Origin of the sequence: Pantoea sp. FN0302 (assembly GCF_050113775.1) — a bacterium.
GTDB classification, from domain to species: Bacteria; Pseudomonadota; Gammaproteobacteria; order Enterobacterales; family Enterobacteriaceae; genus Mixta; species Mixta alhagi.
The window spans coordinates 57,672-115,155 of sequence record NZ_JBNJSM010000006.1 but is presented as its reverse complement, the minus strand read 5'-3'; the positions used below and the strand labels follow the sequence as shown (position 1 = coordinate 115,155).

Annotated in this window: 51 protein-coding genes, 4 tRNA genes and 3 pseudogenes (1 of these 58 running past the window's edge); 13 read left to right on the top strand and 45 right to left on the bottom strand. The window is 53.4% G+C overall.

The features are described 5' to 3' along the window. Window positions 1–9: 9 nt before the first annotated feature. On the bottom strand, window positions 10–1,629 hold the full coding sequence (locus tag ACQE32_RS17935) for a hypothetical protein (protein WP_427022201.1): 1,620 nt from the start codon (window positions 1,627–1,629) through the stop codon (window positions 10–12). A gap of 301 nt (window positions 1,630–1,930) precedes the next feature. Here ACQE32_RS17935 and ACQE32_RS17930 point away from each other — a divergent pair. The 4 genes and pseudogenes from ACQE32_RS17930 to ACQE32_RS17915 form a co-directional block, all read left to right on the top strand. After that, a pseudogene (locus ACQE32_RS17930) lies at window positions 1,931–2,140 on the top strand (IS3 family transposase); the annotation flags it as partial. Window positions 2,141–2,163: 23 nt separating this feature from the next. Then, window positions 2,164–2,844, top strand: coding sequence for a hypothetical protein (locus ACQE32_RS17925; protein WP_427022200.1), 681 nt, complete (start codon window positions 2,164–2,166; stop codon window positions 2,842–2,844). 10 nt (window positions 2,845–2,854) lie between these two features. After that, window positions 2,855–3,283: a WapI family immunity protein gene (locus ACQE32_RS17920; RefSeq protein ID WP_427022199.1), complete on the top strand. Its 429-nt coding sequence runs from the start codon at window positions 2,855–2,857 to the stop codon at window positions 3,281–3,283. A gap of 262 nt (window positions 3,284–3,545) precedes the next feature. After that, a pseudogene (locus ACQE32_RS17915) lies at window positions 3,546–4,128 on the top strand (contractile injection system protein, VgrG/Pvc8 family); the annotation flags it as partial. A 117-nt stretch (window positions 4,129–4,245) separates the two neighbouring features. On the opposite strand, the pseudogene ACQE32_RS17910 reads toward ACQE32_RS17915, so the two are convergent. The 6 genes and pseudogenes from ACQE32_RS17910 to ffh form a co-directional block, all read right to left on the bottom strand. Continuing rightward, window positions 4,246–4,350: pseudogene (locus tag ACQE32_RS17910) on the bottom strand (transposase); the annotation flags it as partial. Window positions 4,351–4,542: 192 nt separating this feature from the next. Continuing rightward, the gene (gene rplS / locus ACQE32_RS17905; RefSeq protein ID WP_085070477.1) at window positions 4,543–4,890 is read right to left on the bottom strand and encodes a 50S ribosomal protein L19; all 348 of its coding nucleotides are present in this window, start codon (window positions 4,888–4,890) and stop codon (window positions 4,543–4,545) included. Between the two features lie 42 nt (window positions 4,891–4,932). After that, window positions 4,933–5,697 carry a tRNA (guanosine(37)-N1)-methyltransferase TrmD gene (gene trmD / locus ACQE32_RS17900; RefSeq protein ID WP_085070476.1) on the bottom strand — a complete coding sequence of 255 codons (765 nt, stop codon included), beginning with the start codon at window positions 5,695–5,697 and terminating at the stop codon, window positions 4,933–4,935. Between the two features lie 35 nt (window positions 5,698–5,732). Further along, a complete protein-coding gene (gene rimM / locus ACQE32_RS17895) occupies window positions 5,733–6,281 on the bottom strand; it encodes a ribosome maturation factor RimM (protein ID WP_085070474.1) in 549 nt (182 codons plus the stop codon). Window positions 6,282–6,299: 18 nt separating this feature from the next. Beyond that, window positions 6,300–6,548, bottom strand: coding sequence for a 30S ribosomal protein S16 (gene rpsP / locus ACQE32_RS17890; RefSeq protein WP_033739514.1), 249 nt, complete (start codon window positions 6,546–6,548; stop codon window positions 6,300–6,302). Between the two features lie 145 nt (window positions 6,549–6,693). Beyond that, on the bottom strand, window positions 6,694–8,055 hold the full coding sequence (ffh, locus tag ACQE32_RS17885) for a signal recognition particle protein (protein ID WP_085070472.1): 1,362 nt from the start codon (window positions 8,053–8,055) through the stop codon (window positions 6,694–6,696). A gap of 164 nt (window positions 8,056–8,219) precedes the next feature. Between ffh and ACQE32_RS17880 the strand changes: the two genes are divergently transcribed. Next, entirely contained in the window at window positions 8,220–9,008 is a 789-nt protein-coding gene (locus ACQE32_RS17880) for a cytochrome C assembly family protein (protein WP_085072295.1), read from the top strand. Window positions 9,009–9,027: 19 nt separating this feature from the next. After that, the gene (locus tag ACQE32_RS17875) at window positions 9,028–10,314 is read left to right on the top strand and encodes an HlyC/CorC family transporter (RefSeq protein WP_426973725.1); all 1,287 of its coding nucleotides are present in this window, start codon (window positions 9,028–9,030) and stop codon (window positions 10,312–10,314) included. 51 nt (window positions 10,315–10,365) lie between these two features. Here the strand turns inward: ACQE32_RS17875 and luxS are convergent, their stop codons facing one another. From luxS to pncC, 13 genes are all read right to left on the bottom strand, one after another. Further along, window positions 10,366–10,884: an S-ribosylhomocysteine lyase gene (luxS, locus tag ACQE32_RS17870; RefSeq protein ID WP_085070468.1), complete on the bottom strand. Its 519-nt coding sequence runs from the start codon at window positions 10,882–10,884 to the stop codon at window positions 10,366–10,368. Window positions 10,885–11,033: 149 nt separating this feature from the next. Then, complete coding sequence (gshA, locus tag ACQE32_RS17865) at window positions 11,034–12,638, bottom strand: glutamate--cysteine ligase (RefSeq protein ID WP_426973724.1); 1,605 nt, start codon at window positions 12,636–12,638, stop codon at window positions 11,034–11,036. A gap of 31 nt (window positions 12,639–12,669) precedes the next feature. Beyond that, complete coding sequence (locus ACQE32_RS17860; protein WP_250650724.1) at window positions 12,670–13,095, bottom strand: YqaA family protein; 426 nt, start codon at window positions 13,093–13,095, stop codon at window positions 12,670–12,672. Continuing rightward, window positions 13,092–13,658, bottom strand: coding sequence for a fructose-1-phosphate/6-phosphogluconate phosphatase (gene yqaB, locus ACQE32_RS17855; protein ID WP_426982037.1), 567 nt, complete (start codon window positions 13,656–13,658; stop codon window positions 13,092–13,094). Before yqaB ends, ACQE32_RS17860 begins: the two co-directional genes overlap by 4 nt. Window positions 13,659–13,960: 302 nt before the next feature. Next, window positions 13,961–14,037 (bottom strand) — tRNA-Arg (locus tag ACQE32_RS17850). Window positions 14,038–14,108: 71 nt separating this feature from the next. Further along, a tRNA-Arg gene (locus ACQE32_RS17845) sits at window positions 14,109–14,185 on the bottom strand. 84 nt (window positions 14,186–14,269) lie between these two features. Then, window positions 14,270–14,346: transfer RNA gene (locus ACQE32_RS17840), tRNA-Arg, on the bottom strand. 9 nt (window positions 14,347–14,355) lie between these two features. After that, window positions 14,356–14,448: transfer RNA gene (locus tag ACQE32_RS17835), tRNA-Ser, on the bottom strand. Between the two features lie 287 nt (window positions 14,449–14,735). Further along, window positions 14,736–14,915 (bottom strand): carbon storage regulator CsrA, encoded by a 180-nt coding sequence (gene csrA / locus ACQE32_RS17830; protein ID WP_038624529.1) that lies wholly within the window; start codon window positions 14,913–14,915, stop codon window positions 14,736–14,738. 246 nt (window positions 14,916–15,161) lie between these two features. Next, entirely contained in the window at window positions 15,162–17,789 is a 2,628-nt protein-coding gene (alaS, locus tag ACQE32_RS17825) for an alanine--tRNA ligase (protein WP_426973722.1), read from the bottom strand. A 137-nt stretch (window positions 17,790–17,926) separates the two neighbouring features. Further along, window positions 17,927–18,436: a regulatory protein RecX gene (locus ACQE32_RS17820; RefSeq protein ID WP_427022198.1), complete on the bottom strand. Its 510-nt coding sequence runs from the start codon at window positions 18,434–18,436 to the stop codon at window positions 17,927–17,929. A 123-nt stretch (window positions 18,437–18,559) separates the two neighbouring features. Further along, on the bottom strand, window positions 18,560–19,630 hold the full coding sequence (recA, locus tag ACQE32_RS17815) for a recombinase RecA (RefSeq protein WP_085070454.1): 1,071 nt from the start codon (window positions 19,628–19,630) through the stop codon (window positions 18,560–18,562). A gap of 94 nt (window positions 19,631–19,724) precedes the next feature. Beyond that, entirely contained in the window at window positions 19,725–20,225 is a 501-nt protein-coding gene (gene pncC / locus ACQE32_RS17810) for a nicotinamide-nucleotide amidase (protein WP_426973720.1), read from the bottom strand. Between the two features lie 390 nt (window positions 20,226–20,615). Between pncC and ACQE32_RS17805 the strand changes: the two genes are divergently transcribed. Continuing rightward, window positions 20,616–21,503: a dihydrodipicolinate synthase family protein gene (locus ACQE32_RS17805; protein WP_426973719.1), complete on the top strand. Its 888-nt coding sequence runs from the start codon at window positions 20,616–20,618 to the stop codon at window positions 21,501–21,503. Between the two features lie 57 nt (window positions 21,504–21,560). Here ACQE32_RS17805 and ACQE32_RS17800 read toward each other — a convergent pair whose 3' ends face one another. Next, complete coding sequence (locus tag ACQE32_RS17800; protein ID WP_426973717.1) at window positions 21,561–21,902, bottom strand: zinc ribbon domain-containing protein YjdM; 342 nt, start codon at window positions 21,900–21,902, stop codon at window positions 21,561–21,563. A 308-nt stretch (window positions 21,903–22,210) separates the two neighbouring features. Here ACQE32_RS17800 and mutS point away from each other — a divergent pair, with 308 nt between their 5' ends. Continuing rightward, entirely contained in the window at window positions 22,211–24,754 is a 2,544-nt protein-coding gene (gene mutS / locus ACQE32_RS17795; RefSeq protein ID WP_427022205.1) for a DNA mismatch repair protein MutS, read from the top strand. A gap of 96 nt (window positions 24,755–24,850) precedes the next feature. Here mutS and rpoS read toward each other — a convergent pair whose 3' ends face one another. The 13 genes from rpoS to cysG form a co-directional block, all read right to left on the bottom strand. After that, window positions 24,851–25,843, bottom strand: coding sequence for an RNA polymerase sigma factor RpoS (gene rpoS, locus ACQE32_RS17790; protein WP_085070446.1), 993 nt, complete (start codon window positions 25,841–25,843; stop codon window positions 24,851–24,853). Window positions 25,844–25,893: 50 nt separating this feature from the next. Next, window positions 25,894–26,967 (bottom strand): murein hydrolase activator NlpD, encoded by a 1,074-nt coding sequence (gene nlpD / locus ACQE32_RS17785; RefSeq protein ID WP_426982033.1) that lies wholly within the window; start codon window positions 26,965–26,967, stop codon window positions 25,894–25,896. A gap of 163 nt (window positions 26,968–27,130) precedes the next feature. After that, complete coding sequence (locus tag ACQE32_RS17780; protein WP_085070442.1) at window positions 27,131–27,757, bottom strand: protein-L-isoaspartate(D-aspartate) O-methyltransferase; 627 nt, start codon at window positions 27,755–27,757, stop codon at window positions 27,131–27,133. Then, window positions 27,751–28,512 carry a 5'/3'-nucleotidase SurE gene (surE, locus tag ACQE32_RS17775; protein ID WP_426973712.1) on the bottom strand — a complete coding sequence of 254 codons (762 nt, stop codon included), beginning with the start codon at window positions 28,510–28,512 and terminating at the stop codon, window positions 27,751–27,753. The genes ACQE32_RS17780 and surE overlap by 7 nt, the downstream gene beginning before the upstream one ends. Next, window positions 28,493–29,542, bottom strand: a complete 1,050-nt coding sequence (gene truD / locus ACQE32_RS17770) for a tRNA pseudouridine(13) synthase TruD (RefSeq protein WP_427022197.1) — start codon at window positions 29,540–29,542, stop codon at window positions 28,493–28,495. The genes surE and truD overlap by 20 nt, the downstream gene beginning before the upstream one ends. Continuing rightward, a complete protein-coding gene (gene ispF / locus ACQE32_RS17765; RefSeq protein ID WP_427022196.1) occupies window positions 29,542–30,021 on the bottom strand; it encodes a 2-C-methyl-D-erythritol 2,4-cyclodiphosphate synthase in 480 nt (159 codons plus the stop codon). Before ispF ends, truD begins: the two co-directional genes overlap by 1 nt. Beyond that, window positions 30,021–30,740 carry a 2-C-methyl-D-erythritol 4-phosphate cytidylyltransferase gene (gene ispD / locus ACQE32_RS17760; protein WP_250650734.1) on the bottom strand — a complete coding sequence of 240 codons (720 nt, stop codon included), beginning with the start codon at window positions 30,738–30,740 and terminating at the stop codon, window positions 30,021–30,023. Before ispD ends, ispF begins: the two co-directional genes overlap by 1 nt. 2 nt (window positions 30,741–30,742) lie before the next feature. After that, window positions 30,743–31,060 carry a cell division protein FtsB gene (gene ftsB / locus ACQE32_RS17755; protein WP_085070433.1) on the bottom strand — a complete coding sequence of 106 codons (318 nt, stop codon included), beginning with the start codon at window positions 31,058–31,060 and terminating at the stop codon, window positions 30,743–30,745. Window positions 31,061–31,275: 215 nt separating this feature from the next. After that, entirely contained in the window at window positions 31,276–31,596 is a 321-nt protein-coding gene (locus tag ACQE32_RS17750) for a DUF3561 family protein (protein WP_250650735.1), read from the bottom strand. Window positions 31,597–31,652: 56 nt separating this feature from the next. Next, window positions 31,653–32,258, bottom strand: a complete 606-nt coding sequence (cysC, locus tag ACQE32_RS17745) for an adenylyl-sulfate kinase (RefSeq protein ID WP_426973706.1) — start codon at window positions 32,256–32,258, stop codon at window positions 31,653–31,655. 1 nt (window position 32,259) lies between these two features. Further along, window positions 32,260–33,693 carry a sulfate adenylyltransferase subunit CysN gene (gene cysN / locus ACQE32_RS17740; RefSeq protein WP_427022195.1) on the bottom strand — a complete coding sequence of 478 codons (1,434 nt, stop codon included), beginning with the start codon at window positions 33,691–33,693 and terminating at the stop codon, window positions 32,260–32,262. An 11-nt stretch (window positions 33,694–33,704) separates the two neighbouring features. After that, window positions 33,705–34,613: a sulfate adenylyltransferase subunit CysD gene (cysD, locus tag ACQE32_RS17735; protein WP_250650738.1), complete on the bottom strand. Its 909-nt coding sequence runs from the start codon at window positions 34,611–34,613 to the stop codon at window positions 33,705–33,707. A 9-nt stretch (window positions 34,614–34,622) separates the two neighbouring features. Continuing rightward, window positions 34,623–36,038 carry a siroheme synthase CysG gene (gene cysG, locus ACQE32_RS17730; protein WP_426973700.1) on the bottom strand — a complete coding sequence of 472 codons (1,416 nt, stop codon included), beginning with the start codon at window positions 36,036–36,038 and terminating at the stop codon, window positions 34,623–34,625. A gap of 256 nt (window positions 36,039–36,294) precedes the next feature. On the opposite strand from cysG, the gene ACQE32_RS17725 reads away from it, so the two are divergent. The 3 genes from ACQE32_RS17725 to ACQE32_RS17715 all read left to right on the top strand — a co-directional run bounded on the left by ACQE32_RS17725 (window position 36,295) and on the right by ACQE32_RS17715 (window position 38,220). Continuing rightward, window positions 36,295–37,329, top strand: a complete 1,035-nt coding sequence (locus tag ACQE32_RS17725; RefSeq protein ID WP_427022194.1) for an aminopeptidase — start codon at window positions 36,295–36,297, stop codon at window positions 37,327–37,329. Continuing rightward, window positions 37,329–37,613 carry a YciI family protein gene (locus ACQE32_RS17720; protein ID WP_250650740.1) on the top strand — a complete coding sequence of 95 codons (285 nt, stop codon included), beginning with the start codon at window positions 37,329–37,331 and terminating at the stop codon, window positions 37,611–37,613. The genes ACQE32_RS17725 and ACQE32_RS17720 overlap by 1 nt, the downstream gene beginning before the upstream one ends. 442 nt (window positions 37,614–38,055) lie before the next feature. Beyond that, window positions 38,056–38,220 carry a hypothetical protein gene (locus ACQE32_RS17715; protein WP_427022193.1) on the top strand — a complete coding sequence of 55 codons (165 nt, stop codon included), beginning with the start codon at window positions 38,056–38,058 and terminating at the stop codon, window positions 38,218–38,220. Window positions 38,221–38,271: 51 nt separating this feature from the next. Here the strand turns inward: ACQE32_RS17715 and cysH are convergent, their stop codons facing one another. Genes cysH through cysJ form a run of 3 tightly spaced genes read right to left on the bottom strand, consistent with a single transcriptional unit; the run spans window position 38,272 to window position 42,541 of the window. After that, window positions 38,272–39,003: a phosphoadenosine phosphosulfate reductase gene (gene cysH, locus ACQE32_RS17710; RefSeq protein ID WP_426982045.1), complete on the bottom strand. Its 732-nt coding sequence runs from the start codon at window positions 39,001–39,003 to the stop codon at window positions 38,272–38,274. Between the two features lie 11 nt (window positions 39,004–39,014). Beyond that, window positions 39,015–40,727: an assimilatory sulfite reductase (NADPH) hemoprotein subunit gene (cysI, locus tag ACQE32_RS17705; RefSeq protein WP_426982029.1), complete on the bottom strand. Its 1,713-nt coding sequence runs from the start codon at window positions 40,725–40,727 to the stop codon at window positions 39,015–39,017. Continuing rightward, a complete protein-coding gene (cysJ, locus tag ACQE32_RS17700) occupies window positions 40,727–42,541 on the bottom strand; it encodes an NADPH-dependent assimilatory sulfite reductase flavoprotein subunit (RefSeq protein ID WP_426973694.1) in 1,815 nt (604 codons plus the stop codon). Before cysJ ends, cysI begins: the two co-directional genes overlap by 1 nt. Before the next feature lie 305 nt (window positions 42,542–42,846). Between cysJ and queD the strand changes: the two genes are divergently transcribed. Continuing rightward, complete coding sequence (queD, locus tag ACQE32_RS17695) at window positions 42,847–43,209, top strand: 6-carboxytetrahydropterin synthase QueD (protein WP_250650743.1); 363 nt, start codon at window positions 42,847–42,849, stop codon at window positions 43,207–43,209. A gap of 7 nt (window positions 43,210–43,216) precedes the next feature. Here queD and ACQE32_RS17690 read toward each other — a convergent pair whose 3' ends face one another. The 8 genes from ACQE32_RS17690 to rlmD form a co-directional block, all read right to left on the bottom strand. Beyond that, entirely contained in the window at window positions 43,217–44,524 is a 1,308-nt protein-coding gene (locus ACQE32_RS17690) for an NAD(P)/FAD-dependent oxidoreductase (RefSeq protein WP_427022192.1), read from the bottom strand. Between the two features lie 64 nt (window positions 44,525–44,588). Further along, window positions 44,589–45,260: a 7-carboxy-7-deazaguanine synthase QueE gene (gene queE, locus ACQE32_RS17685; RefSeq protein ID WP_426973691.1), complete on the bottom strand. Its 672-nt coding sequence runs from the start codon at window positions 45,258–45,260 to the stop codon at window positions 44,589–44,591. 136 nt (window positions 45,261–45,396) lie between these two features. Beyond that, window positions 45,397–47,283 carry an acyltransferase family protein gene (locus ACQE32_RS17680; RefSeq protein ID WP_427022191.1) on the bottom strand — a complete coding sequence of 629 codons (1,887 nt, stop codon included), beginning with the start codon at window positions 47,281–47,283 and terminating at the stop codon, window positions 45,397–45,399. 217 nt (window positions 47,284–47,500) lie between these two features. Then, window positions 47,501–48,796: a phosphopyruvate hydratase gene (eno, locus tag ACQE32_RS17675; protein ID WP_085070408.1), complete on the bottom strand. Its 1,296-nt coding sequence runs from the start codon at window positions 48,794–48,796 to the stop codon at window positions 47,501–47,503. Between the two features lie 78 nt (window positions 48,797–48,874). After that, window positions 48,875–50,512 (bottom strand): glutamine hydrolyzing CTP synthase, encoded by a 1,638-nt coding sequence (pyrG, locus tag ACQE32_RS17670; RefSeq protein WP_250650746.1) that lies wholly within the window; start codon window positions 50,510–50,512, stop codon window positions 48,875–48,877. Between the two features lie 421 nt (window positions 50,513–50,933). After that, window positions 50,934–51,728 (bottom strand): nucleoside triphosphate pyrophosphohydrolase, encoded by a 795-nt coding sequence (gene mazG / locus ACQE32_RS17665; RefSeq protein WP_250650747.1) that lies wholly within the window; start codon window positions 51,726–51,728, stop codon window positions 50,934–50,936. A 63-nt stretch (window positions 51,729–51,791) separates the two neighbouring features. Beyond that, on the bottom strand, window positions 51,792–54,023 hold the full coding sequence (gene relA / locus ACQE32_RS17660; RefSeq protein ID WP_426973690.1) for a GTP diphosphokinase: 2,232 nt from the start codon (window positions 54,021–54,023) through the stop codon (window positions 51,792–51,794). 28 nt (window positions 54,024–54,051) lie between these two features. Beyond that, a complete protein-coding gene (gene rlmD, locus ACQE32_RS17655; protein ID WP_427022190.1) occupies window positions 54,052–55,368 on the bottom strand; it encodes a 23S rRNA (uracil(1939)-C(5))-methyltransferase RlmD in 1,317 nt (438 codons plus the stop codon). A 91-nt stretch (window positions 55,369–55,459) separates the two neighbouring features. Here rlmD and barA point away from each other — a divergent pair, with 91 nt between their 5' ends. Beyond that, window positions 55,460–57,484: the 5' portion of a two-component sensor histidine kinase BarA gene (barA, locus tag ACQE32_RS17650; RefSeq protein WP_250650749.1), read on the top strand. Its footprint extends 705 nt past the window's final position; only the first 2,025 of its 2,730 coding nucleotides appear in the window; its start codon is at window positions 55,460–55,462; its stop codon lies beyond the right edge, outside the window.

The following is a 57,484-nucleotide window of genomic DNA, read 5'->3' as shown; positions in this document are numbered from 1 at the left end:
GCCTGCTCATCACGTATTTTTTAACGGCCATTCACCTGACGCTGCGGCAATTTTTTGCTGTGCCTGAAGCGCGCTTAACTCCTCAGGAGAACTTGCTCTGCTAATGGCTGACTGAAAGCTTTCCTGACTGCTGGCACTTTTTGGACGGGCGACAAAAGCGCTATCAAGGCTTTGCTGGGATGCGTTATCGGCTCGTGAAGAGGAAGCGGTCGCCTGATTACCTGACTGGGTTAGCGGGCGCAAAGGAATATCCACTGTCTGATCGGCTGGCGCGTTATCATTGTCGGTAGCCGCTGTTCCGCCCTGCCCTGACGCGCTTGCCGTTAGCGGATTACCGGTTGCCGCGTTTTCAGCGGCGTTATCCTTGCGTCGGCTATTATTGATATCCAGCGCGGGATGCTTATCAAAGAAGCTGTCTATCGCCTGCTCATTGGTGTCGACGGGCTTACCGGCGATGGTTCCCGCGACGCCCTGACCGGCATAAGCAGCGGCAGCACCAAAAAGGTTAACCAACTGCTCGACTGCCTGCTGCACGTTAATATTGCCCGTCTCTTTCTCCATTGCATGACGGGTCATATTGCGCAGACTATTCACGCCCGCCAGACCAGCGCCAAGCGCCATCGTTTCGGCAACCATATTGCCTGACAAAATATTCATGCCACCTTTGGCGAGTTGGCGTGGAGAAACCAAACCCTGCGCAGCGTCCGCTAACCGTTTTGCGCCGCCCTTTACAACCTGATCCATAACCTGAGTGTCATCAAGCTGCCTGAAGCGCTCTTTCCAGTCGGTGCGTCCCAGCAGAAACTCAGGACCATGCAGATTATTTGCTTTGTTCTGTACGTACCCGCTAAGAGCGCCCGCCGCCACGGTCAGCGGCGTACTGGTTGCTGTATTAGCCGCATAGATCTGTTTCTCTGACAGCCCGGCTACGCTGGCTGCTACCGTGCCGGTAATCACATTGCGTGCGTTATAACCGGTTCCGCCCAATAGTGCCTGTTTCATATTGTGGCCCAACCCTTCGCGATGTTTGACCGTTTCCTGCATTGCCGGTTCCAGTTTATCCATATTAGCATCCATCCATTTCGCATCATGCTGCGCATTGGCCGATACCTTGTCCCAGAATGATTTCAGTACCATGGCCGTGCCTCCGCCGATGGCACCGTTAACCGCCTCAGCGGTCAGCGTGCCTGGGGGAAAACCAAAGTAGTTGTTCGCTACTTTTGCCAGTGCTTCTGCCGGAAAAGAGGAGGTTGCAAAGGCAACCGCGCCCAGCGCGCCCAGGGCTGCATCGGTAGCAGCATCAAGCTTCTTGCCTTTCGTCAGTACGCTGCGGGCGCTGTCCGGGTTGTAACCCATTTCGTGCAGTTCGGTGGCGCGCGAATCAATCAGCGCTTCCATTCCTTCACCGGCGGTGAAAAATTCCTTCATCAGGTTTTTCAATTCGGTGATGTTCTTCTGGCGTTGTGCATCAACGCCTCCTGCTGCCGTTACAGTGCCTGCATGCCCGGCAGCGCTGGTCCCGTGGCTACGCACGCCCTGTGTCTGGCTGCTGCCTGCAGCATCGGTCTGGTTATTGATTGGACGGGAAAAATTTTGCACCGCCGGTTGACGCTGAATGCCGTTAGTCATGTTCGATAGACTCCAGAGTTAAATCAACAAGGATTCGGTTGCGATAAGGTCATCGCCACGCCGATTGCTGAAGGTTGTTAGTTCAAACTCGTGTTTAATCTGGTGAAAAGAACATCAGTACAACTAATACACGATTCCCTTTGTGTAGACTGCGGGCATAAGAGGTTCCGCCGTTTATGACATTTTTTATACAACTGCCGGCTGGCGCAATGAATTAGCGAAGCTGGCTAAAGAGCCACACTTTTTTGCGCATAAAAAAGGGGAGTGCTATGACGTTCATGCTGCGTGGACATTAACAGGACATATGGAACGCTTCTTCAGAAGCCTTAAGAACGAGTGGGTGCCAGTGACGGGTTACACAAGCTTCAGCGATGCTGCCTGGGCAATAAAGGACTATATCGTAGGATATTACAGTGCGCTCAGGCCACACGAATATAACGGTGGATTACCTTTAAACGAATCGGAAAATCGATACTGGAAAAACTCTAAAGCGGTGGCCAGTTTTAGTTGACCACTACAGTCCAAAAGGAAATCATGACAATGAGTGTTGGATTAATTACAGACGAACCAGGACGTTTTTACACCTTCCAGTCAATATTGCCAGCCGGTGAATATTTCGAATTTCGCCCCCGCAACCCTCCACTGAACTCAAAACCCATCGTTGATGACGAAAGCGGGATGTGTATTGGTTATTCCGTCGCTCAGGCTCACGGTTTGTGGCAAATTTATGATGCCGATGGCGTGTTTGTCAGACTGGAAGAAGCGCCATTAGAAGCTCCTCTCATTGACCCTACAGACCTCGCTTTAATTGCCTTTGGTGCATTTCGACTTTTTCGGGCTGGTAAAGCGTTACTTGAGAGTGGTGTCAAAACGGCTGTAACCGTCAAATTGAGTCAGGCCACCATCAGTATCTTGCGTGGCCGCCTTAAAATGGGCTTATCAGCTCGCGCGCTCAGGATGAGTGAGTCATCGGCAAAACATATGCTAACCCCCGGCCGCTATGTGCCTTTACAGATTCAGGAAAAGGCCATTCGTTATGGTATCAGAACGCCAGCCCCTCTAAAAAAGCCAGGGCTTTTCCGGTACGAAGCTCGTATGTATAAGCTTGTGGAAGACAGGCAAAATAAAGGCACTTATATTTACAAGTCATACCGTCTTGAGGTTTTGGTCAGGGAAGCTGACTGGACTATCATGCATTTTCAGTACATGCCGTGAAGAGGGGATCATGATAGATATCACAAGCGGTAACAGACACCTTAAATTAACGCCTTATGAAAGACTGACTGAGCCCGAAGAGCCTACCTATAGCCGTATTATGGTATGGGTTGAATTCTCAATCCCTGCCTTAAAAACGGAGTTTGCTGCAGAGTTTTTTGTCGGTCAGTTAGAGCAATTCAGGAATGATACACATGGTTTCCATCAGACCTTAAAGTCAGGGGCGAAATTTAAGGATATTAATTTAACCTCGGCATTCGAGCAGGTTGTGCTTAAGTTTCATCAGGCACATTTTGCCGGGGCTGTTGGCGTCAGCATGGTACTGAAGCCTGAAAACCATGCTGACAGTATTACGCTTGAGGATTCCTTCGATATTGATGAAAGTTACTTTCCCGACCTGCTCTCTGGTCTGGACGACATCATTTCATGGCAGAACTGATTCCTGAATTAAGCAACAAGACCGGCAGTCAGAATGCCGGTTTTTTTGTGCCATTTATCCGGGACTTTCCCGTTTTTAAGCGATGCATGAAATCACCGGCTGACGTCTGTCATTGACCGCCATCGAGCTGATGGCTGACGAGGGCAGAGCGTGACCGCTGATTGACGGAACCGGTATGATCCACGGCATGTATGTCATCGATAAAGTGACCCATACGCACACCAAATTATTCAGCGACGGCGCGGACAGAAAAATCGAGTTTAGCTGCAAGACGGCCAGTGGCAGGACCATTCCACTGATGCCCCTTGAACGCGGCGACGGCGACCGGCACCAGTTTGCGATTGCTGACCGCGAAGCCTACACCGGCGTCACGGCGAAATGGTTGCACACCAAAGCCCCGAAACCACAAAAGCAGAAGGTGAAGCTCAAGCGCAAGCCTAAAGAGCAGCATCTGCGCGCGCTGCAGCACTCAAAAGCCACCAAAGTCACGGCAAAACCCAAAGCTAAAAAAGAGCAGGAAGCGCGCGAGGGCGAGTACATGGTCGGTGAGTCTGACAACGTGCTGGAGCTGACGACCATCTACGCGACAAAGGCGCAGGCTATGCGCGCCGCTCAGGCAAAGTGGGACAAACTACAGCGCGGAGTTTTCAATGTCGCTGGCGATTGGCCGTGCTGATCTATTTCCTGAAACGCCGATAGCGGTCAGAGGCTTTAAGCGCGTTATAGACGAACAGGCGTGGATAATCAGCCGGGTGGTGCATAACCTAAACGGGAACGAATACACAACGGGCTTAGAGCTTGAGGTTAAGCTTTCGGATGTGGGGTATGAGCAAGCTGAGGAATGAAAAAGTGCAAACTTCATCTTGCAAAAGCAAGATTGTGGTTTGTCATCCCGACAAGATCACGATTGCGGGGGATAAAATGATGATGCACTATCCACTATGTCAGGATGCTTCACATGCACGGTCAACCTTATCCCGAAGTATCTTAAAGCGATACTTCGGCGTCCAGACTATGTGGTATTTGCAACGCCAATATACATGTAATGAACTCCTGTAAAGCCCCATGTCGGTTTGTCTCCTTTTACTTGTGGTGAGTAAGCAGAGATATTCCGACATGGGCATTCTTCGGGCTATAGCCTTACAGGATCAATCACCACCTCCCCAGGAGGTGGTTTAAGGGTGACAATAAAAAAAGGGGTTAGCTTGATGCTAACCCCTTTATTGCTATTAACTTTAAGATGTCGCTTACGCGAGCTCTTAGTTAAGGCGCTCTTTGATACGAGCTGCTTTACCAGTACGCTCACGCAGGTAGTACAGTTTCGCTTTACGCACGGCACCACGACGTTTCACGGTGATGCTGTCAATGACCGGTGAGTGAGTCTGGAATACACGCTCAACACCTTCGCCATTGGAAATTTTGCGAACAGTGAATGCAGAGTGCAGACCGCGGTTACGAATAGCGATAACCACGCCCTCGAATGCCTGCAGACGCTTTTTAGAACCTTCAACGACCCATACTTTCACTTCCACGGAATCACCCGGACGGAAAGAAGGTACGTCCTGCTTCATCTGCTCTTGTTCGATTTGCTTGATAATGTTGCTCATAATTAAATCTCTTATCCTGGGTAAACTGATCTTATCGGAAGGCTAGCCTTCCGCATCATAGTTTTGTTGCGCGCTGAATTCCTGCTGGAACTCGCTAAGCAACTTTGCTTGCTCTTCAGTCAGAGCCAGGTTTTCCAGAAGTTCAGGTCTTCTAAGCCAGGTACGGCCAAGCGACTGTTTCAGGCGCCAACGGCGAATTTCAGCATGGTTGCCCGACAGTAATACTGGCGGAACCTCCAGCCCTTCCAACACTTCAGGGCGGGTATAATGCGGACAGTCCAGCAAACCTTCAGAAAACGAATCTTCTTCGGCTGACGCCTGCTTGCCCAGCACACCAGGTATAAACCGGGCAACTGAATCAATCAACGTCATCGCTGGCAACTCTCCACCGCTGAGTACGTAATCCCCAATCGACCATTCTTCATCGATTTCAGTCTGGATCACGCGCTCATCGATCCCTTCGTAGCGTCCGCAAACCAGAATTAATTTCTGCTGCGTTGCCAGTTCGCAAACTCCATCTTGATCGAGCTTGCGCCCCTGAGGTGACAGATAAATCACCTTAGCGCCCTCTCCCGCCGCCGCTTTCGCTGCGTGGATGGCATCCCGTAAGGGTTGTACCATCATCAACATCCCCGGACCGCCGCCATAAGGACGATCGTCCACGGTGCGATGCCGGTCATGCGTGAAGTCACGCGGACTCCAGCTTTGGACGCTGAGCAGGCCATTTTTTACTGCCCGGCCAGTTACCCCGTAGTCGGTAATAGCGCGAAACATCTCTGGAAACAGGCTAATTACACCAATCCACATAGAGCACGCCGTTGGATTACCGTTTTGTTCGGAGGTCAAAAACCAGGATCCCAATCTACTTCAATGGTGCCGGTAGTGAGATCGACTTTCTTGATAACCTGTTCATCAAGAAACGGAATTAACCGCTCTTTCACACCGAACGCATCTTTCAGGTTTGCCTGCACGACCAGTACGTCGTTTGAGCCGGTTTCCATCAAATCAATGACTTTTCCCATTTCATAGCCGTCAACGGTAACTACTTTGCAACCCATGAGGTCTTTCCAGTAGTAATCACCCTCTTCCAGCTTCGGCAACTGCGTGGAGTCGACTAAAATTTCACAGTTAGTCAACTGAGCCGCCGCATCACGATCATCAATGCCTTTGACTTTGATGATGATGTCCTGATTGTGGTGCTTCCAGCTTTCCAGCTCAATCTGCTGCCATTTACCGGCGCGTTGAATGAACCAGGGCTGGTAGTCAAAGATGCTGTCGGCATCTTCGGTGGAAGAAAACACTTTGAGCCAACCCCGAATGCCGTAGGCCGCTCCCATTTTTCCCAACGTAACGGGATTAACGGGAGGCTGTGTGGCGAGTTGTTTGCTCATGCTAACCACCGTGACAGATTAAGCTGCTTTTTTAGCTTCTTTGATCAGCGCGTTAACGCGATCGGACAGCGTAGCGCCCTGGCCAACCCAGTGCTCAATACGGTCCAGGTCCAGACGCAGTGCTTCAGCCTGACCAGATGCGATCGGGTTGAAGAAGCCTACACGCTCAATGAAACGACCATTGCGTGCGTTGCGGCTGTCAGTAACGACAACCTGATAGAACGGACGCTTTTTCGCGCCGTGACGTGCCAAACGAATTGTTACCATAACATCCTCTTCAGTTAATAAAACAACCGGGCCCCATCGAGGAACGGGGCCCGGGTGTCGTATAAAAAGCCCGAAAATTTTACTCATTTTGGCGCAAAAAGCAATCTAAAGTGAGCAAGCTGTCGGGACTTTACATTGGAACGGCTTAACGCCCCGGAAAGCCCGGTGGCATCATGCCCTTCATTCCACGCAGCATTTTTGACATGCCACCCTTTTTCATCTTTTTCATCATGCGCTGCATATCGTCGAATTGCTTGAGCATACGGTTGACATCCTGCACCTGCATACCGGAACCTGCGGCGATACGACGCTTGCGTGACCCCTTGATAATCTCAGGTTTTTCACGCTCTTTGCGCGTCATGGAGTTGATCATCGCCTCCATGCGCACCAGTACTTTGTCATCCATCTGCGACTTAACGTTATCCGGCAGTTGCCCCATTCCGGGAAGTTTTCCCATCAGGCTGGCCATACCGCCCATATTGCGCATCTGTTTTAGCTGTTCCAGAAAGTCATTCAGGTCAAAGCCGTCGCCTTTCTTCAGCTTGTTCGCCAGTTTTTCTGCCTGGGCACGATCGACTTTGCTTTCAATATCTTCGATAAGCGACAGTACGTCGCCCATGCCGAGGATACGTGACGCCAGACGATCGGGATAAAACGGCTCCAGCGCTTCGGTCTTTTCACCGACGCCCATAAACTTAATCGGCTTGCCGGTGATATGACGAATAGAGAGCGCCGCACCGCCGCGAGCATCACCGTCGACCTTGGTCAAAATAACGCCGGTTAACGGCAGCGCTTCGTTAAACGCCTTCGCCGTGTTTGCCGCATCCTGACCGGTCATGGCATCGACCACAAACAGCGTCTCCACCGGATTAATCGCGGCGTGTACCTGTTTGATCTCATCCATCATAGCTTCATCTACGTGCAGACGGCCGGCGGTATCCACCAGCAGCACATCGTAGAATTTAAGCTTTGCTTCTTTTAGCGCGTTGTTAACGATATCAACCGGCTTCTGGCTCAGGTCAGACGGGCAAAAATCCACGCCTACCTGCTGTGCCAGCGTTTCCAGCTGCTTGATCGCCGCCGGACGATAGACGTCGGCAGAAACAACCAGCACTTTTTTCTTGTGCTTTTCACGCAGGAACTTACCGAGCTTACCAACGCTGGTGGTTTTACCCGCACCCTGCAGGCCGGCCATCAGCACCACGGCTGGCGGCTGCGCGGCGAGGTTAAGGGCATGGTTTTCCGATCCCATCGCCTCAACCAGCTCATTACGCACAATTTTGATAAACTCCTGACCCGGCGTCAGGCTTTTATTCACTTCGTGCCCAACCGCGCGCTCTTTTACGCGGTTAATAAATTCACGCACTACCGGCAGCGCAACGTCCGCCTCCAGCAGCGCCATGCGCACTTCACGCAGGGTTTCTTTGACGTTTTCTTCGGTCAGCCTTCCGCGGCCGCTGATATTGCGCAGGGTTTGCGACAATCGATCGGTTAAATTATCAAACATTGTCTCTCGCTCAAGATAAAACAGAGCCGCCTGGGCGACACAATGTGGTGGATTATAACACGAAGCATTGGCGATCTCTGCAATCCACAATGAGAACGTTTGGAGCAAACTCCGGCTGGCGCTATACTGCGTTTTTCTTCATCTTTCCGATATTTGACCATTCTATGTCTGCTTTCGCGATTCTGGCGCTCTTTGCCTACTCATTTAGCCTTGCTCTGATCATTCCCAGCCTGCTGCGGAATAACGGCGCCTGGCGACGCATGGCCGTTCTGTCGGCAACGCTGGCGTTGGCGGCGCATGCGGTGGCGCTTCAGCAGCGCATCTTCGTTAATGGCGCTCAAAACCTTAGCCTGCTGAACATTGGTTCGCTGGTAAGTTTGCTGATCTGCATCATCATGACCATTGTCGCTTCGCGTAATCGTGGCTGGCTGCTGCTGCCGATTGTTTATAGCTTTGCGCTTATCAATCTCGCCTTTGCGACCTTCGTGCCGAATGCGTTTATTACGCATCTGGAAACCACACCTGGCATGATGATCCATATCGGGCTGGCGCTTTTTGCCTATGCCACGCTGATTATCGCCGCACTCTACGCGCTGCAGCTGGCCTGGATCGATTACCAGCTGAAAAATAAGCGCTTAGCCTTTAGTAACGATGTACCGCCGCTGATGACCATCGAGCGCAAAATGTTTCATATCACGCAGGTTGGCGTCGTACTGCTGACGCTGGTACTCTGTACTGGCCTGTTTTATATGGATAATCTCTTTTCCCCCGAAAACGTAGATAAAGCCGTGCTGTCGATTCTGGCCTGGTTTGTTTATATCGTTTTGCTCTGGGGACACTATCATGAAGGCTGGCGTGGACGCCGCGTCGTCTGGTTTAACTGTGGTGGTGCGCTGTTGTTGACCATGTCTTACTTCGGCAGCCGCGTACTACAGCATCTGCTCACTCACTGATTGATAAAAGGATTTCGCGTTGGAACACGTTTCAACCACCACACTGATTATTACGCTGGTCGTGATGATTCTGGTCTCGGCTTATTTTTCCGGCTCCGAGACCGGCATAATGACCCTTAACCGCTACCGGCTGCGCCATAAAGCGAAAAACGGCAACCGCAGCGCACGTCGCGTGGAGAAATTACTGCGACGACCAGACCGTTTGATAAGCCTGGTGCTGATCGGCAACAACCTGGTCAACATCCTCGCCTCAGCGCTCGCCACTATCGTTGGGATGCGCCTGTATGGTAACGCAGGCGTCGCCATTGCCACCGGCATACTGACTTTTGCGGTATTGATTTTCGCGGAAGTTCTGCCAAAAACCATTGCCGCGCTTTACCCGGAAAAAGTTGCCTATCCCAGCAGCCTGCTGCTTGGCCCGCTGCAAATTATCATGATGCCGCTGGTATGGCTGCTAAATACCATTACCCGCCTGCTGATGCGTATGATTGGCATCAAATCGGACGGTTCAATCAGTTCAGCGTTGAATAAAGATGAGCTGCGCACCATTGTGTATGAATCCCGCTCGCTTATGTCGCGCCGTCACCAGGAGATGCTGCTGTCGGTGCTGGATCTGGAAAAGGTGAGCGTGGATGACATCATGGTGCCGCGGAATGAAATCGTCGGCATCAATATCAACGATGAGTGGAAATCCATTGAACGCCAGGTTTCCCACTCTCCTCATGGACGCATCGTATTATATCGTGACTCGCTGGACGACGCCGTGGCTATGCTGCGCGTACGCGAAGCGTGGCGCATGATGACCGAGAAAAAAGAGTTCACCAAAGAGAACCTGCTGCGCGCTGCTGATGAAATTTACTACGTGCCGGAAGGCACGCCGCTTAACGTGCAGCTGGTTAAATTTCAGCGCAACAAGAAGAAAGTTGGGCTGGTGGTGGACGAGTATGGCGATATCAAGGGACTGGTTACCATCGAAGATATTCTGGAAGAGATTGTAGGTGATTTTACAACCTCCATGTCTCCTTCACTGGCTGAAGAAGTGATGCCGCAAAGCGATGGTTCGGTGTTGATTGAAGGCACGGCTAACGTGCGGGAAATCAATAAAGCATTTAACTGGCACTTACCTCAGGAAGAGGCGCGTACGGTTAACGGCATGCTGCTGGAAGAGCTGGAAGAGATCCCGCAGGCAGGCACGCGCATCCAGATAAATAACTATGATATCGATATTCTTGATGTGCAGGACAATATGGTGAAGCAGATAAGGGTAACGCCTCAACAGCCGCTGCAATCCAGTATTGGCTCCTGATTCGCCGCCAATAAAAGGGCCGCAAATGCGGCCCTTTTTTATGCTTTACGCTTAGTGAATTTCCAGCTCTTTCAGCTTATCCTGCGGCAGCGCCAGTTCATCATTGTGGTTAACGCGTACGTCATGCTCAATGATGTGACGGGCAATATCTTTGGCCTCATCCAGCGAGTGCATCTGATAGGTCCCGCACTGATATTCGTTCAGTTCCGGGATCTGATTCTGGTCATTGACCTTCAGCACATCATTCATCGCCGCTTTCCATGAATCAGCAACGCGCTGCTCGGAAGGCGTACCGATCAGGCTCATATAAAAGCCGGTGCGGCATCCCATCGGAGAGATATCAATAATTTCTACGCCGTCGCCATTCAGGTGGTTACGCATAAAGCCTGCGAACAGATGCTCAAGCGTGTGGATACCGCGTTCCGGCATAACTTCTTTATTGGGTACGCAGAAACGCAGATCAAATACCGTGATGGTATCGCCATGAGGCGTATTCATGGTTTTGGCGACGCGTACTGCCGGCGCGGCCATACGGGTATGATCAACGGTAAAACTGTCCAGTAATGGCATATCGTTACCTCAGCTAAAAATTTTTTTGTGAACGATGAAACTTTTCTGTTCGCCGTGCGTCTGAATAAGTGAAAGACGCGCATTTGTTATCATCATCCCTGACAACAGAGATGTTAGTTTGGCCACAGTGATTGTGGCCATTTTCTTTTCTATCCTTTCTTGCTCGCCAAAAACTCAGCGAAACTCAGGGTATCTGCCGCTTCCAGCTCCTGCTGCGCATGACGTGAGCGTATCGCTTCCTGAGTGAAGTCTTCCCCGGTTAATACCTGCAACGGCTCTTCCGTCAGCATCTGACGATACTGCTCGGCCAGCGCCAGCCCGGTTCCGCTGATGCCGTTATCCAGCATCGTCTGTAAGATGCGCGCAGAATAGGTTAACTCAGGATCGTCAAAAGAGGCGACCAGGCGATCGCACACCTGCTGGTAATCTGGCGATCCCGACTGGCTATCGAGAACTTCCGCTACGCGTTTCAGGTCGGCAAACAGCGCTTTGCCCACCATCGTTAACGGCTGGCGGGTATCTTCACAGCCTATGCCGATGGTCTGACCCGGCTTACGACCTTCAAGGATAACGCGATTCCAGTTTTGCCGCGTGCATTGCAGTTCAGCGCTGCTCATTTCCGGCGCGTCTGCCAGCGTACACCAGATCAGAAACAGATCCAGGAAGCGCACCTGCGTTTCATCCACACCAACCGGTGAGAAAGGGTTAATATCCAGCGAACGCACTTCAATATATTCAATGCCGCCGCGCGCCAGCGCATCAGACGGCGCCTCGCCAGAACGCGTAACGCGTTTGGGACGAATAGGCGCATAGAGTTCGTTTTCTATCTGCAGCACGTTGGTATTAAGCTGTAACCAGCGCCCTTCTTCATCTTTTACGCCCATACGCGCATATTCTTCAGAAGGGGTTTTAATCGCCTTTTTCAACGCCTCGACATAGCCGTTCAGGGTATTAAACGTAATGCCCAGATTGCTCTGCGATTTATTGGTATACCCCAAATCGCTTAAGCGCAGCGAGGTAGCATAGGGTAGCCAGAGCATACCGCGCTCGTTGCGCTCAAAAGGCAGGCTGCTCTCTTTCCCCTGCAGGAAAGTAGAACAAACCGCAGGCGAAGCGCCAAACAGATAGGGAATAACCCAGCCAAAGCGATAATAGTTACGGATCAAGCGTAAATAGCCGGCAGAGATGACATCTTTGCCGCTTTCCATATCTTTAACGCCAGCCCACGCCTGCCAGAAAGAGAGCGGTAGCGAGAAGTTGTAATGCACGCCGGAAATAGTCTGCATCAGCGCGCCGTAGCGGTTTTTCAGACCTTCGCGATAGAGCGTTTTCATACGTCCAATGTTCGAGCTGCCATATTGTGCCAGCTGGATAGCATCGCTGTTTTCAATCACGCAGGGCATACTGAAAGGCCACATACGCTCTTCACCTAACTCGCGGGCGACATGACGATGTATATCGCGTAAAAACGCCAGCAGATGATCGATATCGCGATCGACGGGTGTAATAAACTCAAGCAGTGATTCAGCAAAATCAGTGGTAATCCATTTATGGGTCAACGCTGCGCCAAGATCCGCCGGATGACCGGTGGTCGCGAGTTTACCGTCTGGCCTGACACGCAGCGTTTCACGCTCAATGCCACGACCAATACCTTTCAGGGCGTCAGGATGTGCTTCCAGCCAGGAAAGCGCCTGTGATACGTCCGGGATCAAAGTGACCTCCCGCTCAGAGAATAATTTATTTTTGTTTAGCATAATGTTTACCGTAGCCCCGATCCTGAAGGAATCAATGCCACCACGCCATGCCCTGTAAAGTTGCGGTCGCGACCACTACGTAACGCAGAGTCTTGCCAATAGCCAAAAACAGCACTACCGGGAGCCATGAGAAACGCAACCAGCCAGCCAGTACACACAGCAGATCGCCAATCAGCGGTAACCAACTGAATAACAGTGCTGCAGGACCAAGCCGACGCAACCACGCCATTGCTGTGTTATGCCATCGCCCCTGCTTTGGCGGCAGTAAGCGACCAATAACAACGTTTGTTAATCCGCCGAGCGTGTTCCCCACGGCTGCGACACAAATCAGACCTAATGCCGGCAAATTCCCTGCCAGTAGTAACGTAACCAGCAGCACCTCAGAGCTACCCGGTAGCAGCGTGGCGCTCAAAAAACTGCTGGCAAATAACGAACCGTAACTCAGAATGTCATTCACAATAAGCGAACATCTACCGCAGCCATACCAGCGGCTTGCGCTGCCTGCAGGCCAAAGTCGGCATCTTCAAACACCACGCATTTTTCAGCATCCACGCCCATTAACGCAGCGCAGCGCAAAAAAGTGTCGGGTTCAGGTTTATGGCGCGTTACATCATCAGCACCAACGATAACGTCAAAATAATGACGCAGATGCAGATGCTGCAACAAAGCATCGGCCATTGCATGTTCACTGCCGGTCCCCACCGCCATAGGCTTGCGCCCGTGATAAGCTTTCACCACCTCGATAAGCGGTAAAGTACGAACGCTGTCAAAAAGCATGGTTTTCACGGCGGCTGTTTTTTCAGCAGCCAGCTGGAAAGGATCCAGATCGGCCTGATGGCTGGCAATGATAAATTCCGCCACACGCCATGTTGGTGAGCCATTCAGCCCAATCATCGCCTGTTCATCAAACGACAAACCATAACGCGTCAGCACTCGATCCCAGGCCTGACGATGAGTCGTCTCGGTATCGAGGAGTGTACCGTCCATATCAAAAATCAGACCATCATAGCGATCGTACATATCCTCTCCCGGCTGTGAATAAATGCCCCTTTACTTTAACGTAAAGTATGCGGGTTGTCGCCGGTAGCAATGAACAGCAAATGCTTTGAATCTATTGGGAAATTTAGGAATCAGAAAAAGGTCAGAGAGTTCAGGAACCTGAATGAGGTCGTACGGGGGTCGCTAAAGAAGGTAATGAGAAAACGCAACAGGAAAATTTGTAAGGTAACGCGAGAGAATAAAAAGTAATGCGAGAGAATAAAGGGTAACGCAAGAGTGTGAAGAGGAGTACCAGAGAATAAACAGAGGAGAAAATCTGAAGATGGTGCATCCGGGAGGATTCGAACCTCCGACCGCTCGGTTCGTAGCCGAGTACTCTATCCAGCTGAGCTACGGATGCATCGGAAAAACAGGGGGAACTGCAACTGACCTGAGGAAATACTAAAGAAGACGTTAACGCTTCAGAGAAAATGGTGCATCCGGGAGGATTCGAACCTCCGACCGCTCGGTTCGTAGCCGAGTACTCTATCCAGCTGAGCTACGGATGCATTACAAATTCTTGTATAACACAGGGTGCTGACAACTCACCGTGACACAGGCTGCTAACACTGTATCGCTTTACTTCCTGGAGATGGTGCATCCGGGAGGATTCGAACCTCCGACCGCTCGGTTCGTAGCCGAGTACTCTATCCAGCTGAGCTACGGATGCATCATTAAATGGCGGTGAGAGAGGGATTCGAACCCTCGATGCAGCTTTTGACCGCATACTCCCTTAGCAGGGGAGCGCCTTCAGCCTCTCGGCCATCTCACCTTACGCGTTCTTGCGAACTGTGCTGCTGAACTTTGTTTCCGCTCATCGGCACTGCGTGGCGCACATATTACTTTCCCGCACTTATAAGTCAAACAATTTTTCCCAACAAATGTTTGTTTGCACAAAAGCCACGCAATTCGCGTATTTTGCCGACAAAAAGAGTGATTTATCAACAGCGAAACAGGAGACAGTTCACAATCAGGGGAAAACAACAGAGAAAAAAACAGGGCGGGAAAAACATTGCGCCTCGCGGTAATGAGAGCGAGGCGCGGGATTCGGTATAGCTTTTACTGTGGTTGGCTCTTTTCAGCCTGGATACGCTGATAGATTTCTTCACGGTGTACTGAAACTTCTTTTGGCGCATTCACACCAATACGAACCTGATTACCTTTCACTCCCAGTACCGTTACCGTCACCTCATCGCCAATCATGAGGGTTTCACCAACTCGACGAGTTAGAATAAGCATTCTTTGCTCCTTGAAAGATTAAAAGAGTCGGGCCTGTCGGGTCCCCGGCATTATCCATCATATAGCGCTAAACGTAGATGATGACAAATACATCAACGCATCTTGTCACGCTAATACATTCTGCTGATAGTTAGTTTAGCCGAAATCATTACCCGCAACCTGACTTTGTTATTACAGAGTACGGTTTGCATTAAAAAGCGCCAGCGGAGGCTATCCACGGCGCTTTCCGCACTGCTTTTTTATCCCTTACAGTTTAGCAGACACCCAGGACTCAACGCTGGCCAGCGCAGCAGGCAGCGCCTGTGCATCCGTACCACCCGCCTGCGCCATATCCGGACGTCCACCGCCTTTACCGCCAACCTGCTGCGCCACCGCACCAATCAGCTCGCCCGCTTTAACACGGTCGGTAAGATCTTTTGTTACACCGGCAATCAGAGAAACTTTCCCGTCTGCTACCGTCGCCAGGACGATCACTGCCGAGCCCAGCTGATTTTTTAACTCATCAACCATGGTTCGCAACAGTTTAGGATCGACATTGCTCAGCTCATTGACCAATAATTTTATACCGTTGATATCTTTGGCTTTGCTGCTCAGCGAAGCGCTTTCCTGAGCCGCCTGCTGATCTTTTAACTGCTGCAACTCTTTTTCCAGCGCGCGCGCGTGATCGATCATAGCACGCACTTTTTCATTCAGATTACTGCTGTTGGCTTTAACCAGCTGCGCGATATCATGCAATTGCTCAGCCTGCGCGTTGACCTGCGCCAGCGCCGCTTCGCCCGTTATCGCCTCGATACGACGAATACCTGCGGCCGTGCCTGATTCAGAGGTAATACGGAACAGACCGATATCCCCCGTGCGGCTGGCGTGCGTGCCGCCACACAGCTCGGTCGAGAAGTCGCCCATTGAGAGTACGCGCACGCGCGCATCATATTTCTCGCCAAACAGCGCCATTGCACCGTTCGCTTTGGCCTCTTCGAGATCCATGATATGGGTCTCAACCGGCAGGTTACGACGGATCTGCGCGTTAACGATGTCCTCAACCTCACGGATCTCCTGCGGCTTCATCGCCTCGGCGTGCGAGAAATCGAATCGCAGATATTTATCGTTTACCAGCGAGCCTTTCTGAGCAACGTGCGTTCCCAGAACCTGACGCAGCGCAGCATGTAACAGATGCGTGGCTGAGTGGTTCAGGCGAATGCGCGCACGACGCGCCTCGTCAACCTGAGCATCCAGTCGATCGCCAATGCGCAGGTGACCAGAGATCAGCTTGCCTGTGTGACCAATAGCCTGACCATATTTCTGCGTATCGCTTACGTTAAACTCAGCGTTAAGCCCTTTCAGCACGCCGGTATCGCCTACCTGCCCGCCTGATTCGCCATAGAACGGCGTCTCATCGAGTACAATCACCCCTTCTTCTCCGGCGGTGATTTCATCTGCCGGCTGGCCGTTAACATAGATGGCAGTTATAGCGGCTTTTAACGCAAGGTTGTCGTACCCCTTGAAAGATGAAGCGGAATCGATGCTGATAACATTGCTGTAGTCAGCGCCAAAACCGCTGGCTTCACGAGCGCGCTGACGCTGACGCTCCATTGCCTGCTCAAAGCCTTCTTCATCAATTTTCAGATTACGCTCACGGCACACATCAGCCGTCAGGTCTGCCGGGAAGCCGAAGGTATCGTACAGGCGGAAAACGGTTTCGCCATCCAGCGTATCGCCCTGCAGATTCGCCAGCTCTTCATCCAGCAGCGCCAGACCACGCTCCAGCGTTTTAGCAAACTGCTCTTCTTCAGTTTTAAGAATCTGCTCTACCTGTGTCTGCTGGCGTTGCAGATCTTCACCAGCGCTGCCCATCACTTCAATCAACGGGCCAACCAGCTTATAGAAGAAGCTACCTTTAGCGCCCAGCATGTTGCCATGACGCACCGCACGACGAATGATACGACGCAGCACATAGCCACGGTTCTCATTTGAAGGGATTACGCCATCGGCAATCAGGAAAGCACAGGAACGAATATGGTCGGCAATAACCCGTAGCGATTTATTGCTGAGGTCGGTACTGCCTGTGACCTCTGCCACAGAAGCAATAAGCTTCTGGAACAGATCGATTTCATAGTTAGAGTTAACGTGCTGCAGCACCGCAGAAATACGCTCCAAACCCATGCCGGTATCAACAGAAGGTTTAGGCAGCGGCAGCATCGTACCGTCAGGCTGACGGTTAAACTGCATAAAGACGATATTCCAGATCTCGATATAGCGATCGCCATCTTCTTCCGGGCTGCCCGGCGGGCCGCCATAGATATGGTCGCCATGATCGTAGAAAATTTCGCTGCACGGGCCGCATGGTCCGGTATCGCCCATCTGCCAGAAGTTATCTGAAGCGTAAGCGCCGCCTTTATTATCACCGATACGGATAATGCGCTCAGCGGGCACGCCAATTTCATTGGCCCAAATATCCCAGGCTTCATCATCGGTTTCGTACACGGTCACCCACAGGCGCTCTTTCGGCAGGTTAAACCACTGCGCTGACGTCAGCAGCTCCCATGCAAAAGCAATCGCTTCTTTCTTGAAATAATCGCCGAAGCTGAAATTACCCAGCATTTCAAAGAAAGTATGGTGACGCGCAGTATAGCCTACGTTTTCCAGGTCATTATGTTTACCACCGGCACGCACGCAACGCTGCGACGTGGTGGCACGCGAGTAGCTGCGCTTGTCTTGTCCAAGGAAAACGTCTTTAAACTGGTTCATCCCGGCGTTAGTAAACAATAACGTCGGATCGTTATGGGGTACGAGGGAGCTGCTGGCAACAACCTGGTGTCCCTTACTATGGAAAAAATCGAGAAACGTTTGACGGATCTCAGCAGTACTCTTGCTCATAAATATCCTGGAATACGCTAACGAAGGTTCTTCCCTTGGCACCGGGCGGGCGTTCCACACGGCTGCGTGAAGAGTTACCAACAAAAAGTGGGAATAAGATAAATTTTCTTCCGAGGGAAGTAAAATCCCATCGCGGTTCAATCATCATTATTTCGATAAATCGACTGGATATCTTCCATGAAAAACCCTTTAGCCTGCAGATAACGCAGCACTTTGGATTTTTGTTTCCATTCCTGCGGCAACGGCAGGCCAAATTTACGTTCGGCCGCGTCTAAAGCCTGAGCGCCCCAATCGATCTCCGCCTCGCTCAGGGCGGTTTCCGCCAGTTCGCGCCCTATTCCCTTTTGCGCCAGCTCCATGCGGATACGCTGCGGGCCATAGCCCTTGCGGCTGCGGCTGATAACAAAACGTTGAGCAAAACGGACATCGTCCAGCCAGCTATGCTCATAGCACCAGGCGATAACCTGTTCTATCAGCTCTTCCGGAATTTCCTCAGCCGGTTCATCATGGCGCATCGCGGCACGCGCAGCTGACTGCGCCATCTTACGACGGAACTCGGCTTCGCTATGATCGCGCATGGCAAGAATACGCGTAGCACGATCCAACAGGCGTGCAAAAGTGACCGGAGTTGCGGGCTTGTCAGTCATTACGCTTCCGTCAGGTTGGTAGGTTAGATAAGCAGTAAAAAGCGAGGGTAGCGAGAATTGCGGCAGGATACAAAGTATTAGAACAAAAAAACCCCGGGCAGCCAGGCTGACCGGGGTGAGGAATTAGAAGTCTTCGTTAGTTTCGCTAGCGGTATCTTCGTAATTTTCCGCCGGGACGGCCGCTTTACCTTCCTCAACAGGATTGTTCAGCAGCATATCACGCAGTTTCTGCTCGATTTCGTTAGCCACAGCGCTGTTTTCTTTCAGATAGTTGCTGGCATTCGCTTTACCCTGGCCGATTTTATCGCCATTGTAGCTATACCAGGCACCCGCCTTCTCGATCAGCTTGTGTTTCACGCCAAGATCCACCAGCTCGCCGTAGATGTTAATCCCTTCACCGTACATGATCTGGAATTCAGCCTGTTTAAACGGCGCGGCAATCTTGTTTTTAACCACTTTGACACGGGTTTCACTGCCGACGACGTTATCGCCCTCTTTGATCGCGCCAATACGGCGAATATCAAGACGCACAGAGGCGTAGAACTTCAGCGCGTTACCACCGGTCGTGGTTTCCGGGTTACCGAACATAACGCCGATTTTCATACGGATCTGGTTGATAAAGATCAGCAGCGTATTGGACTGCTTCAGGTTACCGGCCAGCTTACGCATCGCCTGGCTCATCATACGTGCGGCGAGACCCATGTGTGAGTCACCGATTTCACCTTCGATTTCCGCTTTCGGCGTTAGCGCCGCAACGGAGTCGACGATGATAACGTCTACCGCACCGGAACGCGCCAGCGCATCACAGATTTCCAGCGCCTGTTCACCGGTATCCGGCTGAGAACAGAGCAGGTTATCAATATCAACGCCCAGCTTTTTCGCATAAACCGGATCCAGCGCATGTTCGGCATCGATAAAGGCACAGGTTTTGCCCTTACGCTGAGCGGCGGCGATGACCTGTAGCGTCAGCGTGGTTTTACCGGACGATTCCGGACCGTAAATTTCAACCATACGGCCCATTGGCAGGCCGCCAGCACCAAGGGCGATATCAAGCGAAAGCGAACCGGTCGAGATGGTTTCCACATCCATTGAGCGGTCTTCACCCAGGCGCATGATGGAGCCTTTACCAAATTGCTTCTCAATTTGGCCCAGCGCTGCTGCCAGAGCCTTTTGCTTGTTTTCGTCAATAGCCATTTTTACTCCTAATCATGCCGGGGTAAAGCACGCCACGGTTGTGTGCAGTGCTCTCGTTCATTGGATGGTAATTATACTGTATAATCATACAGTATCAAGTCAAATTTTTGAGAAAATCATCATGTAAAATCTGCAGCGCCGTCGCTACCGCTTGCCGCCGCACAGCCTCTCGATCACCCTGAAATACAAAGCGTTTTTGCACCGCTTCGCCTGCTGCTGTGGCAAAGCCGAACCAGACGGTGCCGACCGGTTTTTCCGTGGTGCCGCCGTCCGGTCCGGCAATGCCGCTAACGGCAATGGCGAAGTCCGCTCTGGCCTCTTTTAACGCACCAGCGGCCATCTCTTTTACCACTTGTTCGCTGACTGCGCCCCACTGCTGCAAGCTCTGTTCAGATACGCCAATCATCTGCTGCTTGGCATCATTACTGTAGGTGATAAAAGCGCGTTCAAACCAGGCGGAGCTACCGGCGATATCGGTCAAAACTTTAGCAATCCAGCCGCCGGTGCAAGATTCGGCGGTGGTAAGCTTTGCCTGGCGCTGCAGCAGCAGCTTTCCGTTAAGGGCGCTTAACGCTTTCAGTTGTTCGTCAGTCATTCTCTCATCCCTGGATGCTCTGCCCAACGTTAACAACAAAGCGCGCGCAAGGCGTCACCTTTTTGCCGTTTCGTCCGGACAGCATGGTTATTTTGCGAGGCAGGTTCCTGCTTTATATGCGGGCGACGAACTGACTTAGCAAGGTTACCAGTCAACATATTAGCGCCACAGGAAATTGCCATTGAGATTCAGTATGGATGCTATTTCAGCGTTCGTTAAACAGGATGAAACAGCAAGATGGATAAATCACGCCGCATTTTTTAGAAAAGAGCGTTAAGTAAAGACGATAATTGAGATCGCGGTTGGATTATCGTGCTACTTGCTGTGACACGCACAGATAAAAATGATTAATTTAAAACACCGTTTCAATTGTCGCCTGCGGAGAACAATATGCAAAATCAGCCTGCTTTTTCCGGCGTTTGGTGCCCCTCGGTAACCCCATTTACGGCAGATAACCATTTAGATCTGAATGCACTGGCGCAGCATTTTGCGCGTCTGGACGCATCCGGCATTGATACGCTATTGCTGATGGGTAGCATCGGCGAGTTTGTTTCACTAACGCAAGCAGAGCGTAAATTATTAATACGTGAAGCCCGCAGCATGTCCCGTCTCAGCATGGTGGCCAATATTTCCAGCAGCTGTAACAGCGACATGCTGGAGTTAGCGCATCTTGCCTGGGAGAGCGGCTTTGATGCCGTAATGGTGCTGCCGCCCTGGTATTACGGGCAAACCCGACAACAGCTGTTAGCTTACTATCGACAGCTCGATCGTGAGCTGGAAGGCAAATGGTTCGCCTATAATTTTCCGGCGCGTACCGGTTGCGATCTTGATGCGATGCTGGTGGCGGAACTGGCGGCAGAACTGCCCAATTTCATCGGCATCAAAGACACCACGGATTGCCTGTCACATAACCGTTCATTAATAGAAGAAACCAAAAAGGTGCGCAGCGATTTTGCCGTGCTCTCTGGCTATGATGAATATCTGTTGCCTAACCTGCTGGCTGGCGGCGCAGGCGTGATTAGCGGGTTAAATAATCTGGTGCCGGCGATGTTTGCCGAAGCGATGCAAAGCTGGCGGGATGGAGATTTGGCTGCGCTCACGCAGTTTCAGCAACGCATTGGTAAACTGATGGCAATTTATACGGTGGGCGATGACTTTGTGACCACGATTAAAACGGCGGTGGCACGTAAATATGGCTACATGACGCCGCGCTCACGTAATAGCGGCGGAACCTTGAGCGAGGCGCAGTGCGACGCCATCGAGCTGCTGTTCAGCTAAACAGAAAGGCAGCAGCCAAGCCAATGCTTAGCTGCTTTGCCTGACGTTGCAGGAAACTTAGTTCTTTTTAACGAACTCAGATTTCAGTTTCATCGGGCCAAAACCCTCGATCTTACAATCGATGTTATGATCCCCTTCCACCAGGCGGATCCCTTTAACTTTTGTACCGATCTTCAGCGCAGAAGAGCTGCCTTTAACCTTCAGATCTTTGATGACCGTTACGCTGTCGCCATCTGCCAGCAGAGTACCGTTGGCATCCCGCACAACCAGCCCCTGATCCCCTGGCGCTCCCGTTTCCTGCTGCGACCAGATGTGACCACATTCAGGACAGTTCAGCGTGTCGCCATCCTGCCAGGTATATTCAGAATGGCATTCAGGACAAGAAGGTAAAGTCTGCATTACAACCTCAAAAAGTTACGACCCAGTGGGTTATGAAAAAGGCGCTCATTCTATAACCTTAATTTTGCTGTGGGTAGCGTTATTCACTCTGCCCTTTTGACCTGGCACAAGCTTCTTATACTTTGCGAGCCGAGCCGAAGAAGTGGGTAGCGGTAGATAATAACCCTCCCTTTCTGACGTTACGCCTGCTAACGTCGGGTAGCGCTTTTGATACTTTAGCGATAGGATCCGCCTGAATCCCCAGACCGCCGCTGAGACCAACAGGAACATGCAAGTTGAGTGACATGACCGTGAAAGGATCGACAGATATGGATATTGGTAACCACACCCCGATGATGCAGCAGTACCTTCGCCTGAAGGCACAGCATCCCGACATCCTGCTGTTTTATCGCATGGGTGATTTCTATGAACTGTTTTATGACGATGCCAAACGCGCCTCTCAACTGCTGGATATCTCCCTGACCAGGCGCGGCGCCTCCGCTGGCGAGCCGATCCCCATGGCGGGCGTGCCTTATCATGCTGTGGAAAACTATCTGGCCCGGCTGGTACAGCTGGGCGAGTCGGTAGCGATTTGCGAACAGATTGGCGATCCGGCGCAGAGCAAAGGCCCGGTTGAGCGCAAAGTAGTGCGTATCGTCACGCCGGGTACAATTAGTGATGAAGCCCTGCTTAACGAGCGTCAGGACAATTTACTGGCGGCTATCTGGCAGGACGCGCGCGGTTTCGGCTATGCCACGCTGGATATCAGTTCGGGCCGCTTTCTGCTGAGCGAACCGGCAGACCGCGAAGCAATGGCCGCTGAGCTGCAGCGCACTAACCCGGCCGAGCTGCTCTATCCGGAAGATTTTGCCGCGATGGATCTGATTGAAAATCGTCGCGGTATGCGCCGTCGTCCGCTCTGGGAATATGAACTGGATACTGCGCGTCAGCAGCTTAACCTGCAATTCGGTACGCGCGATCTTACCGGCTTCGGCGTTGAAAATGCGCATGTCGCCCTGCGTGCCGCCGGCTGCCTGCTGCAATATGTCAAAGATACGCAGCGCACCTCGCTGCCGCATATTCGCTCGTTAACGATGGAGCGCCAGCAGGACAGCATCATCATGGATGCTGCTACGCGCCGTAACCTGGAAATTACCCAGAATCTGGCGGGCGGCGTTGATAATACGCTGGCCGCCGTGCTGGATAAAACGGTCACGCCGATGGGCAGCCGCATGCTGAAACGCTGGCTGCATACGCCGGTCAGAGACAGCCGCGTGATCGCGCAACGTCAGGAAAGCATTGCCGCTCTGCAGGATCTCAGTGGCGAACTGCAGCCGATCCTGCGTCAGGTTGGCGATTTAGAACGCATTCTGGCGCGCCTGGCGCTGCGCACTGCACGCCCGCGCGATTTGGCGCGTATGCGCCACGCGTTTCAACAGTTACCGGAGCTGAACACTCTGTTAGCCGATGTGGATGCCGGACATCTTCCCACGTTGCGTCAGCAGATGGGGGAATTTAGCGAACTGCGTGAGCTGCTGGAACGTGCCGTTATCGAAACGCCACCGGTACTGGTGCGTGACGGCGGCGTAATCGCGCCGGGTTATAACGCCGAGCTGGATGAGTGGCGCGCGCTGGCTGATGGCGCAACCGACTACCTCGATCGTCTTGAAATCCGCGAACGTGAAAAGCTAGGGCTGGATACGCTAAAGGTCGGCTTCAATGCGGTACATGGTTATTACATCCAGGTTAGCCGTGGGCAGAGCCATCTGGTGCCGATCCATTATGTGCGCCGTCAGACGCTGAAAAATGCTGAACGTTACATTATTCCAGAGCTGAAAGAGTATGAAGATAAAGTGCTTACCTCTAAAGGTAAGGCACTGGCGCTGGAAAAGGCACTGTATGAGGAGCTTTTCGATCTGCTGCTGCCGCACCTGGATGCGTTGTTGCAAAGCGCCGCTGCGCTGGCCGAACTTGATGTCTTAACCAATCTGGCTGAACGCGCCTGGACGCTGAACTATACGCGTCCGACATTAAGCGATAAGCCCGGCATCAAGCTTTCCGGCGGCCGTCACCCCGTGGTTGAACAGGTGCTGAAAGAACCCTTTATTGCCAATCCGCTTTCGCTTTCACCGCAGCGCCGCATGCTGGTGATTACCGGTCCGAACATGGGTGGTAAAAGTACCTATATGCGTCAGACAGCGCTGATAGTGCTGATGGCCTGTATTGGCAGTTTTGTTCCGGCAGAGCAGGCGACTATCGGTCCGGTCGATCGCATCTTTACGCGCGTCGGTGCGGCGGACGATCTCGCCTCAGGCCGTTCAACCTTTATGGTGGAGATGACCGAAACGGCGAATATTCTGCATAACGCCACAGAACACAGCCTGGTGTTGATGGATGAAATTGGTCGCGGAACCTCAACCTATGACGGTCTTTCTCTTGCCTGGGCCTGTGCTGAAAGCCTTGCCAGTCGTATTAAGGCAATGACGCTGTTCGCTACCCACTATTTTGAGCTGACTACCCTGGCAGAAAAAATGGAAGGCGTGGCCAATGTCCACCTGGATGCCGTGGAGCATGGCGATACCATTGCGTTTATGCACAGCGTACAGGAAGGCGCGGCCAGTAAAAGCTATGGCCTGGCGGTTGCTGCGCTGGCAGGCGTCCCCAAAGAAGTCATTAAGCGCGCCCGGCAAAAGCTGAAAGAGCTGGAGGCGTTATCGGGCACGGCTGCGGCAACAAAGGCTGATGGTCCACAACTGCCGCTGCTGGTCGAAGAAACGTCGCCTGCGGTTGAAGCACTTGAAGCGCTGGATCCCGATACCCTTTCACCGCGTCAGGCTCTGGAATGGATTTATCGGCTTAAATCATTGCTGTAAACCTGCCTGTATTCAGCCGCGATCGCTGAATACAGGCAATAAAAAAGCGGTGGTCTGAGACCACCGCTTTCGCATTACCCTATTGCAGGAACATTGTTACTCGCGGAACAGAGCTTCAATGCTCAGGCCCTGCGCCTGCAGGATTTCACGCAGACGACGCAGACCTTCAACCTGAATCTGACGTACACGCTCGCGGGTTAAACCGATTTCACGGCCCACATCCTCAAGCGTTGCCGCTTCGTAGCCCAGCAGGCCGAAACGACGTGCCAATACTTCACGCTGCTTGGCATTCAGCTCAAACAACCACTTAACGATGCTCTGTTTCATGTCATCGTCCTGCGTGGTGTCTTCCGGACCGTTATCTTTCTCATCGGCCAGGATATCCAGCAGCGCTTTCTCAGAATCTCCGCCTAATGGCGTATCAACTGAGGTAATGCGTTCGTTGAGACGCAACATACGGCTTACGTCATCAACTGGTTTATCCAGCTGCTCGGCGATCTCTTCCGCACTCGGCTCATGATCCAGCTTGTGCGACAGTTCACGCGCGGTGCGCAGATAAACGTTCAACTCCTTGACGATGTGAATCGGCAGACGAATTGTACGGGTTTGGTTCATAATTGCCCGTTCAATCGTTTGACGAATCCACCAGGTGGCGTACGTTGAGAAACGGAACCCACGCTCGGGGTCAAACTTCTCAACAGCACGAATCAAGCCCAGGTTACCTTCTTCAATCAGGTCCAATAGCGCCAGACCACGATTGCTGTAACGACGAGCAATCTTTACCACCAGTCGTAAGTTACTTTCGATCATGCGACGACGAGAAGGAATGTCGCCTTTCAGTGCGCGGCGAGCAAAAAATACTTCTTCCTCTGCCGTTAAAAGCGGCGAATAACCAATTTCACCGAGGTAAAGCTGCGTCGCATCTAAAACACGTTGCGTCGCACCCTGTGACAACAACTCTTCTTCAGCTAGTTCATTATCACCAGGTTCATTTTCAACAAGAGCCTTCTCGTCGAAAATCTCAGCTCCGTTCTCGTCGAATTCCGCATCTTCATGTAACTCATTAACTTTCAGCGTATTCTGGCTCATAAGCGGCTCCTACCCGTGATCCCTGGGCAGAACTTCAAGGCTCTGCCCGTTTATCGCTGCGGTAAATAACGCAACGGGTTTACGGATTTCCCCTTGTAACGAATTTCAAAATGTAATCTAACTGAACTGGTTCCGGTGCTACCCATAGTAGCTATTTTCTGCCCCGCCTTAACTTCTTGTTGTTCCCGGACCAGCATAGTGTCGTTATGGGCGTAGGCACTCAGGTAATCATCGTTATGTTTGATGATAATCAGATTACCGTAACCGCGCAGCGCATTACCTGCATACACTACACGACCGGATGCGGTGGCAACCACTGGCTGTCCTCGCGATCCTGCGATATCGATACCTTTATTGCCGCCTTCTGCAGCAGAAAAGTTATCGATAATCTTACCGTCGGTGGGCCAACGCCAACCAGCCACAGGGGTTGAACTGGACGTTGTACTGCTTACCGTCGGCGGTGCGGTAACCGGGGCTGTTGTCGTTGCAACAGTTGTATTCCCCGCTGAAGGCAACATTTTGCCCCCACCTGATTTTCCTGAATCATCAGAATACGTAATAACCGGTTGCTGCGCAACTGTAGAAGATTTGATTTGTGTTGAGCCAGGCGTGGTCGGCACGCCCCCTTGCGTAGCGTCCGCGACCGTGATCGCATTGCCACCGGTAATCGGTGAACCTGAGCCGTTACCAACCTGCAAAGCCTGACCCACATTGAGGTTGTAAGGCGCAGCGATGTTATTGCGCTGGGCTAAATCGCGAAAATCATTGCCGGTAATCCAGGCAATATAGAACAACGTATCGCCTCGCTTAACGGTATATGTCTCACCGCTATAGCTACCTTTCGGAATATTCTCATAACTGCGCTTGTAGACGATACGACCATTCTGCGTCATTACATTAGCGTTGCTATTGTTCGAACCGGACGCAAATACCGGTCTGGAGGATGACGCGCCGCTTAACATACCGCCAGAGGCTATATTACCGCCCCGAGGCTGAGACTGACCGCCAACCGTACTAATAGGAGCCTGAGCGTTATTATCAGAAGTACAACCCGTCAGCCAAAATCCAATTAATGAAACAGCCGCAAGGCGGCTCAAAGTAAAAAGTGGGCTTCCTGTGCTCATTTATCCCCCGTGATAACAAACCTGTGACGAGCCTTGAAACGACGAACGTAAGCGTTCACGTTCGCTATCCATTGCTGACGAATGGAATGGCTGATACTAACAACAACCCAATTCCCGTGCTATTAATCAGTTGTGAAGAAATGCGTAGTCTGGTGCCGGGCCGTCAGGCGAGATCGCCCTGCACCAGCGGCACAAAACGTACCGGCTCAATAACATCGACAATAAACTCACCGCCCTTACGTCGAATGCGTTTCAGCTGCTGTATTTCTTCCCCAACCGGCAAAACCATAATGCCGCCTTCATCAAGCTGAGCCAGCAGAGCCTCAGGGATTTCCGGCGGCGCAGCGGTGACAATTATGGCATCAAACGGCGCGCGTGCAGCCCAACCCAGCCAGCCATCGCCGTGGCGCGTCGAGACATTATGCAAATCAAGCTGTTTCAGGCGGCGCTTCGCCTGCCATTGCAGCCCTTTAATACGCTCAACAGAACAGACATGATCGACCAGATGGGCCAGAATCGCCGTTTGATAACCGGAGCCGGTGCCAATCTCCAGTACGCGTGAATCTGGCTTCAGCTCCAGCAAAGAAGTCATTTTCGCCACCATATAAGGTTGCGAAATGGTTTGCCCGGATCCAATGGGCAGTGACATGTTTTCCCATGCCTGATGTTCCAGCGCTTCATCAACAAAGCGCTCGCGTGGCACGTCGCCAATCGCTTTCAGTAAAAGTTCATCCTCGATGCCCTGCTGGCGTAGCTGATCCAGCAAAGCCTCGATGCGTCTGCTTACCATAGCGACTCGACTCCGGCTTTGGTCAGCCAGCCGGCCACCACGTCCTGCGCCTGATGGGCGGTGAGATCGACATGCAGCGCCGTCACAGAGACATAGCCTTCATCAACAGCGGCAAAATCGGTATCCGGGCCGGCGTCATGCTTATCGCCCGGCGGGCCGATCCAGTAAAGCGTATTGCCTCGCGGATCTTGCTGTGGAATAACTTTATCGGCGGGATGACGGCTGCCGCAGCGAGTAACGCGAATACCTTTGATTTGATCTAACGGCAGATCGGGAACATTGATATTCAAGATACGGCCGGTGCGCAGCGGCTCACGCTGCAATCCCTGCAAAATAGCGCAGGTGACCGCAGCGGCAGTTTCATAGTGATGCTGACCGTCCAGCGAGACCGCCAGCGCAGGGAGCCCTAAATGTCGCCCTTCCATCGCCGCCGCTACCGTGCCGGAATAGATCACGTCATCGCCCAGATTAGGCCCGGCATTGATACCGGAAACCACAATATCGGGCTTTGGGCGCATCAGCGCATTGACGCCAAGGAATACGCAGTCGGTGGGCGTCCCCATCTGCACGGCGATATCCCCATTGGGATAAGAAAAAGTACGTAAGGGGGTTTCCAGCGTCAGCGAGTTGGAAGCGCCGCTGCGATTACGATCGGGCGCGACCACCTGCACCTCGGCGATTTCACGCAGGGCTTTTGCCAACGTTTGAATGCCTGGCGCATGGATCCCATCATCATTACTCAGCAATATCCGCATCGTTACCTTCCTGTTCGAAAAGTTCCCTGACTATGCTGGTGGCAAAACTGCCGGCTGGCAGCCAAAAACTGAGTTCCAGCGTGGCATCATCGCGCCAGTTCCAGTGCAGGTCGCGCGGAATAACCAACATCGCCCGGCGAGCGGCTTCTACCCGTTCCCGCTCCAGCAACTGGATAAACGCCAGGCTGTCGGCCAGACTTTGCTGCTCGAAAGCCAGCGCGGCGTCACGGCTTCCCCACTCCCCGCTGCCGGGTAACGGCGCGGTAATGCGCAATTCATTATTATCAATCCGCGTCTGCAGCTGCGGCAGCTCTTCTTCTGTCGCAACAAACCAGCTGCCGCGACCGGTCAACTGCAACGCATCGCCCGTTATCGCCTGGGTCAGGTTGCCCTGTTGCGCCAGACGATCGCTGACCACCTGATTAAACATAATGCTGCGCGCGGCGGAAAGCAGAAAGCTGCGTTTACTCCGTTCACGCACGCGGATTTCATTACTGGCCCAGCGTTTCGCCTGCTCCAGGTTGTTGCCCTGAAAACCAAAACGCTGTTGACCGAAATAGTTAGGCGCGCCGCCGTTCTGCACACGTAGCAGCCTTTCCTCCAGCGCCGCGCGATCGCTGATCTGACGCAGCACCAGCCTGAAAGCATTGCCCGCCAGCGCGCCGGTACGTAATTTACGTTTATGGCGCGCCAGATGCAGGATCTCACAGCCTTCCAGACTAAACGCGGAAAAATCTGGCGTCTCTTTACCCGGCAGACGCAAACAGAGCGTTTGTTCAGTCACCGCATGGCGATCTTTCATACCAGCAAAGCTGACATCACGCGGATGAATACCTGCAAACTTTGCCAGCGCATCGGCGACAAAGCGCGTATTACAGCCGGTTTTACGGATGCGCACCAGCAGATGCTCACCTTCGCCGTCAGCCTCGTAGCCGAGATCTTCAACCACCATGAAATCTTCCGGGCTGGCCTTTAACTGCCCGCGGATCGCGGGCTTGCCGTAAAGCCACTGCCATTCAGGTAAAGCCATTATGCCTCCGTCCGCGCGATCAGCGCCACGGCTTCGCAGGCAATGCCTTCGCCGCGTCCGGTAAAGCCAAGCTTTTCAGTAGTCGTCGCTTTGACATTAACATCATCCATATGGCAGCCGAGATCCTCAGCGATATTGATGCGCATTTGCGGCACATGCGGCAGCATTTTCGGTGCCTGTGCGATGATAGTGATATCGACATTAACCAGCCGGTAGCCTTTTGCCTGGATACGTTGCCAGGCTTCACGCAGCAGCCCACGGCTATCCGCGCCTTTAAACGCAGGATCGGTATCGGGAAAAAGTTTGCCGATATCTCCCATGGCAGCGGCTCCCAGCAATGCATCCGTCAGGGCATGCAGCGCCACATCGCCATCGGAATGGGCGATAAAGCCTTGCTCAAACGGAATCCGCACGCCGCCAATAATCAACGGGCCTTCGCCACCGAAAGCATGGACGTCAAAACCGTGACCAATACGCATTATGCGTACTCCTTGTTATGTCGTTGAGTAAGATAAAACGCCGCCAGCGCCAGATCTTCCGGGCGGGTGACTTTTATATTATCGCTGCGGCCAGCGATCAGTTCAGGATGATAACCACAATATTCCAGCGCCGAGGCCTCATCGGTAATGGTGGCCCCTTCGTGCAGGGCGCGCTCCAGACACTGACGCAGCAATGCTAAAGGAAACAGCTGCGGCGTCAGCGCATGCCATAAGGCCTCCCGCTCAACCGTATGCGCGATGGCGTCTTTGCCCGGTTCGCTGCGCTTCATGGTATCGCATACCGGTGCGGCGAGAATGCCGCCAACGCGGCTGTGACGGCAAAGCGACAGTAAACGGCTTAAATCTTCAGCGGCCAGACAGGGACGAGCCGCATCATGTACCAGCGCCCAGTCAGCCTGTTCAACCGCCTGCAGGCCCGCCAGCACTGAATCGGCGCGCTGTTTCCCGCCGGTTACCGTATGAATACGGCTGTCATTAGCCAGCGGCAGCTGCGGAAAATAGTTATCGTCCGGACTAAGCACGACAATCACCCGGTTAATGGCCGGATGTGCCAGCAGGCTGGCGATGCTGTGCTCCAGAATGGTGGACTGACCGATGGTCAGGTACTGCTTAGGGCGCCCCGATTGCATACGGCTACCGATACCGGCAGCGGGCACCACGGCGATAATATCCGGCCAGGCGTCAGTTATAGTGGTCATTGCTATCGTTGTTGATTTGGCAAAGCCTGCTGCCCGTTACGTTTGTTTTGATCCGGCACCAGGCGATAGAAGGTCTCTCCGGGTTTAATCATCCCCAGCTCATTGCGCGCACGCTCTTCAATTGCTTCCAAACCGCCGTTTAGATCGTCGATTTCGGCAAACAGCTGATCGTTACGCGCTTTTAATTTGGCATTACTCGCCTGTTGTACCACTACGTCATCGCTGACGCGGGTGTAATCATGAATACCATTCTTGCCCAACCACAGCGAATACTGTAGCCAAACAAGTAATGCAAGTAACAGCAGCGTCAGTTTTCCCATCCCCGCCCCCTGAAAAACGGCCCAATCATCCCATAACTTTTCACCGGACTCCACTCTGCCGGTTAAATTGCGCCGCTTTCTGCTCGGTGTGCCTGAAAATAGTGCTGCAGGTAAAGATTTGTAACGCGTGGTCGCGTTTGATCATCAGCGGCAGGAGATAAACCTGAGCCTTGCAGGGCTGCCACTGCTGCTTGTGGTGTCAGCGACAGCGTGCCTTACCAACCGGTTAGCCAGGAAAAGAGCAGCCATAAAACACAGGTTACGGTGACCAGCGTCAGCAGCAACGTCCAGATAAGATGACCGCGCAGCAGCAGACCAAAGGTGATACCGATCAACACAGCCACCGGCAGCAGCGCCAGAAAGAATGGCCAGGTATAAAGCAGGAAAAACAGCGTATTGGAACCATACAGCAGGAAAGGGATCGCCAGAGCGCACCAGTAAGAAACAAAACCGATTACGCCGCCGGGAAAGGACCAGGCACGGTCGTCCTGGTCACTGTGAGTTTTACGGGCCAGCAGGGGTGTAACATTATGCATAGGTATCCTGTTGTTGCGCATCACGGCCCGCTCTCTGGCCGTTTGCCGCTGCAATCTCAGGATTTGATAATATCGCGCCGACGCAGCAGATCTAACAGTTGCGCCGTCAATTTTGTTACCAATTGTTCGCCATCAAGATGGATTTCCGGCTGTTCCGGCGCCTCATAAACTGAGTCGATTCCGGTAAAGTTACGCAGCTCGCCCGCCCGCGCTTTTTTATACAACCCTTTGGGATCGCGCGCTTCGCAGATCGCCAGCGGCGTATCGACAAATACTTCGATAAACTCCCCTGCGCCCAGCATTTCACGCACCATTTGCCGTTCTGCGCGGTGCGGTGAAATAAAGGCGGTCAGCACCACTAATCCGGCATCCACCATTAGCCTGGCCACTTCGCCCACGCGACGGATGTTCTCTTTACGGTCGGCGTCGCTGAAGCCTAAATCACGGCAGAGGCCGTGCCGGACATTATCGCCATCCAGCAGATACGTGCTGACGCCCAGCTGATGCAGCGCCTGTTCCAGCGCCCCGGCGACCGTTGACTTACCCGACCCCGAAAGGCCGGTAAACCAAAGCACCACACCCTGATGCCCATGCTGCTGCTGACGATCGGCACGCGTTACCGCGTGTGCGTGCCAGACCACATTCTCGTCATGCGTCGCCATCTTATTGCTTGCCCGCCAGCAGATCGCGCGCTTCCCAGTGCGGGAAGTGACGACGGATCAGCGCATTCAGTTCCAGCTCAAAGGCAGAGAACTCGCCATGGCTGGCAGTAGCCTGCTGCTGAGGCTGACGGATCATTCCGGCACCCACGGTGACGTTTGTCAGGCGATCGATAAAGATCATCCCGCCGGTTACCGGATTCTGTTGATAGGCATCCAGAACCATCGGCTCATCAAAGGTGACGTTTACCAGCCCGATGCCATTCAACGGCAGCGCCTCTATCTGGTTGTTATGGGTCAGGTTATTGATATTGACCTGATAATCGATGCTTTCGATGCGGGCACGGCTTTTTTTACCGGCAATTTTCACATCAAAACTCTGACCTGGCGTCAGCGCCTGTTCCGCCATCCAGACAACATCAACCGAAGCGCCCTGCACTGCTTTCAGCGTTTCATCCGCCGCCACCAGCAGATCGCCACGGCTAATATCAATTTCATCGTTTAATACGATGGTCACCGCTTCGCCCGGTCCCGCTTCCGGCAAGTCGCCATCAAAGGTTACGATGCGCGCCACGCTTGACTCAACGCCGGAAGGCAGCACCTTCACGCGCTGGCCCACGCGCAGAATGCCGGAGGCCAGCGTACCGGCATAGCCACGGAAATCGAGGTTAGGCCGGTTAACGTACTGCACCGGAAAACGCATCGGCTGACTTTCTACTACACGATTAACTTCCACCGTTTCCAGTACGTCCAGCAGCGTGGGGCCGCTGTACCAGTTCATGGTGGTGCTTTGCGTGGCGACGTTATCGCCCTCCAGCGCCGACATCGGAACAAACCGAATGTCCACATCGCCCGGCAGCTGCGCTGCGAAATCAAAATATTCCTGTTTGATCTGCTCAAAACGATCCTGGCTGTACTCCACCAGATCCATTTTATTGATCGCTACGACCAGGTGCTTGATCCCCAGCAGCGTAGAGATAAAACTGTGACGACGAGTCTGATCCAGTACGCCTTTACGCGCGTCAATCAGCAGAATCGCCAGATCACAGGTGGAGGCGCCGGTAGCCATATTGCGCGTGTACTGCTCATGTCCCGGCGTGTCAGCAATAATAAACTTCCGCTTTTCGGTGGAAAAATAGCGGTAAGCGACATCGATGGTAATGCCCTGCTCGCGCTCTGCCTGCAGGCCATCCACCAGCAGCGCCAAATCAAGCTTCTCGCCCTGGGTGCCGTGGCGTTTGCTGTCGTTATGCAGCGAGGAGAGCTGATCTTCATAAATCTGGCGCGTATCGTGCAGCAGACGACCAATCAGCGTGCTTTTACCATCGTCCACGCTGCCGCAGGTGAGAAAACGCAGCAGGCTCTTGTGCTGCTGCGCGTGCAGCCAGGCTTCCACCCCGCCCTTGTCGGCGATCTGTTGTGCAATAACGGTATTCATCTGGCGTCCCCTTAGAAATAGCCCTGACGTTTCTTCAGCTCCATTGAGCCAGCCTGGTCGCGATCGATAACGCGCCCTTGTCGCTCGCTGGTGGTGGAAACCAGCATTTCTTCAATAATTTCCGGCAGCGTTTGCGCTGACGATTCCACCGCGCCGGTCAGCGGCCAGCAGCCCAGGGTACGAAAGCGCACCATCCGCGGCGTTATCTTTTCGCCTGGCTGCAGGTCGATACGATCGTCATCAATCATCATCAGCATGCCGTCACGCTCCAGCACCGGACGCTCAGCGGCCAGATAGAGCGGTACGATTTCAATATTTTCCAGAAAGATGTACTGCCAGATATCCAGCTCGGTCCAGTTGGAAAGCGGGAAGACACGGATGCTTTCGCCTTTGTTGATCTGCCCGTTGTAGTTATGCCACAGCTCCGGGCGCTGGTTTTTCGGATCCCAGCGGTGGAAGCGATCGCGGAACGAGTAGATACGTTCTTTTGCACGCGATTTTTCTTCATCGCGACGCGCGCCGCCAAAAGCAGCATCGAAACCATATTTGTTCAGCGCCTGCTTCAGCCCTTCGGTCTTCATAATGTCGGTGTGCTTGGCGCTACCATGAACAAAGGGATTGATACCCATCGCTACGCCCTCCGGGTTGCGATGAACAATCAGCTCCGCGCCGATCTCTTTTACCGTACGATCGCGAAACTCATACATTTCGCGGAATTTCCAGCCGGTATCAACGTGCAGCAGCGGGAACGGCAGCGTGCCGGGATAAAAGGCTTTGCGAGCCAGGTGCAGCATGACCGATGAATCTTTACCAATGGAGTAAAGCATTACCGGATTACCAAATTCAGCCGCCACTTCGCGGATAATATGGATACTTTCCGCCTCCAGTTGACGCAGATGAGTCAGTCGTTTTTGATCCATGATTTTTCCTCAAGCCAAATTCACAACGGCGGAATTACGTCCGGCCTGCTGTACTGAATGTTGAAACCAGGCCAGTTGCGCGTGGAGATTAACCACTTCGCCAATGACCAGCAGCGCAGGCGTCGGCGCCTGCTGCGCCAGCTGTTCCAGTTCGGCAAGCGTTCCGGTCAGCACCTGCTGATCCTGACGCGTGCCGCGACCAATGACGGCAACCGGCGTTGATGCCGCGCGGCCATGAGCGATCAGCTGTCCGGCTATTTCCGCCGCTTTTACCGTGCCCATATAGATCGCCAGCGTCTGCTGCGCGCGCGCCAGCGACGGCCAGTCAATCGCCTGACCATCGGCACGGCAATGGCCGGTAATAAACAGCACGCTCTGGGCATAATCCCGGTGGGTCAATGGGATCCCGGCATAGGCGGTAGCGCCGGAGGCGGCGGTTACGCCAGGAACCACCTGAAAAGGAATGCCTGCGGCGGCGGCGGCCTGTAGCTCTTCACCGCCGCGACCAAAGATAAAGGGATCGCCGCCTTTCAGGCGCACCACGCGTTTGCCCTTGCTGGCCAGCGATACCAGTAAGCGGTTAGTCTCTTCCTGCGCCACTGAATGCGCACCAGCACGTTTACCCACGCACAGCCGGTCGGCGTCGCGACGCACCAGATCCAGAATTTCCTCGCTTACCAGGTGGTCATAGAGCACGACATCCGCCTGCTGCATCACCTGCAAAGCGCGCAGCGTCAACAGCCCGGCATCGCCTGGCCCTGCGCCCACTAAAATAATTTCGCCCTGATGAGACGTTTCATCGGTTAACTGCGCATCCAGCGTTTGTTTTGCGCCCTGCACGTTGCCGGCCGCCATCTGACTGGCAAACAGGCCATTGAAGGCGCGCTCCCAAAAGCGACGGCGATCGGACATTTTGCTGAAACGCTGTTTGACTTTGTCGCGCCATTCGCCCGCTACCTGCGCCATTGCGCCGAGGTTAGTCGGCAGCAAGGCTTCCAGTTTTTCACGCAGCATACGAGCCAGAACCGGCGCGGTACCGCTGGAGGAGATAGCAACCACCAGCGGCGAGCGGTCAACAATTGACGGGAAGATAAAGGAGCATTTCGGTTGATCGTCGACGACGTTAACCAGCAGCCGACGCGCATTAGCCGCAGCGAAAACCTGAGCGTTCAGTTCGCTGTTATCGGTTGCGGCAATGACCAGATAAACCCGATCGAGCTGCTGTTCTTCAAATTGGGTTGCCAGCCACTCAACCTGCTGGTTATCCGCCAGCGTCTGGAGTTCCGGGCAAAGCGCGCGCGCGGCGATTTGGACCTGCGCGCCAGCGCGCCGCAGCAGTTCAATTTTGCGCGCCGCCACGTCGCCGCCACCGACAACCAACACCGGCCTGGCTTTTAGATCGGCAAATATAGGGAGATAATCCACGTCGACCTTATATTGAATAACAAAAAGTTAACGCGACTATACGACTGCAGCTTCAGGCAGATGAAATTACGAATTGGAATGAGTAGTTACTGAATGGAATATAGGCCTGGCAAAGCTTTGCATAAAAGGTGCTTAACAGATGATATTTCGGGTATTTAAGAGCAATTGAAATTGTGCAATCTGTATCACAATTTCATACTATCGAAGCAAAATTATTTCGTTTTCGCGTCATCGGATGACGTCTAAGGACTATGGTATGTTTTCCTTGCTCCGCCTGAGCGCGTTGGCCGCGTTGCTCAGCTGCGGCATCAGTTTGCCGGTTAACGCCAGCACCCCGGTTCCCGGCCAGTTTGCAGAGCAGCAATTACGTCATATCGCCACCTGGTTTCCTGGCCGCATGGCGGGTAGTCCGGCAGAGCTGTTGACCGCCAACTATCTTCAGCAACAGTTTGCAGAGATGGGTTATAAGAGCGATAAGCGCGATTTTAAAACCCGGGCCCCCTGGCGCGACAATAATGGCAAAACGCACTGGCGCAATCTTACCGCCACGTCGGTGATTGCTGCGCGTGCCGGAGAGGTACCGCAGGAGATTTTAGTGATTGCGCACCTGGATACCTGGCGGCCAGTGAGCGAAGAGGAAACCGAGAAGGATATCGGCGGGCTGCGTCTTCAGGGGGTGGATGATAACGCATCCGGGCTTGGCGTGATGCTGGAGCTGGCGCAGCAGCTTAGTCATAAGCCGCTGCATTATGGCGTGCGTTTTGTAGCGCTCAGCGCTCATCAGGATGATTTACAGGGTATGGATGCCTATATCTCACGGATGAAAGCCGCCGATCGCAAGAATACGCTGTTAGTGATCGATCTTGATAGTTTGATTGTGGGCGATCGGCTCTATTTTAACAGCGGAAAGAATACTGCTTCTGCGGTGATCAAACAGACGCGCGATCGGGCGCTGGATATTGCTCATCGTTACGGTATTAACGCCGCCACGCGTCCAGCCCATAGCGCGCCTTATCCACTGCCTAACGCTTTTGATGCTGCGGGTTTTCCGTTGCTGACGGTGCGTGCTGCGAACTGGGATTTAGGCAAGAAAGATGGGACGCAGCAGCGGGCCATTTCTCGCCATTTTCCGCAGGGCGTCAGTCATCATCAGACCGCGCGGGATAATTTGAATTATCTTGATCGATGGTTACCTGGACGCATCAGCGCGCGAGCGCGCGATAGCGTGCGGATTCTGTTTCCTTTGATTAACGAGCTGGCTAATCCACCTGCTACTCATAAGGAGTCATAATGTACATTATTAATCTGAGCTACCATCGCCCGATTGAAGAGGTTGAGGCCCTGACCGAAGCGCATGTTGACTGGCTGAAACGTTATTTTGCTGCTGAGGTTTTTATCGCCGCAGGCCGTAAGGATCCACGCAGCGGCGGAGTGATTATGGCGAAGGATATCGATCGCGATCGTCTGGATACAATTCTGGCAGAAGATCCTTTTGTAGCAGTGGCACATTATGAGGTGATGAAGGTGAATATTTCGCTGACCTCAGAAGCGTTAAAGGCGCTGGCTGAGGGTTAAGCGTTAGCGGAGTGCGCGCGGCTGTTTTGTCTGAACCAGGCTCCGTGCCGGTGTATTTAAAGCAAAGTCGGCTTCGGTCTGAAACAAACTCCGTGCCGGTCTGTAACAAACTCCGTGCCGGTCGCGGGAAGGACGGGGCCATCGGCGGCACGGCATGCACCCATCCCTGGGGCCTCCGCCCGCGCCTTCCCTGCCGCGGGAGGTCCGCCTCCCGGCCCCGTCCTTCCCTCTCCCCTAATTCCGCACTTACGATACTTAACCTTAAAAAAGCGTCATTACTACATTAGCAGTGGTGAAAATCATCTGGATGTTCAAGAAACGGTAAACAGGCTGCACAAAAGCTAAGCCAGCGGCAAACAGACAACGCCGATGCACAGGGAAGCGGCAGACGGGGCCGGAGTAAAGCCTCCGCGTCAGGGATGACGCGGCGGAGTCCCCAGGGATGGGTTCACGACGTCTTTACGGAGCGCCCCGTCCGCCGCTGAACCTTGTGCCGGATCGCAGCCAGCGCCAAACCGCCGCTGCTCCACAAAAGCTAAGCCAGCGGCAAACAGACAACGCTGATGCACAGGGAAGCGGCGAATGGGGCCGGAGTAAAGCCTCCTGAAAACAAAAGGCGGCCTTTCAGCCGCCTTTCTCTTAAACTCGCTGCGCAAACTTACTCATGCAGCCCGCATTCCCGTTTTAAACCGAAGAAACGCGTCTCCTCCTCGGCCATACCCGGCTCCCACTTGCGCGTGGTATGCGTATCGCCCACGGACAAATAGCCTTCATCCCACAGCGGGTGATAGCCCAAACCGTGCTGCTGCAAATATTGATAAACCTGACGGTTATCCCAGTCGATGATGGGCAACACTTTAAACACGCCGCGCTGTATCGCCAGCACCGGCAAATTTGCACGGCTGCCGGACTGATCGCGACGCAAACCGGCAAACCAGCTCTGTGCGCCGAGCGTCTGTAACGCACGATTCATCGGCTCAACCTTATTGATCTCGTTATAGCGCTCAATCCCTTCCACGCCCTGCTCCCACAGCTTACCGTAACGCGCTTCCTGCCACGCCGGCGACTGCTCCGCACGAAATATCTTTAGGTTCAGATCCAGCTTCTCTGTCAGCTCATCAATAAAGCGGTACGTCTCCGGGAACAGATAGCCGGTATCGGTCAGGATCACCGGGATGTCTGGCTTCTGGCGCGTAACCAGATGCAGCGATACTGCCGCCTGAATACCAAAGCTGGAAGAGAGAACAAACTCACCCGGCAGGTTTTCCAGCGCCCAGATCACGCGATCCTCGGCGGACAGCGCTTCCAGCTGCGTATTCACCTCAGCCAGCGCCATGATGCGCTCAACTTTCGGTAACTCATTCAGTGCTGCAAGATCGAGTACAGGCATCATCCCCTCCGTTATTCCCAGAAATCCCGGGCTGGATCGACCACCGGTTTGACAACACCGGCGCGAATGGTGAAATCCCCAAAGCCTTCGCCCGGCGTGCGCTCTTGCGCCCAACGACCTACCAGCTCATCGATATGCGCCAGAATCTCATCTTCAGTGATATTTTCACGATACATACGCGGAATACGTGTGCCGCTGCGGTTGCCGCCAAGATGCAGGTTATAACGTCCCGGCGCTTTACCTACCAGCCCCAGCTCCGCCAGCATGGCGCGCCCGCAGCCGTTAGGACAACCGGTCACGCGCAACACAATATGCTCATTGCCGACGCCGTGCTTCGACATAATCTCTTCCACACGCGTCACAAAGGCAGGCAGAAAACGCTCCGCTTCCGCCATCGCCAGCGGACAGGTCGGGAACGCGACGCAGGCCATTGAGTTTTCACGCTGCGCGGTCACGCTCTCCATTAATGCATGTGAGCGAGCGATCTCCTCAATGCGTGCCTTCTCGCTTTCCGGTACGCCCGCCACAATCAAATTCTGATTGGCAGTCAAACGGAAATCGCCCTGATGAATTTTGGCAATCTCCGCAATGCCGCTCTTCAACGGACGTCCCGGATAATCAAGCAGACGGCCATTTTCAATAAACAGCGTTAAATGCCACTTATTATCAATTCCCTTCACCCAGCCAAAGCGATCGCCACGCGTGGTGAACTCATAAGGACGGATCGGCTCAAAAGTGATCCCGGCCCGACGCTCCACTTCTGCTTTAAACGTCTCAACGCCAACGCGCTCAAGGGTATATTTGGTCTTGGCATTCTTACGATTGGTACGATTGCCCCAGTCGCGCTGAGTCGTTACCACCGCTTCGGCAACCGCCAGCGTTTTATCCAGCGGCAGATAACCAAACTCGCTGGCGGTACGGGCGTAAGTCTCTTTATTGCCGTGCTCGATGGACAAACCGCCACCTACCAGCAGGTTAAAGCCTACCAGCTTGCCGTTCTCGGCGATGGCGACAAAGTTCAGGTCGTTCGCGTGCAGATCGACATCGTTATGCGGCGGTACCACAACGGTGGTTTTAAACTTACGCGGCAGATAGGTTGCGCTGAGGATCGGCTCCTCTTCGGTGGTGGCGACCTTTTTCTCGTCCAGCCAGATCTCGGCATAAGCACGGGTACGCGGCAGCAGATGCTCAGAAATTTTCTTCGCCCACTCATACGCTTCCTGATGCAGTTCAGACTCCACCGGGTTAGAGCTGCACAGCACGTTGCGGTTCATATCGTTCGCCGTGCCGATCGCGTCCAGCCCCACTTCGTGCAGCATCTGATGCGCCGGTTTCACATTCTTTTTCAGAATGCCGTGAAACTGGAAAGTCTGGCGGTTCGTTAGACGGACGCTGCCGTATAGTGTGTTTTCCGTTGCGAACTTCTCAATCGCCAGCCACTGCTTCGGCGTAATGATGCCGCCCGGCAAACGACAGCGCAGCATCATCGCGTGACGCGGCTCCAGCTTCTGCTCGGCACGTTCGGCGCGAATATCTCGGTCATCCTGCTGATACATACCGTGAAAACGGATCAGCAGAAAGTTATCGCCGCTAAAGCCGCCGGTCAGGCCATTGTGTAAATCTTCGGCAATCGTCCCGCGCAGAAAATTGCTCTCTTTTTTCATGCGCTCCGCATCGGAGAGTTTTCCCTCGACGACCAGCGGTCCTGGGTGTTTTTCACTCATTAGTAAACATCTCGCTGATAACGGCGCTCAATGCGCAGCTCACTTAAAAACTCATCAGCCGACTCAAGGTCCATTCCGCCCTGCCCGGCTACCACTTCCAGTAACGCCTGCTCAACGTCTTTTGCCATACGGTTGGCATCGCCGCAGACATAAATATGTGCGCCTTCCTGTAGCCAGCGCCACACTTCCGCACCTTTCTCGCGGATTTTGTCCTGAACATAAATTTTATGCTGCTGGTCGCGCGACCAGGCTAAATCAATATGGGTCAGCAGCCCCTCTTTGACATAGCGCTGCCATTCCACCTGATAAAGAAAATCTTCGGTGAAATGCGGATTGCCGAAGAACAGCCAGTTCTTCCCGCTGGCACCGTCGTTTTCACGCTGCTGCATAAAGGCGCGGAACGGCGCGATCCCGGTACCCGGCCCAATCATAATCACCGGCGCATCAGGATCGGCAGGCAGGCGGAAGTTATCGTTATGCTCGATAAACACCCGCACTTCTCCCTCTTCCTCCAGCCTGTCGGCCAGATAGCTGGAAGCGCCGCCCGCACGTGGGCGACCATCAATTTCATAACGCACCGCGCCGACGGTGATATGCACTTCGTTTTCCGTCTCAGCCTGTGAAGAGGCGATGGAATAGAGGCGCGGCGTCAGCGGACGCAACAGCGACAGCAACTGCTCCGGATTCAGCTCGCCAGGTGCCTGACGCGCCATATCCACAATCGGTACGGTTTGCGCATAATGCTGCAGCTGGGCCTTATCCGCCGCCAGCGCCAGCAGCTTTTCGTTGCGTACCAGTTTGGCGTACTGCTCAACGATTTGCGGCGTGTTAACCGTTAGCTCAAAATGCTGCTGCAACGCCTGTGAGAGCGGCAGGCTTTGCCCTTTCACCTCAACAATTTCATCGCCGCGCAGCCATAACAGTTCAGTCAGCTCTTTTACCAGCGCCGGATCGTTTTCATACCAGATGCCAAGCGCGTCGCCCGGCTGATAGCGCAGCCCGGCATCGCCTAAATCGATTTCAATATGGCGCACATCTTTATCGGAGCCACGGCCGGTAATTTTCTGGTTAACCGAAAGCGTGGCGACCAGCGGTTCGTCACGCGTATAGGGCGTGGTGAAAACTTCATTATAGGTGCCGCTGGCGGTAGCAACGGCCTGCGCCGGCGTGTCGGTGGGAACGCGCTTTTGCAGCAGCGCAACGATCTCTTTACGCCACTTTTCCGCATCAGCAGCAAATTCCACATCAGCATCAACGCGATCGAGCAGCCGTTCCGCGCCCAGCTCAGCCAGCCTGGTATCGAAATCTTTTCCGGCCTTGCTGAAAAACTCATATGACGTGTCGCCCAGGCCAAACACCGCAAACGCGGTCTCCGTCAGCTTCGGTGCCTTTTTGGACATCAGATATTTATGCAGCGCAACTGCCTCTTCCGGCGGATCGCCTTCGCCCTGCGTAGAGGTCACCACCACCAGCAGTTTTTCCTGAGCGATCTGTTTGAACTTATAGTCACCGGCATTCACCAGCTTCACATTCAGTTTCGCTGCCAGTAAATCATCACGCAACTGCTCAGCGACACGGCGCGCATTACCGGTTTGCGAAGCGGAGAGCAGCGTAATGGCTGGTGCCTCTGCGGCGGGCGCGGGCGCGCTCTGCACGGCGGCAACAGCACCGGGCGACTGGTTAACCACCCCCCAGAAATAGCCAGAAATCCATGCCAGCTGCGTCGTTGATAAATCTTGGGTCGCCGCCTGCAAGCGGGCGAGTTGCTCCGGCTGAAGCGGGAGCAAAGAACCTGGGGGAGCCTGAGTCGTCATTGCCTTGATGATTCCAGTATCAGTGATGCCAAACCGTTCAGAGACGGAAGATAGCGTAGAGGTTACCGAGTCGCATATTAACCGGTAAATAAGGGTTAGAAATAATAAATAACCAAAACGCCTAAACGCTTTTGGTGATAAAGCTTAACGCTTTAGCTTCTTATTAAAGAGTTTACTTATCAAAGAGTTAATCAGTGAGCATTTATTGCGCAGCGTTAAAAATAGCGGTAGCGGGGGAAACGGGTGCGAAAAAACTGTTTTTCCGGTAGACTTCGCCGGTTTTTGCAACAACTGAGATACCGATTATGGCAACTACGCTTTTTAAAGATTTCCAGTTCGAAGCCGCCCATCATCTGCCGCATGTGCCTGAAGGCCATAAGTGTGGACGTTTGCACGGTCACTCATTCCTGGTGCGTCTTGAAATCACCGGCGATGTCGACCCTTATACCGGCTGGATTATGGATTTCGCCGAGCTGAAGGCCGCTTTTAAACCGGTATACGATCGTCTGGATCACTATTATCTGAACGATATTGCAGGCCTGGAAAATCCCACCAGCGAAGTGCTGGCGCAGTGGATCTGGCAACAGATGAAACCGGTAGTGCCGCTGCTTAGCGCGGTCATGATCAAAGAAACCTGCACCGCCGGTTGCGTGTATCGCGGCGAATAAGCACCGTTTATCGCTCTTTTTTTCCCAGCCAGCGTTCTTTCTGTAACGCACCGTTGATAGCGATATTCAGCACAGGCGACGGGGGAAGCCAGTTTGCTTTACCCAGCGCCTGCATTTCAGCCAGCAACGGATTATCTTCCCCCACGGCATAATCCGCCAGCAGCTCTCCGGCAATTGTTTGCTTTGAGATCCCCGCGCCGTTGCAGCCGCCAGCAGTATAAAGATATTTATTTATACGGCCCCATTGCGGTGCACCGTTACGCGTCACGCTAATGGTTCCCGACCAGCAATGACTAAACGCTACGTCTTTAAGCTGCGGATAGATTTTGTGGAAGAGTTGAGAATGCAGGCGGGCCGCCTGCTGCGTCTGACGTGCGCTGATCATACCCTGTAGTGCAGGGATCACATGCTGACGAATCAGGAAACGGCGATCCTGCGTAAACCGGAGCGTGGCACCCGCGATAGCATTTACTGGCGTCAGGCCCCAACTGTCCATTTTTGGCAGTCGTGCAAGCTGCTGTTGAGTGAGCGGCGGCGTCAGGCTGGCGAAAGTCGCCATTGCTGCCTGGCGACGCAGGCCGGGCAGCAAATGCCCCGATAAGGCATTGGTCCCCAGCATCGCTTTTTTAGCCCGCACCGCGCCAGTTGCAGTATAAACGGTCACGCCCTGATGATAATCGATGGTCAGCGCCGGGCTGTGGTACCACAGAGAGACATTATCAGGCAGCGTAGCAGCCAGACCAGAAATCAGCAGGGCTGGATTCACTAATACCGTATTCGGGGTAAAGATCGCTTTATGATAAAAACGGGTGCCCAGCTTCTCCTGTAAGGCATCGCTATTCAGCAGTTGATAATCTTCCGCCATCTGCTCCAGACTGGAACAGTAACGTTGTAAAATCTTTTCCTGTCCAGCCGCGACCTGGCAATGATATTTTCCGGCGCTCTCCCATTCACATTCGATGTGATGCTTGTCCACTAATCCCTTCAGCCGCTGCATGCCCGCCTGCAGCAATTGACGATAATCATGAGCTTTTTTTAGCTCGGCCGTTGAGCTACCGATATTGTGTGGCAGTCCGATGATAAAGCCGGAATTTCTACCGGACGCGCTTTCATAAGCTGTGCCAGCCTCCAGCACTGCAATTTTCCATGCGGGCTTTAGCGTTGCCAGCCGTCGGGCAAATGCCAGCCCGGCGTAACCGGCACCTATCACCACCCAATCAGCGTCGATCAAAGAGGTTAATGCCGGAAACAGATGCGGTTGCGGATACTGGCTAAGCCAGCCGGAGATGTTTTGATTAAACGGTAGATGAGGCATAACCCTTCCCTTGGTGTGGTCATTCCGAAAACAGAAGTGTACCACCCGCAGGCAAGGGCGTTAATCAGGCAATATTGAGATATTTATGGGTCTGCATCGAAAGCCGCCAGTTCCGGGCAATGCAGGTGGCAATACAGAGACGCGTAGCGTCCTCTTTCTGACTGATCGGCTGCAGCGCAATAATCCGCGCTTTATCATCCTCTACGCGAACCAGCAGTTGATCCAGCGCATCGATATCACGCTGACGTGCCACCGGATGCTTGATCTCATCGGCACGCACCAGCGCCTGGTCCAGCACATCATAACCACCTCGCATATTAACCTTAGGCGATACCGTGACCCAGGTTTGCGCCGTACAGCGCACCGGATGCGTACCGCTGGTTTCAATCTGACAGCTGAAGCCAGCCTGCTGCAGCGCGTCGGTCAACGGGGTTAAATCGTGGATGCACGGCTCGCCGCCGGTAATCACCACATGGCGTGCGGTCCACTGCTGTTGATCGATGGTTTGTAATAAGGCAGCGGCATCGGCAGCGCCCCAGGCATCGCTTTCCACCGTTTTTATCAGAATATCGCCCAGCGAGGTTTCCCGATCGGCCAGCTTATCCCATGTGTGTTTGGTATCGCACCAGCTGCAGCCAACCGGGCATCCCTGCAAGCGGATAAAGATTGCCGGAACGCCGGTATAAAAACCTTCGCCCTGCAACGTCTGGAACATTTCATTAATCGGGTACTGCATCACGCACTCACGTCAGGAGAATTAAGGGCGCAGATTATGGCAGATGAAGGGAGGGACGCCAAATATCATGGACAGAAAAGGCACAAACTGAAGAGAGAAAAAGCCGCCCGCTATCAGGCCGGGCGGCTTTTGCCTGTTACAGGAATTTATTATGGTGCATCGTTACTATCGCCTGGCGCGCAACATCATTCGCGCCGCTTAACGTAAAGTGTCCATAATCAAACGCGCTTGGCTGACCGTTTGAAGCCAACGCGTGGCAAACATCATTCGGACACATGATGTTGTACACCGAGATATAACCAACCTTCTCTTCCGCTACCGCCTGCTGCATGCGTAGATCGATGCCTTTGATATTGCGGTTGGTAGAGCTTGAGACTAAATCTTTACGTCCGTTCTCCTGGTAGGCCAGCAGATCCGGCAGCGCCTCAGCATACTCAATCGTCGGCCCCATAACGGTGATGTTGTTGGTGACTTTTTTTAGCGCTTCCAGTGTCGCTTTCAACGGCGCGATATCTTCCGGCAACCAGCGAGCAGAGATAATGATGCCATCCACTTTATGGTTGGGCAGCCACTGCTGATAAACATAATCCATCAGTTCCGTACATTTATTATTGATGGACTGGTGCGATACCGGCTTACAGCCTGCTGAGGTGGCCTGCATCAGGTTAACGCTCTCTCCTGCCGCAAGGCTAAGCGCACGCCAAAGATGGGCACCGTGGCTGTCACCGACCAGCAGATAATTTTTTTCCGTGGCGGAAGTTTTCAGGCAGAAATCGCGATCGTAATGCCCTTTCGCCTCGCTGTTGCCATCAATAAAGCATTTACCTAAACGGAACTGATAAAAATATTCATCGGTATTACGATATTGAGAGAATTTCGCTACCGCCAGCGCCTGATCGGAAAATTTACCGGACTCATTACTGACATGGCTTTTATACAGTGTAGCCGACGCGATAAGCACCAGGCCGACCACAGAGAAGGCGGAAACCGCTACCGGATTCAGGTTCGACAGCTTGTAACGGAAAGGAATTTCAATCAGATAGCGGGAAGCAATAGCCAGCCCAAAGGTCAGCGTCAGCACCAGCAGATCGCGCATTCCCTCATTCATATTCAGGAACATCTTGCTGTAAACGATAAGCGGCCAGTGCCAGAGATAGAGGCAGTAGGAGATCATGCCGATATAAACCACCGGCTTTAATGCCAGAATGCGGTTTACGATGGCCTCCCGGCCCGCCAGAATCAGCAGGAAACTTCCGAGACATGGCCAAAGCGCGTTCCACGACGGAAACGGCTTGCTGGTGCTGAGCCAGAAAAAGCCGAACAGAATCAGCGCCAGGCCGGCAAGGCTCATCAGATGCCTGATTTCCTGACGCACGGTCGCCATACGTGTTTCCAGGGTCGAAACCGCGATAAGCCCGCCAATTGCCAGCTCCCATGCGCGTGTAGGCAACATATAAAAGGTAAAGTCGGGCTTTTTCAGCACGCCAACCACGCTAAGCAGAAACGACACGGCGATGATGGCCAGCATGACCTGAGTAACACGATGACGGAACCAGCGTACGGCAAACAGCAGCACGATTGGGAACAGAATGTAGAACTGTTCTTCTACCGCCAGAGACCAGGTATGCAGCAGAGGTTTTAGTTCTGCGGGGCCGGCGAAGTAACCGGTCTGCTGCCAAAAGAAAATATTTGAAGAGAAAAGCGTGGTGGCGATAGCGCTATTGCCCAGTTCGGTAAACTGCGCCGGAAGCAGGTTATGATAGCCAAACAACAAGGTGGCTATCAGCACAACAAACAGCGGCGGCAAAATACGTAAGCAGCGTCGCTTGTAGAACTCCAGATAAGAAAACTCACCTTTCATGGCACTCTGATAAATAATGCCGCAGATCAGATAGCCCGATATCACGAAAAAGATATCAACCCCGGTGAATCCACCAGGTATACCGGTCACGCCCAGGTGATAGGCGATCACCGGCAGCACGGCAAGTGCGCGTAGACCGTCAATATCAGCGCGATATTTCATTTTAAACCTTCCGTATCATTACAATTAATGACGTAAGGTTTACATATTTCTGTTAAGAATTAACCCTTCCTTAAACCAAATCAGACAGTTCTGGAAAAGTGCTTTTACACCGCAACTGGTTAATTAACAACGTAATAATAAAAAAGCCCCATCACAAGACGGGGCTTTTCAGAAAATACGCAGGTCACATTATTCAGATGCGAGCTGAAAAGTCTTATTACTGACCTTTCACTTCTTTCAGACCGTTGAACGGTGCTTTAGAACCCAGCGCTTCTTCGATACGAATCAGCTGGTTGTATTTAGCTACGCGGTCAGAACGGCTCATAGAACCGGTTTTGATCTGGCCAGCTGCAGTACCTACCGCCAGGTCAGCGATGGTAGCATCTTCAGTTTCGCCTGAGCGGTGAGAGATAACGGCAGTGTAGCCTGCATCTTTCGCCATCTTGATAGCAGCCAGGGTTTCGCTCAGAGAGCCAATCTGGTTGAATTTGATCAGGATAGAGTTAGCGATGCCTTTCTCGATGCCTTCTTTCAGGATCTTGGTGTTGGTGACGAACAGGTCATCGCCCACCAGCTGGATTTTGTCGCCCAGCACTTTAGTCTGGTAAGCGAAGCCTTCCCAGTCAGATTCGTCCAGACCGTCTTCGATAGAAACGATCGGATACTGTTTGGTCAGATCTTCCAGGAAGTGAGTGAACTCTTCAGAAGTGAACGCTTTGTTGCCTTCGCCAGCCAGAACGTATTTGCCATCTTTGTAGAACTCAGATGCCGCACAGTCCATCGCCAGAGTGATGTCTTTGCCCAGCTCGTAGCCTGCTGCTTTTACCGCTTCAGCGATAACGGCCAGCGCTTCCGCGTTGGAACCCAGGTTCGGCGCATAGCCGCCTTCGTCACCCACAGCGGTGTTCATGCCTTTCGCTTTCAGCACTTTTGCCAGGTGATGGAACACTTCAGAACCCATGCGGATCGCTTCTTTCACAGAGGAAGCGCCAACCGGCTGGATCATGAATTCCTGGATGTCAACGTTGTTGTCAGCGTGCTCACCACCGTTGATGATGTTCATCATCGGCAGCGGCATAGAGAATTTGCCCGGCGTGCCGTTCAGTTCAGCGATGTGCTCATACAGCGGCATGCCTTTAGCTGCGGCAGCAGCTTTGGCGCTTGCCAGAGAAACAGCCAGAATCGCGTTAGCACCGAAGTTAGATTTGTTTTCGGTACCATCCAGGTCGATCATGATCTTGTCGATGTTCGCCTGATCTTTGGCATCTTTACCCAGGATAGCTTCAGCAATCGGACCGTTAACCGCAGCAACGGCTTTGGTGACGCCTTTACCCAGGAAACGAGATTTGTCACCGTCACGCAGTTCCAGCGCTTCGCGAGAGCCGGTAGAAGCCCCTGACGGCGCGGCAGCCATACCTACAAAACCGCCTTCCAGGTGAACTTCAGCTTCAACAGTCGGGTTACCACGTGAGTCGATGATTTCACGACCGATGACTTTAACGATTTTGGACATTAGTTTTTCCTCAGTACAAGTTAAGCTAAAACTCAGACAAACAGTGCGCGAAACGTTCGCGCACTGTTATAAAAACGCTTACTTCACTTGATGCTTCTGGTACTCGCTTGCAGCTTTCACAAAGCCGGCAAACAGCGGGTGACCATCGCGGGGCGTTGAGGTAAATTCCGGATGGAACTGACACGCAACAAACCACGGGTGGTTCGGGTTTTCGATAATCTCAACCAGCTGATTGTCCCCGGAGCGACCTGCAATGCGCAGACCCGCCGCTTCGATAGGTTTTAACAGCATGTTGTTCACTTCATAGCGGTGACGATGACGCTCAACGATGGTATCGGAGCCGTACATCTGACGCACCAGGCTATTTTCGGTCAGCTGACACTGCTGGCTGCCGAGACGCATGGTACCGCCGAGATCGCTCTGCTCGCTGCGAACTTCAACGTTGCCGTTTTCATCGCGCCATTCGGTGATCAACGCCACCACCGGATATTTACAGTCTGGCACAAATTCCGTTGAGTTGGCATCAGCCATGCCCGCAACGTTACGGGCAAACTCCATCAGCGCCACCTGCATACCCAGGCAAATGCCCAGATAAGGAATATTATTTTCACGCGCATATTGAGCGGTGAGAATTTTGCCTTCGATACCGCGCGGGCCAAAGCCACCCGGCACCAGAATCGCATCGAGATCTTTCAGGACTTCAACGCCGCGCGATTCCACATCCTGCGAATCGATCAGCTTGATGTTAACCGTTACGCGATTTTTCAGGCCGCCATGCTTCAGCGCCTCAATCACCGATTTATACGCATCCGGCAGTTCAACATATTTGCCGACCATACCGATGGTGACTTCGCCGCCCGGATTCGATTCTTCGTAAATCACCTGCTCCCATTCAGAGAGGTTAGCTTCCGGCACGTTCAGGCTGAATCGTTTACAAATATAATCGTCCAGGCCCTGTGATTTCAACAGGCCAGGAATCTTATAAATGGAATCAACGTCTTTCAGAGAGATAACCGCTTTTTCCGGCACGTTACAGAACAGCGCGATTTTCGCCCGTTCGTTAGCCGGCACGGCGCGATCGGAACGGCAGATCAGCACATCAGGCTGGATACCAATGGAGAGCAGCTCTTTAACAGAGTGCTGCGTCGGCTTGGTTTTAACTTCACCCGCTGCGGCCATATAAGGCACTAACGTCAGGTGCATATAAAGGGTATGTTCGCGTCCGACATCTACCGCCATCTGACGAATGGCTTCCAGGAAAGGCAAGGATTCGATATCGCCGACGGTACCGCCGATTTCCACCAGCACCACATCGTGGCCTTCGCCGCCTTCGATAATGCGTTCTTTGATGGCGTTAGTGATGTGCGGAATAACCTGAATGGTGGCGCCCAGGTAATCACCGCGGCGCTCTTTGCGCAGCACCTCAGAATAGATGCGGCCAGTGGTAAAGTTATTGCGACGCGACATCCGGGTGCGGATGAAACGTTCATAGTGACCTAAATCGAGATCGGTTTCAGCGCCGTCATCGGTAACAAAGACTTCACCGTGCTGCGTCGGGCTCATGGTGCCTGGATCCACGTTGATATACGGGTCCAGTTTCATGATGGTCACATTCAGGCCACGCGCCTCAAGAATGGCTGCGAGGGAGGCTGCGGCAATGCCTTTACCCAGAGAGGATACGACCCCGCCGGTCACAAAAATATAGTTCGTTGTCATGCTGAACCTGAGAGTTGAGGTTTAAAGACGGTGGAATAACCAGGACGGGAAAACAGTATACTGGATTCACCTCTTACTCACAATTGATCATTGCCGCCATCGCCACACCTGATGACGGCCTACCTTACCTGGGCAATGGGTCTGGAGGGTTGATTTGGGTCATAGTGAGCGAATATTTTTTGCTAAAAGCTGAAACGAGTAAGCTAAAAATCAGGTGGAATGGCAAAAAATATTCTGGCAATCAGTGCCCGGGGAAGCGGGGGACAGGCTACGAAGGAAAGCCTCCGCGTCAGGGATGACGCGGCGGAGTCTCCAGGATGGATTAACGACGTCTTTACGCAGCAGTCTGTCCCCCGCTGGGGGCGGCGGGATTTTAACTTTACAAGCATGTCGGTCAGTCAAAAGGCCGCATTCAGGCTGATTAGCCTGCCGCTTTCTCCCCCGCTTTAACCTGTTGCCAGGCAGCTTCCATCTGCTCCAGCGTGGCGTCGCTCATATTCATGCCCTGCGCCGCAATAATCTGCTCGACCTGTCGAAAACGTCGCTCAAACTTCACGTTGGCTTTTTGCAACGCCGTCTCTGCTTTGGTGCCCAGATGACGCGCCAGGTTCACGGTAGCAAACAGCAGATCGCCGACCTCCTCTTCCAGCTTCGCCTCATCCACCACTGCCTGCTGCGCTTCGTGCATCACCTCATCAATCTCTTCATGCACTTTATCAACGACCGGCCCTAATGAGTTCCAGTCAAAGCCTACGCTGCGGCAACGTTTCTGAATTTTCTGCGCACGCATCAGTGCCGGTAACGCCTGTGGAATATCATCCAGCGCCGAGTGCTGTGCCTTCCCGGCGCGCTCCTGCTGTTTGATCTGCTCCCAGTTATGCAGCACTTCTTCGCTGTCTTTTACCTGCGCGTCGGCGAAAATATGTGGATGACGCCGTTCCAGCTTATCGGCGATGCCGTGACAAATATCATCGAAAGTAAAACGTCCCTCTTCCCGCGCCATTTGGGCATAAAAAACCACCTGAAACAGCAGATCGCCCAACTCATCGCGCAGATCGTCATAGTCTTCGCGCTGAATGGCATCGATCACCTCATAGGTCTCTTCTAATGTATAGGGGGCAATCGTGGCGTAAGTTTGTTCGCGATCCCAGGGGCAGCCGTGCTGCGGATCGCGCAGCGTCTGCATAATAGTCAGCAGACGATCAAGAGCAGTCATAGTGAAACCTTAATACCAATAAGCGGGAGCGACATGCCGCGCCAGGCACGGCATGTCAGATAATTAATGAAGACGTCGGGCGTCAATAATGTCGGGAACCTGATTAAGGCGCGCCAGAACGCGACCCAGCACCTGCTGATTGTAAATCTCAATATCCATATCAATGGTTGCCAGCTGCTTACGCGTATCGCTGCGGCTGGAGACGCCCAGCACGTTCACCTTCTCATTGGCGAGAATAGTGGTAATGTCGCGCAGCAGCCCGCTGCGATCGTTGGCGGTCACGCGCACCACCAGCGAATAGCCGCTGGAGTAGCTTTCGCCCCAGACCGCATCCACAATTCGCTCCGGCGCATGCGACATCAGCTCTGCCAGCTGATCGCAGTCGGCGCGGTGGATGGAGATCCCCCGCCCCTGCGTAATAAAACCTACGATATCGTCGCCAGGAATCGGCTGACAGCATCGGGCAATGTGGTGCATCAGATTGCCGACACCCTCCACCACTACTCGCCCGCTCTCTTTTCCGGCGCGCTGCGGCGTATGGCTTTTCTGCGTCAGCTGGCGCAGCGCCTCGCGGTCTTCCTCCTCCGCGCTTGGCTTATTCAGCTTCGCCTGCAGGAAGTTAACCATCTGATTCAGACGTATATCGCCACCGCCGATGGCCGCCAGTAATTCATCCAGCGTACCCACGTTATAGCGCGGCAGCAGCAGCTTCTCCGCCTCTTTCAGGCTAATATCCAGCTGATTCAGTTCGTTATCCAGAATCTGACGGCCCGCCACGATATTCTTATCGCGATCCTGCTTGCGGAACCAGGCGTGGATTTTAGAGCGGCCACGGCTGGTGGTGACATAGCCGAGATTAGGGTTTAGCCAGTCGCGGCTGGGGTTGGGCTGCTTTTGCGTGATGATTTCAATCTGATCGCCCATCTGCAACTGATAGGTAAAGGGCACGATACGGCCGCCAATCTTGGCACCGATGCAGCGGTGTCCAATATCGCTGTGAATGTGATAGGCGAAATCAAGCGGCGTCGAGCCTGCAGGCAGATCCACAACGTCGCCCTTCGGCGTAAACACATACACGCGATCGTCAAATACCTGGCTGCGCACCTCTTCCAGTAACTCGCCGGTGTCCGCCATCTCTTCCTGCCAGGCGATCAGTTTACGCAACCAGGCGATACGCTCTTCATGTCCATGTGCGCCGCGCGCCTGTCCACCGGAGCCCTCTTTATATTTCCAGTGGGCAGCCACCCCCAGCTCTGCGTCTTCATGCATCTGCCGGGTACGGATCTGAATCTCAACCGTTTTGCCGCCGGGGCCAAGCACCACGGTATGGATCGACTGATAACCGTTGGGCTTTGGATTCGCCACATAGTCATCAAACTCATCCGGCAGATGACGATACAGCGTATGCACAATCCCCAGCGCGCCATAGCAATCCTGCAAACGCTCGGCGACAATTCGCACCGCCCGCACGTCAAACAGCTCGTCAAACGCCAGCGACTTCTTCTGCATCTTGCGCCAGATGCTGTAGATATGTTTTGGACGGCCATAGACTTCAGCCTTCACGCCTTCGCGCGTCATCTCGGTGCGCAAGCTTTCCACGAAGGTTTCGATATATTGCTCGCGGTCGATACGCCGCTCATGCAGCAGCTTTGCAATACGTTTGTATTCGTCTGGATGAAGATAGCGGAAGCAGAAATCCTCCAGCTCCCACTTGAGCTGCCCGATGCCAAGACGGTTGGCTAACGGGGCGTAGATATTGGTACACTCTTTGGCTGCCAGAACGCGCTCATCTTCCGGCGCATCCTTCATTTCACGCAGATGGGCGATACGCTCAGCCAGCTTGATCACCACGCAGCGGAAATCTTCCACCATCGCCAGCAGCATGCGGCGCACGTTATCCACCTGCTCGGAAGCCATCGAGTCGTTATGGATCGCCTTAAGCTGACGAATGGCATCCATATCGCGCACGCCATGCACCAGCGAAACGATCGCCTTGCCAAAGGTTTCTTCCAGCTTCTCTTCTGAAACGATGTCAGCATCCGCCAGCGGAAAAACCAGCGCGGCGCGCAGGGTGTCATTGTCCATGCTCAGCATCGACAGGATCTCGACCATTTCAATGCCGCGCCACAGCAGCAACGCCTGATCGGGATGCGCCTGAGTGACAGACTCACAATAGCGCCAGGTATCGGCCAGTCGTTCACTTGATTGCGGGTTCACGATCCCCAAACTGGTGATCCATTCATCGAGCGCGAACTCACCCGCCGTATTCAAATGTGCGCTTCTTACCGCAACCATAACCTCTCCTGGCAACCTGTAAAGATACTTATGTTTTACCGAATAGCACCATGGATTCAAGATGACCGGTATGCGGAAACATATCGAGCATCGCAACCCTTTCTAACTGGTAACCGGACGACAGCAGTACCTGACTATCGCGGGCAAGTGTAGTCGGGTTACAGGAAACGTAAACAATACGTTGTGGCGCAAGTTTAACAATATGTTGCATCACGCCTGCTGCGCCTGCACGTGCCGGATCCAGTAACACCTTGTCAAAACCGTGCGCCGCCCAGGGCTGGCGCGTCACATCTTCTTCCAGGTTCTCATGAAAAAAGGTGATGTTTTCAAGACAATTCTGGCGGGCATTATACGCACCTTGTGCTGTTAAAGCTGCTACGCCCTCCACACCCACAACATTTTGTGCAGCCTTTGCTATCGGCAAGGTAAAGTTTCCCATGCCGCAAAACAGATCTAACACCCGGTCGTGCGGCTGCAGATCGAGCCACTCCAGCGCCTTCGCCACCATTTTATGATTGACCGCGTCATTGACCTGAATAAAATCGCGCGGACTAAAGCTCAGTTTCAACTGATGCGACATATAGTAAGGCGGCTTGCCGCTAATCTGTTGTAACTGCTCGCTATCCGGCGCCAGAAACAACGCCAGCTGGTGCTCATGCGAAAAGCGTTCCAGCTTTTGCCGATCGCCAACGCTTAGCGCATCAAGATGTCGCAACACCAGCACCGGACCGTTATCCGCCTGCACCAGTTCAACATGCCCCAGACGTCGTACTGCCTGTAGCGAGGCGAGACAGGCCCTGAGCGGCACCAGCAGCGCATCAAGCTCGGGCTTCAAAATGGGGCAATGGTCGATGGAAACCAGATCGTTTGATGCGGTTTTACGAAAGCCCATCGTGAGCGTCTGCGTTTTGGCCTGATATTGCAGACCAAGACGCGCACGGCGGCGATAGCCGTAAGCGCTGTCGCCGATAATCTCATCTACCCGGGTTGGCTGTGCGGTTTCCCGCGTGAGCAGATGCGCCAGCGCGTTGGCCTTGCTCTGCTGCTGCAGCTCCTGCGAAGCGTGCTGCTGCTGACAACCGCCGCAAACGGTAAAATATGGGCAGCGCGGCGTAACGCGTTGCTCGCTGGGCTGAAGAATACGTCGTGCACGACCGCGTGCGTACTGACGTTTATCCTCCTGCAGCTCAACCTCTACCTGCTCGCCCGGCAGTGCGCCGCTGACAAATAGCGTCTTGCCCTGATGGCGAGCCACGCCCTGACCAAAAGCATCAAGATCGTGAATAGTGACCGTAATTGTTTGTCGGGTCGTCACACGCCGTTTTGCGGAGTAGAATTGCGCCATAGTGGAATAAAATCTCTGAATAATTGCTATGCGAAGTTACGCCTGACTGACGGCGTTACTGCCCAGCGTAATTGTCTCATACCGGACTATCATGACCAAATACAGCCTGCGGGCAAGGATGATGATTTTAATACTGGCCCCGACCTTAATGATTGGTCTGCTGCTCAGTACTTTTTTTGTGGTGCATCGCTATAACGAGCTACAGCGCCAGTTAGTGGATGCCGGGGCAAATATCATCGAACCGTTGGCGGTTTCCAGTGAATATGGCATGACCTTTCACAGCCGCGAATCAGTACGTCAGCTGGTGAGCCTTTTGCATCGCCGTCATTCCGATATCGTGCGCGCCATTACGGTATTTGATAACAATCATCAGATATTTGTTACCTCTAACTATCACCTGAATCAGGAACTGCTGCGCCTGTCAGGCGGCGCTAAGCCACCTAAACTGACAACGATAGAACGCCTCGGTAATGTCATTGTTCTGCGCACGCCGGTGGTATCAGAAAATTACTATCCGGATGAATCGCCTGGGCGGGACGTTAAGCCTACAGGTAATCCGCTGGGCTACGTGGCGATTGAACTGGATCTGCAGTCGGTCAGGCTTCAGCAATATAAAGAAGTGTTTGTCTCTACGCTGCTGCTGCTGTTTTGTCTCTGTATCGCCATGATGTTCGCCTATCGCCTGATGCGCGACGTTACCGGTCCGATACGCAATATGGTCAGCACGGTGGATCGTATTCGTCGCGGTCAGCTCGATAGCCGCGTTGAAGGCTATATGCTTGGCGAACTGGATATGCTGAAAAACGGCATTAACGCCATGGCGATGTCTTTGACTGCCTACCATGAAGAGATGCAGCAGAATATCGATCAGGCGACCTCTGACCTGCGTGAAACGCTGGAGCAGATGGAAATCCAGAACGTTGAGCTGGATCTGGCCAAGCGCCGGGCACAGGAGGCGGCCCGCATCAAATCAGAATTCCTTGCCAATATGTCGCACGAGCTGCGCACGCCGCTTAACGGCGTTATCGGCTTTACGCGTCAGACCTTAAAAACACCGCTCACCTCCACGCAGCGCGACTACCTGCATACCATCGAACGCTCGGCTAATAACCTGCTTAGCATCATCAATGACGTGCTGGATTTCTCGAAGCTGGAGGCCGGGAAGCTGGTGCTGGAAACAATTCCGTTCCCGCTGCGCGCCACGCTGGATGAGACGCTGGTGCTGCTGGCGCCTTCCGCCCATGATAAAGGACTGGAGCTGACGATTAATGTTCAGGGCGAGGTGCCGGATAATGTGATTGGCGATCCGCTGCGCCTGCAGCAGATTTTAACCAACCTGATCGGTAACGCGGTGAAGTTTACTGAACGCGGCAATATTGATATTCGTGTGGAAAAGCGCGGCTTAAGCAATAGCAGCGTCGAGCTGGAAGTGCAGGTACACGATACCGGTATTGGCATTGCTGAGAAACAGCAGTCGCAGCTGTTTGAGGCTTTTCGTCAGGCCGATGCCAGTATTTCCCGGCGTCACGGCGGAACCGGTCTTGGGCTGGTTATTACCCAGAAGCTGGTGAAAGAGATGGGCGGCGATATCGCTTTTCACAGCCGTCTGGGCCAGGGGTCGACATTCTGGTTCCATGTCAGCCTGGCACTGAATCCAAACGCCGCCAGCGATCCTCGCGCGCTGGATGGGCTGCGCGGCAAGCGTCTTGCCTATGTTGAGGCGAATCCGGCCGCAGCGCAGGCGGCGCTGGATATTTTGAGCGCCATGCCGCTTACGGTCAGCTACAGCCTGACGCTCGAAGGCCTTACCGAGACGCGTTACGATATGCTGCTGATCGGTTTGCCTGTCTGCCAAAGCAGCGACAGCGTGCTATCACAGGCTTTTATTAACAGCCTGAAGGCACGCGCCGACTGCGTAATTATGGCCCTCTCCAGCCAGATGTTATTGCAGGCGGAGCAGTTAAAAACACACGGTATCGATGCCTGTTTATGCAAGCCGGTAACCCGCACGCGGCTGCTGCCGGTGATGCTCGATTTGCAGGCGCGCAAACGCTATGACCTGCCCGCCCGCGCGCGTCTGCCGTTGGCGGTCATGGCGGTTGATGACAATCCCGCC

Bases quoted from the DNA above. Each gene is read 5' to 3' on its own strand.
- ACQE32_RS17680 (WP_427022191.1), bottom strand. From the start codon at position 47,283: ATGAAATATCGCGCTGATATTGACGGTCTACGCGCACTTGCCGTGCTG.
- ACQE32_RS17920 (WP_427022199.1), top strand. From the start codon at position 2,855: ATGATAGATATCACAAGCGGTAACAGACACCTTAAATTAACGCCTTAT.
- relA (WP_426973690.1), bottom strand. From the start codon at position 54,023: ATGGTTGCGGTAAGAAGCGCACATTTGAATACGGCGGGTGAGTTCGCG.
- truD (WP_427022197.1), bottom strand. From the start codon at position 29,542: ATGGCTTTACCTGAATGGCAGTGGCTTTACGGCAAGCCCGCGATCCGC.
- gshA (WP_426973724.1), bottom strand. From the start codon at position 12,638: ATGCTAAACAAAAATAAATTATTCTCTGAGCGGGAGGTCACTTTGATC.
- csrA (WP_038624529.1), bottom strand. From the start codon at position 14,915: ATGCTTATTCTAACTCGTCGAGTTGGTGAAACCCTCATGATTGGCGAT.
- mazG (WP_250650747.1), bottom strand. From the start codon at position 51,728: ATGACTGCTCTTGATCGTCTGCTGACTATTATGCAGACGCTGCGCGAT.
- pncC (WP_426973720.1), bottom strand. From the start codon at position 20,225: ATGACTGACGAACAACTGAAAGCGTTAAGCGCCCTTAACGGAAAGCTG.
- ffh (WP_085070472.1), bottom strand. From the start codon at position 8,055: ATGTTTGATAATTTAACCGATCGATTGTCGCAAACCCTGCGCAATATC.
- cysD (WP_250650738.1), bottom strand. From the start codon at position 34,613: ATGGATCAAAAACGACTGACTCATCTGCGTCAACTGGAGGCGGAAAGT.
- luxS (WP_085070468.1), bottom strand. From the start codon at position 10,884: ATGCCATTACTGGACAGTTTTACCGTTGATCATACCCGTATGGCCGCG.
- nlpD (WP_426982033.1), bottom strand. From the start codon at position 26,967: ATGAGCACAGGAAGCCCACTTTTTACTTTGAGCCGCCTTGCGGCTGTT.
- cysN (WP_427022195.1), bottom strand. From the start codon at position 33,693: ATGAATACCGTTATTGCACAACAGATCGCCGACAAGGGCGGGGTGGAA.
- ACQE32_RS17880 (WP_085072295.1), top strand. From the start codon at position 8,220: ATGTCTGCTTTCGCGATTCTGGCGCTCTTTGCCTACTCATTTAGCCTT.
- rimM (WP_085070474.1), bottom strand. From the start codon at position 6,281: ATGAGCAAACAACTCGCCACACAGCCTCCCGTTAATCCCGTTACGTTG.
- cysJ (WP_426973694.1), bottom strand. From the start codon at position 42,541: ATGACGACTCAGGCTCCCCCAGGTTCTTTGCTCCCGCTTCAGCCGGAG.
- ftsB (WP_085070433.1), bottom strand. From the start codon at position 31,060: ATGGGAAAACTGACGCTGCTGTTACTTGCATTACTTGTTTGGCTACAG.
- recA (WP_085070454.1), bottom strand. From the start codon at position 19,630: ATGGCTATTGACGAAAACAAGCAAAAGGCTCTGGCAGCAGCGCTGGGC.
- surE (WP_426973712.1), bottom strand. From the start codon at position 28,512: ATGCGGATATTGCTGAGTAATGATGATGGGATCCATGCGCCAGGCATT.
- ispD (WP_250650734.1), bottom strand. From the start codon at position 30,740: ATGACCACTATAACTGACGCCTGGCCGGATATTATCGCCGTGGTGCCC.
- pyrG (WP_250650746.1), bottom strand. From the start codon at position 50,512: ATGACAACGAACTATATTTTTGTGACCGGCGGGGTCGTATCCTCTCTG.
- rplS (WP_085070477.1), bottom strand. From the start codon at position 4,890: ATGAGCAACATTATCAAGCAAATCGAACAAGAGCAGATGAAGCAGGAC.
- cysH (WP_426982045.1), bottom strand. From the start codon at position 39,003: ATGCCTGTACTCGATCTTGCAGCACTGAATGAGTTACCGAAAGTTGAG.
- yqaB (WP_426982037.1), bottom strand. From the start codon at position 13,658: ATGTACGATCGCTATGATGGTCTGATTTTTGATATGGACGGTACACTC.
- trmD (WP_085070476.1), bottom strand. From the start codon at position 5,697: ATGTGGATTGGTGTAATTAGCCTGTTTCCAGAGATGTTTCGCGCTATT.
- ACQE32_RS17805 (WP_426973719.1), top strand. From the start codon at position 20,616: ATGCAAAATCAGCCTGCTTTTTCCGGCGTTTGGTGCCCCTCGGTAACC.
- mutS (WP_427022205.1), top strand. From the start codon at position 22,211: ATGGATATTGGTAACCACACCCCGATGATGCAGCAGTACCTTCGCCTG.
- queE (WP_426973691.1), bottom strand. From the start codon at position 45,260: ATGCAGTACCCGATTAATGAAATGTTCCAGACGTTGCAGGGCGAAGGT.
- ACQE32_RS17750 (WP_250650735.1), bottom strand. From the start codon at position 31,596: ATGCATAATGTTACACCCCTGCTGGCCCGTAAAACTCACAGTGACCAG.
- ACQE32_RS17800 (WP_426973717.1), bottom strand. From the start codon at position 21,902: ATGCAGACTTTACCTTCTTGTCCTGAATGCCATTCTGAATATACCTGG.
- ACQE32_RS17925 (WP_427022200.1), top strand. From the start codon at position 2,164: ATGACAATGAGTGTTGGATTAATTACAGACGAACCAGGACGTTTTTAC.
- queD (WP_250650743.1), top strand. From the start codon at position 42,847: ATGGCAACTACGCTTTTTAAAGATTTCCAGTTCGAAGCCGCCCATCAT.
- ACQE32_RS17720 (WP_250650740.1), top strand. From the start codon at position 37,329: ATGTACATTATTAATCTGAGCTACCATCGCCCGATTGAAGAGGTTGAG.
- alaS (WP_426973722.1), bottom strand. From the start codon at position 17,789: ATGAGCAAGAGTACTGCTGAGATCCGTCAAACGTTTCTCGATTTTTTC.
- ACQE32_RS17725 (WP_427022194.1), top strand. From the start codon at position 36,295: ATGTTTTCCTTGCTCCGCCTGAGCGCGTTGGCCGCGTTGCTCAGCTGC.
- ACQE32_RS17715 (WP_427022193.1), top strand. From the start codon at position 38,056: ATGGGTTCACGACGTCTTTACGGAGCGCCCCGTCCGCCGCTGAACCTT.
- ACQE32_RS17820 (WP_427022198.1), bottom strand. From the start codon at position 18,436: ATGACTGACAAGCCCGCAACTCCGGTCACTTTTGCACGCCTGTTGGAT.
- rpsP (WP_033739514.1), bottom strand. From the start codon at position 6,548: ATGGTAACAATTCGTTTGGCACGTCACGGCGCGAAAAAGCGTCCGTTC.
- ACQE32_RS17780 (WP_085070442.1), bottom strand. From the start codon at position 27,757: ATGGTAAGCAGACGCATCGAGGCTTTGCTGGATCAGCTACGCCAGCAG.
- cysC (WP_426973706.1), bottom strand. From the start codon at position 32,258: ATGGCGACGCATGACGAGAATGTGGTCTGGCACGCACACGCGGTAACG.
- cysI (WP_426982029.1), bottom strand. From the start codon at position 40,727: ATGAGTGAAAAACACCCAGGACCGCTGGTCGTCGAGGGAAAACTCTCC.
- ispF (WP_427022196.1), bottom strand. From the start codon at position 30,021: ATGCGTATTGGTCACGGTTTTGACGTCCATGCTTTCGGTGGCGAAGGC.
- rpoS (WP_085070446.1), bottom strand. From the start codon at position 25,843: ATGAGCCAGAATACGCTGAAAGTTAATGAGTTACATGAAGATGCGGAA.
- eno (WP_085070408.1), bottom strand. From the start codon at position 48,796: ATGTCCAAAATCGTTAAAGTCATCGGTCGTGAAATCATCGACTCACGT.
- ACQE32_RS17690 (WP_427022192.1), bottom strand. From the start codon at position 44,524: ATGCCTCATCTACCGTTTAATCAAAACATCTCCGGCTGGCTTAGCCAG.
- rlmD (WP_427022190.1), bottom strand. From the start codon at position 55,368: ATGGCGCAATTCTACTCCGCAAAACGGCGTGTGACGACCCGACAAACA.
- ACQE32_RS17935 (WP_427022201.1), bottom strand. From the start codon at position 1,629: ATGACTAACGGCATTCAGCGTCAACCGGCGGTGCAAAATTTTTCCCGT.